The organism is Actinomadura sp. NPDC047616 (genome assembly GCF_040642915.1).
GTDB classification, from domain to species: domain Bacteria; phylum Actinomycetota; class Actinomycetes; order Streptosporangiales; family Streptosporangiaceae; genus Spirillospora; species Spirillospora miaoliensis.
In genome coordinates, this window is the sequence record NZ_JBEYTB010000006.1 from 340,291 (window position 1) to 396,016 (window position 55,726).

Genomic DNA, 55,726 nt, shown 5'->3' on the forward strand with positions numbered 1-55,726 from the left:
CCGCCAAGCGCCGCTTCGTGGCCTCCGACGGCGCCTGGGTGCGGCAGGTGAGCAGGCTGCTGCCCGCGCCCCTGGCCGGACCCGTCACCCGCATGGCCCTGCAGGCGCTGCCCACCCTGCGCGCCGTCCCGGCCCCGGCGCTGCGGCCCATCAACCTGATCATCTCCAACGTGCCCGGCCCGCAGTTCCCCCTGTACCTGTGCGGCGCCCGGGTGCTCGGCTACTACCCGATCTCCGTGGTCACCGACATCAGCGGCGGCCTCAACATCACCGTTTTCTCCTACGACGGCCAGGTCGACGTGGGCATCGTCGCCGCCCGCGACCTCGTCCCCGACCCCGCCGAGATCGTCGACCACCTGCGCGACGCCCTCAACGAGCTCAAGGACCTGGCCGACGCCGGCCGCGACGGCCTACCAGAGGAGGGAGGCGCGGTGGTGCCACGCCAGGCGAAGGGCGGCGGCGCCGGCGGGCTGCATGGGGGACGGGACGGTGCCGTCGAAGGCGGCCGGCCGCACGTCGCCCTCGGCGTTGACGGTGACCAGGCCGCCGAAGACCTCGGCGAACAACGCGTCGTCGAAGACGGCCACGGTGAGGACGTCGACGGCCAGGGTGAGCGGGTCCACGCCCAGTCCGAGGCAGTGCACGCGTAGGCGGCCCTCCGCGCGGGCGCGGGTGAGGGTCCGGTGGAACGGCCATGACTCCTGGTCGAAGCCGGGGCCGTAGTCCTCGGGCGTGCCGAGCAGTTCCTCGCTGAACTCGCGCGCCATGCAGCGCCATAGGTCCAGGTCGGCGCGCTCGTCGGTGAGGGGCTGGAACACGCCGACCGGCATGACCTGGTGCAGCCCCCCGGCGTGGGCGACCTTCTCGGGGTCGCGCCAGTGCAGCACGTACGAGCCGGACCGCGTCAGCGTCAGCGTGGTGATGGCGACCAGGGCCGGGCGGCGCGTCAGGTCGCAGGGGTCGCCGATGCGTGTTCGCAGGGGCAGGCCCCGGGACGAGGCGGCCAGTTCATGGGCGACGGCCTCGCCGACGTTCACGCCGTCGAAGTACTGCGCCGGCCCCAGCCGCAGTACGGGGTCGCCCTCCAGGGCGGCGTGCAGGAGCCGGTAGCTGGGGCGGTTCTCGAACACCTTGGGAGAAGCCAGGGCGGCCATCGCCTCCGCGTAGGTGCGGAAGCCCGGCGGCAGCCCGTCGGAAGGTTCCGCCACGGCGGGCGGGGCCGGGTGCGCGTCCCACACCAGCCGTAGGTCTTCCAGGGGGATCGGCGTGGCGGGCACCCATTCCGGGCGGCACAGCAACGAGGTGCCCGCGACGCGCGGTATGTCGTCGGGGTACCAGTCGTCGGCCAGACGGCCGAGTTCGTGACGGCTGCGGTTGAGGCGCGCGCGGACCTGTTCCCACACGCGCCTCAGCCTAGATCGTCCGGCGGGGCGTACGGCTCAGCCGCACGTGCCGCTCAGTTGGGCGTGCAGCGCAGCGACGCGGTGCCCGGGTTGCTCCCGGTGCCCTGGAAGCCGAAGCTCGTCGCGCCGTTGGCGGCGACCGCGCCGTTGTACGCCGCGTTGACGGCGCGCACCGACTGCCCGCTCTGCGTGACGGTGGCGTTCCAGGCGTTCTGCACGCGCTGGCCGCCGGGGAACGACCATTCGACGGTCCAGCCGTTCAGCGGCTGGGCGCCGGAGTTGGCGACCGTCACCGTCGCGGTGAACCCGCTGCCCCAGGAGTTGTCGACGCGCAGGTTCGCCGTGCACGCCCGGTCGCCCGTCGGCGGGTCCGTGGGCGGGTCGGTGGGCGGGGTCGTGCCGCCGACGCTGACGGAGAACGAGTTCGTGGCCAGGCCCGCGCCGCCCTGCCAGATCTCGAAGCCCGCCTCCACGTCGATCAGGTACCAGGAGTTCTGGATCTGGCCGCGGCCGACGGCGTCGCGGGTGAAGGCGCGCAGGTCCAGGTCGGAGACGGACGAGGTGCCGGACGTGCGGACGTAGGCGATGTACTTCCAGTCCATCTGGGCCGTCCACACGTCCCAGGTGGCGCCGGCGATCTGCACGCCGGTCGCGACGCGCGACCCGGCCGGCTGCACGCCGCCGTTGTGGTTGAGCCAGATCATCACCTCGGCGCCGTCGGGCGCGCCGGTGGTGGTCGGCGTGGTGTTGTACCAGAGGTCGTAGGAGACGTTGTACGCGCCGCTGCCGGTCTGCGTCGTGCTCCAGCTGCTGGTCACCGCGGGCATGGAGCCGACCTGCACCGGCAGCCCGCTGTTGGACGTGCACTGGCCCCAGTGGCACCCCTTGAACAGGGACGGGTACGCGGCGGGCGCGCCGCTGGTGCTGTTCTGGTGGCCGGAGGAGTCGACGCGGAACGACGTGCCGTCCACGGTGATGCACTGCGGGGTGGACGCGCCCCAGATGTTGTTCTGGGCGACGTACTGCCCGCCGCCGACGGAAAGGGTGTCGGTGGCGCCGCACAGTTGTGTCGCCGCGTGCGCGGGGAGCGCGACGCGCACCGCCAGGCCGGCGGTCAGCACCAGCAGGCCGAGCGCGACGGCGACGGCGGCGGCCGCTCTCCTGAGCGGCGTCCCGCCGAGGGACGCCGTGCCGGGTGGGGGCGGCGAGGTTCTCAGGGGTGAGGACATCGTGGGATCGCTCACTCTCCGGGCCGGACGGGGACCGGCCCTCCAGGGATGGGAGCGCTCCCAAATTCGGCGAACGGGTCTCCGGGTGTCAAGCGGACGCGCACGTCCCGCGCCCCGTCCGGCCCGCTGACCCGTGGCTCCGCCGCGCACGCCGGTGAAAGACCGGTGAAAGACGGCCGGAACACGCCGTTCACCGAGCAGGCGAAAGGCTGCCTTATCGTGAGTAAACGTGCAAAACGAAAAAACCCTTACGCGTGCCTCGTCCCCGACCCTGCCGCCGACCTCCCCGCTCACCTCCAGGGACACCCGCGTACCCGCCCTCGCGTGGACGCTCTGGGCGGTCGGCGTGGCCGCGTACGTGGTGGCCGTTTTGCACCGCACCTCCTTCGGCGTGGCCGGGCTGGACGCCGTCCACCGCTTCGACACCTCCGCCGGGATGCTGGCCTCGTTCACCGTCCTGCAACTGGTCGTGTACGCGGGGCTGCAGATTCCCGTCGGGCTGATGCTCGACCGCCTCGGCCCGCGCCGCATGGTCGCGGGCGGCGCGCTGGCGATGGCCGCCGGGCAGGCGCTGCTGGCGTTCACCACCGACATCGGCACCGCCGTCGTGGCGCGCGTGCTGGTGGGCGCGGGCGACGCCATGACGTTCATCAGCGTGCTCAGCCTGGTGACGGTGTGGTTCCCCGCGCGGCGCATCCCGGTCGTCACCCAGCTCACCGGCCTGCTCGGGCAGACCGGGCAGGTGCTCAGCGCCGTCCCGCTGGTGGCGTTGCTGCACGGCCCCGGCTGGAGCGCCGCGTTCGGCTCCGCCGCCGGGCTGGGCGTGCTGGTCGGCGTGCTGGCGCTGGCCGTGCTGCGCGACGCCCCGCCCGGAAAGGAACGCGCCAAGGCGCCCGGCCTGGCCGAGGTCGGCGGCAACCTCGTCGCCGCCTGGCGGCACCCCGGCACCCGCCTGGGCCTGTGGACGCACTTCGTCACCCAGTTCTCGGGCACCGTCTTCGCGCTGATGTGGGGCTACCCGTACCTGGTGTCCGGGCAGGGCATGGCGCCGTCGTCGGCCAGCACGCTGCTGACGGTGTTCGTGCTGGCCACCATGGTGTCCGGGCCGTACGTCGGGCGGCTGGTGGCCCGGCACCCGCTGCACCGCTCCTGGCTGGTGCTGGGCGTCGTCGCCCTCAACGCCGGCGCGTGGGCGGCGGTGCTGGCCTGGCCGCCGCCCGCGCCCGCCTGGCTGCTGGTGGTCCTGGTGCTGTGCGTGGCGCTCGGCGGCCCCGGCTCGATGATCGGGTTCGACTTCGCCCGCACGTTCAACCCGCCGACCCGGCAGGGCGCCGCCACCGGCATCGTCAACATGGGCGGGTTCTGCGCCGCGCTGGTGACGATCCTGCTGATCGGGTTCGTGCTGGACGCGCTGTCGCCGGGCCGCGAGTTCACGCCCGAGGCGTTCCGCGTCGCGTGGATGGTGCAGCTGCCGATCTGGATCATCGGCGTGACCTGCCTGCTGCGCAGCCGCACCCTGGCCCGCCGCCGCCTGGCCGAGGAGGGCGTCACGGTGCCGTACCTGCGCCACACCGTGCGCCGCACCGTGCGCGCCGCCGTCCGCCGCTCCCCGGGCCGCCGTTCCCCGGAGCGCCGTTCTCCGGGGCGCCGCTGAGCGCTACGGCGCCGCCTGCCCCGCCCGCAGTTCCAGCGTGCAGCACTTGGGGCCGCCGCCGGCCTTGCGCAGCTCCGACAGGTCGACCGGGACGGGCTCGTACCCGTGCCGCCGCAGCGTCGCGATCAGCCCCGTGGCCTCGGCGTTGATCACCACGTTGCGGCCGTCGCAGACCGCGTTGAGGCCCAGCACGGCCGCGTCCCGCTCGTCGGCGACGATCGCGTCCGGGAACAGCCGCTCCAGCACGGCGCGGCTGCCGGGGGAGAACGCGCCCGGGTAGTAGGCCACGTTGTCGTCGCCGAGCGGGAACAACGCCGTGTCCAGATGGTAGAAGCGGGGGTCGACGAGCCGCAGCGTCACCACGGGCACGCCGAGGAACTCCTGCGCCTCCTGGTGGGCCGCCACCTCGGTGCGGAACCCCGTCCCGGCCAGGATGAGGCGGTCCAGCGTCAGGAAGTCGCCCTCGCCCTCGTTGGTGTGGACGGGCTCGCGCACCTCCGGGAAGCCGTTGGCGCGCAGCCACGCGGCGTACGCGGGGCCCTCGGCCGCCCGCTGGGGATGGGCGAACCGCGCCCCGTACGCCCGGCCGTTCACCACCAGCGCCCCGTTGGCGGCGAACACCATGTCGGGCAGGCCCTCGACCGGGTCGATCAGGCTGACCCGGTGCCCCAGGCCCAGGTAGGCGGCGCGCAGCGCCTCCCACTGCGCCACGGCGCGGGCCGCGTCGGCGCCCGCCGCCGGGTCCATCCAGGGGTTGATGGAGTAGGTGACGGCGAAGTGCTCCGGGCGGCACATCAGGAAGTGCCGCGGCCGCGCGACGCGTGCGCCGCGCTCCGGTTGCTCGCCGCGCTCCACGCTTTCCGGCAGTGGCGAGGACGCCGGTTCCATCGCCGGGGACAGGGTCATGCGGGTCTCCCGAAAGGCTTCCCAGAGGGGGATCAGATGATCGAAAGCCTAGGAAGCGCAGGGGCCCCGAACCAAGCCGCCGACCTTGCGTTGACCTGCGCGTTCGTTGCGTCTTACGGCCCCGCGGCGGCGATTCGTTGCACCGTCGCCGCGCCGGAACCGGGGGGTGACACGGCGGCGCCCGGTGCGCCGGGACGGACGCACCGGGCGCACCGGGCGGACGGCGTGGTGATCAGAGGTTGATCATGTGCCCGGCGGCGCCGTGCACCGCCTCCTTGATCGCCTCGCTGAGGGTGGGGTGGGCGTGCACGTTCCGGGCGACCTCGTGCACGGTCAGGTCCCAGCGCTGGGCCAGGGTCAGCTCGGGCAGCAGCTCGGTGACGTCCGGGCCGATCATGTGGGCGCCCAGGATCTCGCCGTACCGGGCGTCGCTGACCACCTTGACGAACCCGTCGGAGTCCCCGAGGCCGAGGGCCTTGCCGTTGGCGCTGAAGGGGAACTTGGCCACCTTGACGTCGTAGCCCTCCTCACGCGCCTGCGCCTCGGTCAGCCCGAAGCTGGCGACCTGCGGCTGGCAGTACGTGGCCCGCGGGATCATCACGTACTCCAGCTCCATGGTCTCGGCGTCGGCGATCGTCTCGGCCGCGACGACGCCCATGGCCTCGGCGGTGTGCGCCAGCATCAGCTTGGCGGTCACGTCGCCGATGGCGAAGATGTGCGGCACCGAGGTGCGGCAGCGGCCGTCCACCGCGATGGCGCCCCGGTCGGTCAGCGCCACGCCGGTCTTCTCCAGGCCGTAGCCCTCCACGTTGGGCTGGAACCCGATGGCCTGCAGGACCTTGTCGGCCTCCAGCACCTGCTGCGTGCCGTCCTTGCCGGTGACGGTGACCTTGACGATGTCGCCGGAGTCGTCGATGGCGTCCACGCGGGTGGACGTCAGCACGTCGATGCCGAGCTTGCGGTAGCGGCGCTGCAGCTCCTTGGACACCTCGGCGTCCTCGTTGGGCACCATCCGGTCGAGGAACTCGACGATGGTCACCTTCACGCCGTAGTTGTGCAGCACGTAGGCGAACTCGACGCCGATCGCGCCCGCGCCCGCGATGACGATGCTGCGGGGCAGCTCGGAGGTGAGGATCTGCTCCTCGTAGGTCACCACCCGCTCCGACAGCGACGTGCCGGGGAGCAGCTTGGTGTGCGCGCCGGTGGCGATGATGCAGTGGCCGAAGGTGACCGTCTCCGAGGAGCCGTCGCTCAGGGCCACCTGCAGGGTGTTGGGGTCGGTGAACGTGCCGCGTCCCTCGAAGGAGGTGATCTTGTTCTTCTTCATGAGGAACTGCACGCCCTTGACCAGGCGGTCCGACACCTGGCGGCTGCGCCGGAACGCCTCGCCGTAGTCGAAGGTGACCTGGCCGTCGACCTTGATCCCGTACGTCTTCGCCTCGTGGGTGAAGATGTGCGCCAGCTCGGCGTTGCGCAGCAGGGCCTTGGAGGGGATGCAGCCGACGTTGAGGCAGACCCCGCCCCAGTACTTCTCCTCGATGATCGCCGTCTTCAGCCCGAGCTGTGCCGACCGGATCGCGGCGACATAACCACCCGGGCCGGCGCCCAGGACCACGACGTCAAAGTGATTGCTCATTCTTGTGACGATATTCGGCCGCGGCGGGTCCTCGCATCCCGACCCGGCACCTGTGTGACCTGCGTCCCGGCGGCCGTCGCGCGGTGCGGCCCGCTGGTGCGGGACGGGCCGTGCCGCGGCGGTCCGGCCGGGGCGCGCGGGGACGGGTCGGCGGGGCGCCGTGCGCGCGGGCGGGGGACGCCTGTTAGTGTTTCGAACGGCCCCACGTGGTCACGACTCTTCTGCGTAGCGCGGGGGCGCGTGAGCGACGCGACCTTCGCCCTGACCTGGAACCTCTCGCGTCGGCCGCATCGTTGTCGCCTCATCGGCCCGCCGGACGTGCGTGCCCGATCCTCGCCGTCCGGCCCGCCAGGGGCACGCCGCGGCCGCGCCCACGGCCCCGCCCCGGCGCCCGGACACCATCCGGCGTGGGCGCGGCCGGCCGGTCCCCGCCGGGACGACACCCGGCGCGCCGGCGCACCCGGGGCGCCGACGCCCGGGACGTCGCCCCGGCCCGGCGGTCGAGGGCGGCGAGGGACGCGGCGCGCGGGGTGCCGGGCGGATCACGGAGCGGCAGAACCGGAGGAGAGAGCCGAGTGAGGATTCCCAAGCGCGTCAACGCCGTCCTGGACCGGGCGGAACAGCACTTTGGCGCTCTTGCGGCCGTCGTGGCGCTGGCGGCCGCGGCCGCCGCGGCGATGTGGATCCCCCTGCTCGCCGGCTTCATCCTCGGCGTCGCCGTCGGCGGCTTCCTGGTGCATCTGCGCAAGGCCCGCCGGATGGCCCGGCTGCGCGCCGAGATCGACGACCTGCTGCGCCAGAACGGCGCGCTGCGGCACCGCAACAACGTGCTGGCCAGCGGTGTGATCACCAAGGAGTCCCAGGTCACCCAGGCGCTGCTGCAGATCCCCGAGGACGGGCTGCTGAAGATCGAGAGCGACCCGGGACGCACCCAGCGGCTGCCCGAGCTGCCCGACGACCTCGACGTCTCCGGCTCCCCGGAGGACACCCTGGAGGAGGGCGCGGGCGGCGACGCCAACGGCAGATCGTCCGGCTAGCCCGGACATGGCGGGGTAGGTCCGCCGCGTGCCGGGGATGTGTACCGGCCGGAGGTGATCGCGTCGATGTCCATGAGCACACCGCCGTCGCACGAACCCGCCGGACCCGCCGGGCCGGGCGACCCGACGGCACCGGACGGGGGACCGGGCGCCGACCCGGCCGCGGTGAAGAAGGCCGTGGTCGCGTCGGCCATGGGCAACTGCATCGAGTGGTTCGACTTCGGGGTGTTCACCGCCGGGGTGATGACCTCGATCATCGGCACGGTGTTCTTCCCGCACGACGCCGCGGGCAGCGCCACCCTGCGCTCGTTCGCGCTGATCGCGGCGGCGTTCGTGGCGCGCCCGTTCGGCGGGCTGTTCTTCGGCCCGCTCGGCGACCGGCTGGGCCGCAAACGGGTCCTGGCCGCCACGATCCTGCTGATGTCCGGCTCGACGTTCTGCATCGGCATCCTGCCCGGCTACGCCACGATCGGCGTCGCGGCGCCGATCCTGCTGCTGCTCGTCCGGCTGGTCCAGGGGTTCTCCACGGGCGGCGAGTACGGCGGCGCCGCCACCGTCATCGCCGAGTACGCGCCGACCCGCAGACGCGGCTTCTTCGGCAGCTTCCTGGAGCTCGGCACGCTGGCCGGCTACGCCTCCGGCGCCGGGCTGGTGCTCGCCGTCGACCTGCTGCTCAGCCGGCAGGCCATGCACTCCTGGGGCTGGCGCATCCCGTTCCTGATCGCGCTGCCGCTCGGCCTGGTCGGCCTGTACGTGCGCAGCCGCATCGAGGACACCCCCGCGTTCCGGCAGATGGAGCGGGCCGGGGCCAAGGCGCGCTCGCCGCTGCGCGAGACGCTGGCGCACAACTGGCGCATGATCCTCAACCTGATCGGCATCGTGTTCCTGCTGAACGTGGCCGTCTACACGCTGCTGACGTTCATGCCGTCCTACCTGACCGACGACCTGGCGACCGGCGAGGTCACCGCGCAGCTGATCACCATCGGCGTGGAGCTGGCGATGATCGCGGTGATCGTACCGCTGGGCGCGCTGTCGGACCGGATCGGGCGCAAGCCCCTGCTGCTGGCGCCGATCCTGCTGATCCCCGAGACGGCGGGCGTGCCCATCCAGCGCGTCGGACGGTCCCGGCCGCGCCGCGCCGCCGCGGCCCGGCCCCGCCGCCTCGACCTCGGCACCCGCTAGGCCGGGGACGGGGGCCGCCGGGGAAGGGGGGCGCGGAGGAAGGGGGCTCAGTCCCAGTCGGCGTCCGTCCAGAAGCGGGCGCGCCGCCACGCCTCCTCGAACTCGGCGGCGTCGATCACCTTGGGGAGCAGGGCCGGGTTGTACAGGTCGACCGGCGGGTTCAGGGGCCACACCGTCTCGTCGGAGGCCACGGCCTCGCCGTCCGGGCGGATCTCCACCTGCCGGATGCGGCGCCCGTCCGGGCCGTGCTCGGTGAGGAAGACGTAGTCGGCGAACCCGTCGTCGCCGGCGCCGTCGGGGTCCTCGGAGTCCAGATCCCAGTCGCCGGGGGCGCGCAGGTGGACGCGCTCGCGGCCGGCCAGGGCGCCGAAGCCCGGCAGGCGGCGCTGCCGTTCCCGCTTGGCGCGCAGGCTCTCCAGCGAGACGTCGTCCCTCGCCGGATCGTCGACGTCGGCCTCGTCCAGGTCCCAGTCCTCGGCCTTGGCGACCTGCTCGGGGTCGGTCACCACCTCCGTCTCGGCGAAGGTGGTGACGACCTCCTCGGGGGACGCCGCCCAGATCCACCACCACACCCCGCCCATGCCGTAGTCGTGGCAGACCAGATGGCGCGTCTTCCCGTCCCGGGTGCTCATGGTCACGACGCCCGATTATCCGACGGCCGCCAGGCGCTGCAGGGCGCCGTCCAGCAACTCCCAGCCGTCGATCTCGACCGGCCCGGCGTCGAACCCGTGGCCGCGGTGCGACGCCTCGTCCAGCAGCGCCCGCACCACCCCGGGACGATGCAGGTTCAGGTAGGCGTCGTCGTCGCGGCGTACGACGCCGCCGTCGTGCAGCAGGCCGTCGGCGACGAGACGGCCGGGACCCGCGCGGAAGACGATGTTCAACAGCCCGGACGAACCCTCCCGGCGGACGGTGAGCACCTCCCGGCAATCGATGGTCTGAGGGCGACCCGTGTCGTCCTGCCCGCGAACATGAGCGTGGCCCGCCCCCCAGTAGTAGACGTCCGCCCCCACCAGGAGGCGTCGGTATCGGCGACGCATGCCCCGCATGCAACCAGCCATCCCCAGGCATGCGCGACAGGTTTTCGGCCTGTGTACCCGGGAGCCTGGCTTCGACGGACCGCGCCCGGCGCGCCCGGGGGCCTGTGTGCGCGTGTGTAGGCCCCATGTCGGCGGCGGCCGGGCGGGGGCCGTCTTTCGTCAGACGAATGCGTCCGGAACGGTCAGCGGAGGGGGCGGAAGAACGCCCGGATGAGGGACGTCAGCAGTTCCGGGGCCTCCAGGGCGGCGAAGTGGCCGGCCTCGTCGTGCTCGGTCCAGTGGGTGATCTCGTTGTCGCGTTCGGCGAAGCGGCGGACGGTGGAGTCCCCGCGGAACACGGCTACGCCGGTGGGGACGGGGGAGCGCGGGACGGGCTTGCCCCCCGAAGTCGTTGCCCTGCGCGCCGTACCGCTCGTACCCCAGGCGCCGCATCAGCTCCGCCCAGGCCCGCGCCACGCGCTCCAGTCCCCAGCCGCGCTCGCGCGTCGGCCCGGAGAACGCGAAGCCGGGAATGGACGGCGCGACGACGTGGAAGGCGTTCCCGGGGTCGCCGCCGTGCGCGCGCGGGTCGGTCAGCGGACCGACCATCCGGCTGAAGTCGGCGAACGTGCTCGGCCGGCCGTGGGTGAGGATGAGCGGCAGCGCGTCCGGTTCCGGCGAACGGGCGTGCAGGAAATGCACCCGCTGGCCGTCGATCTCGGTGGTGAACTGCGGAAATTCGTTCAACCGAGCCTCGTGCCGCCGCCAGTCGTATTCGGTGCGCCAGTATTCGGCCAGCTCTTTCACCCGTTCCAGCGGGATCCCGTACGACCAGCCCACCCCGGGGAGCTGGTCGGGCCAGCGGGTGCGGGCCAGCCGGTCGCGGAGGTCGTCCAGATCGCCCTGCGGGACGGCGATGCGGAACGGTCGGATCTCGGTGTCTTCCATGGCCGAAACGCGAGGCGGGGTGGCGGTCACGGGACGTCCGCGATGGTCGGCGGGATGCCGTCCGCGGCGGATGCCGCCATCGCGGCGCAGGTAAAGCAGGGGTAAGGGAAGTGTCCCGTTGCGTTTGAATGATTACGATGGGTAGCGTCGCTGGCGGATGCGGGCCGCGCATTCCGAAAGCAGCGTCCGCGGCAATTTCCCACGCGTTTTCCGTGGGTGTGCCGTGCGCGTTCCGACGATTCGCGGTTCCCGTGACGGCGACAACGGATCGGTGGTGGACCGTGACCGAACAGCAGTTCAGCCTCGCCACAACGGCTGCGCGCAACCTGGCGACGACGACCAAGTCCGTCCCGCAGATGCAGAACATCACCTCGCGGTGGCTGCTGAAGCTGCTGCCGTGGGTGCAGGCGTCCGGCGGGGCGTACCGGGTGAACCGGCGCCTCACCTACACCGTGGGCGACGGCGTCGTGACCTTCGTCATCGAGGGTTCGAACGTGCGGGTCATCCCGCAGGAGCTGGGCGAGCTGCCGCCGCTGCGCGGCTACGAGGACGAGGAGGTGCTGCGGGCGCTGGCCGGCCGTTTCACCCAGCGCGAGTACGCCCCCGGCGAGACGATCGCCGAGGCGGGGCAGCCCGTCGACCAGGTGTTCCTGATCGCGCACGGCAAGGTCAACGAGATCGGCGCCGGCGAGTACGGCGGCGAGGCGGTGCTCGGCGTGCGCGGCGACGGCCGGTACTTCGGCCACACCGCGCTGCTGGACGAGCAGGGCCACTGGGAGCACACCTACCGCGCCCTGACCCCGTGCACGGTGCTGGCGCTCAGCACCGACGAGTTCCGGCAGGTGCGCGAGAACGCCGAGACGCTGCGCGACCATCTGGCGCAGACGAGCGACGGGTCCGAACCGGCGCGCAACGAGTACGGCGAGGCCGCCATCGAGCTGGCGTCCGGCCACGAGGGCGAGCCGGTGCTGCCGGGCACGTTCGTCGACTACGAGCTCAAGCCCCGCGAGTACGAGCTGAGCGTGGCGCAGACCGTGCTGCGCGTGCACACCCGCGTCGCCGACCTCTACAACAAGCCGATGGACCAGGTCGAGCAGCAGCTGCGGCTGACCATCGAGGCGCTGCGCGAGCGGCAGGAGCACGAGCTGATCAACAACCGGGACTTCGGCCTGCTCGCCAACGCCGACCTGCGCCAGCGCGTCCCCACCCGCAGCGGCCCGCCCACCCCCGACGACATGGACGAGCTGCTGTCGCTGGTGTGGAAGGAACCGGCGTTCTTCCTGGCCCACCCGCGTGCGATCGCCGCGTTCGGCCGCGAGTGCAGCAGGCGCGGGCTCTACCCCGACACCGTCGACATGGGCGGCCACAAGATCCCGGCCTGGCGCGGCGTGCCGATCTACCCCTGCAACAAGATCCCGGTCAGCGCCACCCGGACCAGTTCGATCCTGCTGATGCGCACCGGCGAGGCGGCGCAGGGCGTGGTCGGCCTGCACCAGACCGGAATCCCCGACGAGTACCAGCCGGGCCTGTCGGTGCGGTTCATGGGGATCGACGAACGGGCGATCATCTCCTACCTGGTCAGCGCCTACTACTCGGCGGCGATCCTGGTGCCCGACGCGCTGGGCGTGCTGGACAGCGTGGAGGTCGCGCACGGCGACGGCGCGGCCGCCTGAACCGTCCGTGCCCTTGCAGGAAGCGGCCCGCCGGGCCGGGGCGCGGGCGGGCGCACCGGGCCCGCCGTGCCGCGCCCGGCCCGCCGGGCCGGGATCGTCCATCCGTGATGGCGGGAGGAGCAGGTCGTGACGGTCGAGCAGTTGAGCCTGAGCACGGCGGCGGCGCGCAATCTGGCGACCACCACCAAGTCCAGGCCGCAGATGCAGGGCATCACGCCGCGGTGGCTGCTGCGCGTGCTGCCGTGGGTGCAGGCGCCCGGCGGCGCCTACCGGGTGAACCGCCGCCTGACCTACCGGGTGGGCGACGGCCGGGTGACGTTCGTGGTCAGCGCCGGGCAGGTGCGGGTGGTGCCGCCCGAGCTGGCCGAGCTTCCGGCGCTGCGCGGCCTGGACGACGGCGAGGTCCTGGAGGGCCTGGCCGGACGGTTCGCGCAGCGCGTGTACGAGCCCGGCGACACGATCGTCGAGGCCGGGCGGCCGGTCGACCGGGTCGTGCTGATCGCGCACGGCAAGGCCGTCAAGCTCGGCGCGGGGGAGTACGGGGGCCTCACCCGGCTCGGGGTGCTGGCCGACGGCGAGTTCTTCGGCGACCGCGCGCTGCTGGGCGGGGACGAGCGCTGGGAGTTCACCGTCCGGGCGCTCACCCCCTGCACGGTGCTGACGCTGCCGCGCGCCGACATCGACGAGCTGACCGGCCGGTTCGACGCGCTGCGCGCCCACCTGGAGGAGCATCGGTCGGCGGCCCTTCCCCCGCACAACCGGCACGGTGAGGCCGCCATCGAGCTGGCGTCCGGTCACGAGGGCGAGCCGGTGCTGCCGGGCACGTTCGTCGACTACGAGCTCGCGCCGCGCGAGTACGAGCTGGCCGTGGCCCAGACGCTGCTGCGTGTGCACACCCGTGTCGCCGACCTCTACAACAACCCGTACGACCAGGTGGGCGAGCAGCTGCGGGTGACCATCGAGGCGCTGCGCGAGCAGCAGGAGCGCGAGATGGTCAACAACCATGACTTCGGGCTGCTGCACAACGTGGATCTGCGTCAGCGCGTCCAGACCGACGGCGGGCCGCCCACCCCCGACGATCTGGACGAGCTGCTGAGCCGCCGCCGGGGCACCCGGGTGTTCCTGGCGCATCCGCGCGCGATCGCCGCGTTCGGCCGCGAGTGCAACCGGCGCGGCGTGTACCCGCGTCCGGTCGAGCTGGACGGGGCCCGCGTGCGCGCCTGGCGCGGGGTGCCGCTGCTGCCGTGCGACAAGATCCCGGTCAGCCGCCGGGGCACCAGCGCGATCCTGGCGATGCGGCTCGGCGAGGACAAGCAGGGGGTGGTCGGCCTGCGGCAGACCGGCATCCCCGACGAGGTGTCGCCCGGCCTGTCGGTGCGCTTCACCGGCACAGACGAGCGGGGAATCCTGTCGTACCTGGTCAGCACCTACTTCTCGGCCGCGGTGCTGGTGCCCGACGCGCTGGGCATGCTCGAGAACGTGGAGGTCGGCCGGTGAGCGCCGCCATGCCGGCCGCCGAGCCCCCGGCCGTCGAGCCCGCTGCCGCCGAACCCCCGGCCGCAGAGCACCAGGGGGGCGCGCCGCGCTCGGCGGCGGAGGTGCTGGCCTGGAGCCGCGCCCTGGTCGACCCGGGCCTGCGCGCGGTCGTCGACGGCATGCCCGACGAGGTGCGGGCCGTCACCGCCTACCACTTCGGCTGGCTGGACGAGCACGGGCGGCCCGTCGCCGGCGGCGGTGCGGGCAAGGCGCTGCGCCCCGCGCTGGCGCTGCTGTCGGCGGAGGCCGTCGGCGGCGCCGCCGCCGACGGACTGCCCGCCGCGCTCGCCGTCGAGCTGACGCACAACTTCTCGCTGCTGCACGACGACGTGATGGACCGCGACCGCACCCGCCGCCACCGGCCCACGGCGTGGAGCGTGTTCGGCGCCAACCCGGCGATCCTGGCCGGGGACGCCCTGCTGGCCTGCGCCTTCGAGAGCCTGGCGGGCGCCCCGTCCGCATGGCCGCCCGCCGGGCACGCGCCGGCCGAGCACGGGGTGGCGAAACGCGTGCCGGCCGAGGGCGTGCTGGCCGAGGGCGTGCGGACACTCAGCCGCGCCGTGCTGGACCTGGTGGAGGGCCAGTGCGCCGACGTGTCGTTCGAGACGCGCACCGACGTGGACGTGCCCGAATGCCTGCGCATGGCCGAGCACAAGACCGGTGCGCTGCTGGCCGCCTCGTGCGCGCTCGGCGCCGCGTACGGGGGCGGGACGCCGCCGCAGATCGGGGGGCTGCGGCGGTTCGGCGCACGCATCGGCCTGGCGTTCCAGCTCGTCGACGACCTGCTGGGCATCTGGGGCGATCCGGCCGTCACCGGCAAGCCCGTCCACGCCGATCTGCGCCGCCGCAAGAAGTCGCTGCCCGTGGTGGCCGCGCTGGCGTCGGGCACCGCGGCGGGCGGCGAGCTGGCCCGCCTCTACCTGCGCGACGGCCCGCTGCCCGAGGGCGACGCCGCCCGCGCCGCCCGGCTGGTCGAGGAGGCGGGCGGCCGGGCCTGGGCACGGCAGCGGGCCCGCCGCCTGAAGGCCGAAGCCCTCGCCGAACTCGACGCCGCAGCCCCGGTCGAGCGTCCCCGCGCCGGGCTGCGCGCCCTGGCGCACCTGGTACTCGACCGCGACCACTGAGCCGTTTATCCGCCGCCTCGGGCACCAGCGCCGCCTCAGTCCCCCACGGGCGGCGCTGGGGCGGCGGCGGGGATCACCATGCTGGGCGCTCAGTAACGCAGGCCGTGCCCGTACGGGTAGAGCCCGGCGATGGACACCGGCAGCCGCCCGCCCGGCTGCCTGCCGAACACCACCTCGGCCGCGGCCCGGTGCATCGTCATGTCGACCCGCTGCGTGCGCGCGGTGGTGGCGTAGCTCGCGACGTACGCCCGGACGTCGGGGTAGGACTCGATGTCGTACGGCAGCCCGGTCGCGAGCGCCGCGACCGGCTTGCCGGTGGCCTGCAACGCGCGCACCAGCTCGGCCTGGCCCTCCGGCAGGGTCTTGGACGAGTACGTGGCGACCAGCACCCGGTCGGCGTCGCGCGCCCGCCGCACCGCCTCGGCGATCTCGGCGTCGGTCGGGTCGGTCGTGGCGGCCTGCCAGGACGTCACGGGCCCGGCGGCGACGGTGTCCACGGCCCGCGCGAGCTGCTCGGTCTGCACCACCCCGGCGACGAGCGTGCGCTCGCGCGCCCGCCGGTCGAACGGAAGCACGCCCCCGTCGTTGCGCACCAGCGTCGTCGCGGCGACGCCCATCTCCAGGGCGCGCCGCTGGAACGCCGCGTTGCCCGCCACCTTCTCGGCGGCCCGCGGGCTGACGTACCTGCGCTCGAACGCGCCGTACTTGCACTTGAGCTCCAGCACCCGGCGCACCGACTCGTCCACCCGCGCACGCGGCAGCTCACCCGAGCGCACCGCGTCCAGCAGCGCGCCGACGGCGTCCACGTGGGTGGCGTACTCGCCGGTCGACATGATGACGTCCGCCCCGGCCTTGACGGCCATGACCGTGGCCTCGCGGGTGCCCCAGTTCTCGTCGATGGCGTCCATGTCCATGCCGTCGGTGACGATCAGCCCGCGGTAGCCCAGTTCGCCGCGCAGCAGCCCGGTCAGCACCTTCGGCGACAGCGTGGCGGGCAGCGTGGGGTCGACGGCCTTGACGACCACGTGCGCGGTCATGATCGCGTCGGCGCCGGCGTCGATCGCGGCGCGGAAGGGCGGCAGGTGCACGCGGTCCAGCGTCGCGCGGTCATAGGCGACGGAGGGCAGCCCGAGATGGCTGTCGTGCTCGGTGTCGCCGTGCCCGGGGAAGTGCTTGGGCGTCGCGACGACCCCGGCGGCCCGGTACGCGCGCACCTGAGCCCGCGTCAACCGGCTGACCAGGCCGGTGTCCTCGCCGAACGACCGGACGCCGATGATCGGGTTGCGCGGGTTGGTGTTGACGTCGGCGACCGGCGCGTAGTTCCAGTGGAACCCCATCGCGCGCGCCTCGGCCGCCGTGATGGCCGCGGCGGCGCGCGCGTGCTCGGGGTCGCGCGCGGCGCCGAGGCCCATCGCGTTCGGCAGCGGCGTGGTGCCCTCGCGCACGTTGTGCGTGGTGCCGAACTCGAAGTCGCCGGACACCAGCAGCGGCAGCCCGAGCCGCGTGCCGGCCGCCCACCGCTGCACCTGGTTGGAGTAGCGGGCGGCCAGCTCCGGGGTGCGCGGCTCGGAGGTGATGACGGACCCGATGTTCAGTTCCTGGATCGAACGCCGGGTCTGCTCGTCGGGCATGCCGTCGGGCCCGTCGTGCGTGATGGCCATGACCATCTGCCCGACCTTCTCGGCGTCGGTCATCCGGCCGAGGACGGCCGCCGGATCGCACGATCCCGCGGGGGCGCCCCTGCCCGCGTCCGCGTGCGCGTGCGCGGGCAGGGGGGAGGCCAGCGTGAGGCCGGCGGCGGTGGTCAGGACGGTGGCGAGCATGCGGTGTCGGCTGTTGGGGGGCATCCCGCTCCTTCCGGGGCGAAGATCGAACTGCCGGTCCTTACCGGTCTAGACCGCTATGGACCGGCCGTCAACACCCCGGCCGCCGACGCGCCCCGGCTTCAGGCGCCGGCGGCGGCGCGCCCGGCGGCGGAGGCCATCCCGAGCCAGGTGTGCGGGTTGCCCGCCCAGCACCAGCCGAGCTTGGGTGCGTTCTGACTGATCCAGATCGCGGGGACGCGGCGGTCGCCGCAGCGTGAGCCGCCCAGGGAGAAGCACTTGTTCTTGGCCAGGGCCGCCGGGTACTGCGTCACCAGCGCGATGCCCTCCTCGATCGTCAGCGGCGTGCGTCCGCGGTCGGCGATCGCGGCCATGGCGTCCTCGGGGACGGCCCCGCAGAACTCCTCGCCGCGCTCCACGTCGAACAGCACGTAGGCGCGCGCGTCGGGCAGCTCCACCTCCTTGGTCGGCGTGAAACGGATGAGATCGCCGTCGGCGAAGTGGCGATCGACGACACCGGGCTTGGTGCGGCCCGCCAGCGTGGTGAGCGCGACGGCCCGCTCGACCGGCACCACCTCCCTGGTCACCACCAGGACGAACGGAACGCGCCCCTCCTCCGGCGCCACCGCCGCCCCGCCCCGTTCCGTCACGGTCTCCCGCAGCGGGGCGAGCAGGGCGCCGAACTCGGCGGCGGTCAGGCCGGCGGCCTCGGGGTGGCCGCGGTCCAGCAACGTCCGGACCTGGCGATCGAACTCGGCGGCTGCGTCAAAGGCGGTCATGGGCTCTCCTCCCGATCGGCCAACAACTCCGTACAACATACAGAGAAAAGCCGCGTATTCCCCGGCATGCCCGCGTCCCGCACGGGAAGGGCGACGCCATGACCGAACAGCCGAGGGAACGTCCCGTCGAGGAACCGGGCGAGCCGCCCGTCGAGCGCCCCGCCGAGCCGGAGGACGCGACCGGCCCGCCCCGCAGCATCCAGGGCGAGGAGATGGACGCCGACGTCCCGGAGCAGACCGCCGAACCCGAGGAGGACGGCACGACCTCCGGACGCACCGAAGACCTGGACGACGACTACCTGGCCGAGGACGGCTACACCCCGGGAACGGCCGAACGCCCCCTGGACTGAGCACCGGGCGGGCTCATTTCGCGATCACCAGCGCGTCGGCCGTGCGGGAGACGACGGTAATGGCCTGCCGCGCCCCCGGCGGGAAGGTGAGGTCGGACGTCGCGTCCACGCTCCTCCCCCGACCGAGCCCGGCCGGTCACCCGCCGGTGCCGCGGGCGACGACGCCCAGCATGTCGCGGATCTCGCCGAGCAGCTCGGTGGTCAGCCGCTCGGTGTCGTGGAGCATCCGCTCCACCTCGCCGTCGGGCCTGGCGCCGGGCTTCACCATGCCGGCCGTCGCCGCCGCGGGCTGCACCGCCGCGGGCTGCGCTGCCGCCGCGGGCTGTGCGGCGGGGGCGGGGGCGGCGGGCGCGCGCCGCATCTGCGCGACCAGGAACGCGGCCCGGGCGCCTTCGAGACAGGCGTCCATGCGCTCCTTCTGGCCCACCGTGAACATGAACATGGCGCGGTCGTCGACGTAGTCCATGTAGTTCATGAACATGTCTCCGTTGGGCCCGTTGTCGCAGGTGATGTGCGGGAAGGCGGGCACCCCGCGGTTGGCGTCGGCCTGGTTGGGCGTGTCGGACACCCGGTCGTCGTTGCTGCACGCGCCGTCGTCGTCCCCCCAGATGTGGAACAGGTCCAGCCAGTGGCCGATCTCGTGGGTCGCGGTGCGGCCCCCATCGAAGGGGAACGCCGCGGTGCCGGTGTTCCCGAAGGCCGTGTTCAGGATCACCACGCCGTCGGTCTGCGGGGGGCCGCCGGGGAACTGGGCGTAGCCCAGCAGGCCGTCGCCGAGCTGGCAGACCCACATGTTGAGGTACTGGTCGGTCGGCCAGGGGTCGGCGCCGCCGGTGGCGCTCGCCTTCACCGGGTCGCGCACCGGAGGGGAGACCGAGTCGTCGACCGCCGGGAAGAACTCCCGGCCGGTCTCGACCCGGATGATCCCGTCGGTCGGATTGCCGAGCGGGTCCTGTGTGGCGAGCCGGAACTCGATCTGGGGGTCGGCGACCAGCGGCCGCCACACCTCCGGCACCTGCGACACGTCGGGATTGGCGGCCCGGTAGTCCAGGTTGAGGACGTCGATCTGGCTGTGGATCTGCCGGTCGTCGATGTTCTGTTCCGGGTTGGCGGGGTTGTGCACGACGTGGACGACCACGGGGATGGTCACCACGCCCCGGTGCACCGGGCTGCGCCGGCCGGTCCTGTACTGGAGCGCCCGGTTCTCGATCCGCGCGCGCTGCGCGCGATAGGTCGTGCTCTCGTTGAGCAGATGGCGATGGATGTGCATCGCGCCGCACAGGTCCCGGCTGGGCGGCGGGAAATGCGGGGTCTCGGTCATGGGAATTACCTCCAGGGCGAGCGGGAGGCGGCCCGCATCAGGTGGGGGACGCGATCCCGGCTCGATGAGGGGCTTCTACCCGACGCCTCCCGCGACCGAGCGAAAGAGAGCCTAAACATGCTCAATATAAGCATTTGCCCGTTATGACCAATATGGTCAAAATGTTAATATTCCCGAGGGGAATGATCGACGGGGGCGAAACGGCCGCGTTGCGGTCCGCGGAGCGGCTCGCGGGGTCGTCGACGCGGGCCGGTCCGCTCAGGGGGGCGGCGCCTGACCTGAAGAAACGCCTCGTTGGCGGCCGGGGGTCGGCTGAGCCGGTCCCGACGGAAAAGTGGTATTGACCACTTGGGTGGCCGACCGTACCGTGGGTGGCGATGGGAACGACGGCGAGAGGCGCGGACGGCCTGCGATCCGGTGACGGGGGGCAGCCGGCGCCGACGAAACGGCGGGCGGTGCGGCGGGAGTTGCTGGCGATGCTGGACGCGCTGGAGGTCGGTGACGCGCTGCCGTCCGAACGGCGCCTGGCCGAGGAGCTGGGCGTGTCGCGGCCGACGCTGCGCGCGGCGATCGACGGGCTGGTCGTCGAGGGGCGGCTGGAGCGGCGGCACGGGAGCGGCACGTACGTCGCCGAGCCCCGGATCGCGGTGCCGCTGACGATGACGTCCTTCACCGAGGACATGATCCGGCGCGGGATGCGGCCCGGCGGGCGGGTGCTGTCGTTCCGGGTCGAGGCGGCCGGCGCCAAGATCGGCCGCAGGCTGTCGCTGTCGCCGGTGGAGGAGGTCTTCACCATCCGGCGGCTGCGGCTGGCCGACGGTTCGCCGATGGCCATCGAGACGCTGCACATGGCACGGGCGCTGCTGCCCGGCCTGCGCCGCGAGGACCTCGAAGGCCAGTCGTTCTACGAGCTGCTGCGCGAGCACGGCGTCGTGCTCGGCGCGGGCGTCGAGACGATCGAGCCGACCGTCACCACGCCGGAGGAGGCGGAGGTCCTGGGCGTGCCGGTGCATGCCCCAGCGTTCCTGTTCGAGCGGCTGACCCGCGACGACCGGGGGAGTCCGGTGGAGTTCGTCCGCTCGGTGTACCGCGGGGACCGGTACCGGCTGGAGCTGGAGCTCAGGCCGCCGGGCGACTGATCCCAATTGGTCAATACCAGTCGATTCGTCCGCGCCGACCCGGGAGGCGCAGCGCCCGAGGAGAGGGAGGGCACCCCTTGAGGAGATGCTTGAAGGTCACCATGGCGGCCGCGGGGGCGACCGCCATGGCGGCCGCCTCCGCCGCGCGGCCCGTCGTCGCGGAGTCCGCGTCCGGGGCCGCCGCGAGGGGGGCCGGCGGCGCCGGACGCAAGGGCTGGACGCTGGTCGCCCGGGAGGGCTTCGACCGGCCGCTGACCGTCGACGGCGCGCCGTGGCGGCTGGACCCGCACGGGCCGCGCAGCCCCTGGCACGTCGACGCGTTCGACGACGACGGCGAGGCGTGGAGAAAGATCAGCGGGCCCGCGTTCGAGCGGCAGCTCGCCACGCTGAACGTGTTCCGCAAGCGCGTCGCGTTCGGCCGGGACGGCTGGCTCACCGCCGAGATCGCCGCCGTCGACAAGGACCGCGACGGCCGTCCCGACTCCCGGCTGGGCCTGGCGAACGCGACGCTGCCGGACGGGCAGCGGGTCGGGCGCATCTCCGAGCCGAGCTGGGACGCCGGGGTGCTGATCCGTCCCACCCGTCCCCTGCCCCGGCACTACCGCGTGGAGATGACGCTGCGCGGCATCGACTTCGGCGGCAAGCGCGGCGGCACGTTCGACTACGACGGCAAGCACAACGGCTACACCAGGGAGCCCTGCAAGACCCGCTTCCCGTGGACGTTCTGGGGCGCGCTGGACGGCAGGACCAGGTGCGAATACCCCGACGTCACGCGAGAGAACGGGTTCTACTACCTGACGATCCTCGACTACGCGACCCCGGCGCCGCACGGCAACCCCGGCATCCACTTCCGGCGCAAGGTCATCATGGACGGCTACTACAGCGACGACGACCGCTGGAAGAACGCCGGGACCTGCGACCCCAAGACGCGGCAGATCTACCGCACCTTCGACGGCACCTTCAACGGCGTCAACGCCCTGTTCGTCCGCGGCGACAGGTTCCGCGAGGCCGCCAACAACAACGTCAGCAACGAGTACTACATCAAGACCCCGTGCGGGAACGTCTCCATGGACCGGCCGTACGGGCCGGGCGGGCGTTTCCAGGGCCACCTCACCAGCGTCGAGCTGCGCCCGGAACTGCTGCCCCAGGCCGCCTACCGGTTCGCGGTGGAGCGTGACGACTCCGGCTACACGCTGGAGATGAGCGGCCCGTTCCGGCACACCGGGCAGACCACGCTGCGCGTCCGCCACGAGTTCGTGGAGGACGGCCGCCCGATCTGGCACTACAACCAGACGCCCGGCGAGTACGACGGGCGCTTCGACCGAAGGCTCGTCCACACCGGCCCCGCCGGCACCCACACCACCGAGCACACCTGGCCCAAGGGCTCGGCCTACCCCGACTCGTTCATCATCGGCGACCCCCACCTGAACTACTACGAGGGGTCGGCGCTGGTCGACGACATTCGCCTCTACGTCCCCGACAACGCGAGGTGACACCCCCATGGACATCGTGAAGGACGTCCTCACCTTCCTGGCGGACAACGTGTTCGGCCAGGTGCCCATCCTCATCGGGCTGATCACGCTGATCGGCCTGCTCCTGCAGCGCAAGCGCCTGGAGGACGTGCTGGCGGGCGCGCTGCGCGCCACGATCGGCGTCGTCATCCTGTTCATCGGCGTGGAGGTGTTCACCGGCGGCCTGACCAGCTTCCAGACGGTGCTGGCCAGCGCCATGGGCACCGAGCCGCCCAAGGCCGACCACACGCTGGCCGAGTTCCTGTCCCGCCAGGGCGGCACGGTCGCGCTGGTGATCACCGTGGCGTTCCTGGTGCACGTGGTGATCGTCCGGCTGTTCCCGGCGGCCCGGTACCTGTACCTGACCGGGCACCTGATGTTCTGGATCAGCACCGTCACGGTGGCGGCGCTGGTCACCATCGCGCCGGACGCCGACCAGCTCACCCTCGTGCTGTGCGGCGCCGGGTTCGTGGCCGCCTACTGGACGCTGCAGCCGCTGTGGATGCGGCCGCTGATGCGCCGCGTCATGCCGGACGACCGGTTCGGGTTCGCCCACACCAGCTCGCTGGCCGCGCTCGTCACCGGGTACGTGGCCCGGCCCTTCGGGGACCGCGAACGGCACGACACCGAGAAGCTGAAGCTGCCGCGCCAGCTGTCGTTCTTCAAGGACATCAACGTCAGCACCGCTCTGATCATCTCGGTGATCATGCTGGCGGCGGTGGCGTTCGCCGACGACGCGGTGGTGACCAAGCTGGCCGCCGAGATGGACGAGAAGCTGTCGCCGTGGGTGTGGGGCCTGCTGGTGGGCCTGCGCTTCGCGGGCGGCATCGCGATCCTGCTGTTCGGCGTGCGGATGTTCCTGGCCGAGATCGTGCCCGCGTTCAAGGGCTTCAGCGACCGGGTGATCCCCGGCACCCGGCCCGCGCTGGACGCCCCGACCGTCTTCCCCGTGGCGCCCACCGCCGTCATGATCGGGTTCGTGTCCGCGCTGGCGGTGTTCCTGGCCTGCCTGGCGGGGTTCGCCGCGGCCGGCTGGTTCACCCTGGCCCCGCCGATGATCATGCTGTTCTTCGTGGGCGGCGCGGCCGCGCTGTTCGGCAACGCGGTGGCGGGCTGGCGCGGCGCGGTCATCGGCGGCGTGATCAGCGGCCTGACGCTGGCCGTCGGGCAGGCCGTCACCTGGGACCTGTTCGACCGCACCGCGCCCGAACTGGCCACCCTCGCCGACCCCGACTGGTACGCGATCGCCTGGCTGCTCAAGGCCGCCGACCCGCTGGTGGGCGGCGCCGCCGTCTGGGCCGTCCCGGTGGTGGCGCTGGCCGCGACCGTGGTCACCCTGGTCGTCCTCGGCCGCCGGGAGAGCCGCCGCGAGGCGGTGGCGGGGGAGGCCGCCGGCAAGGACGCCGGTTCGGGTAAGGACGCCGGTTCGGGCAAGGACGCCGAGGCCGTCTCCGGCGCGTAGGCCACGGCACCGACGAGAAGGAGAGAGAGAACATGGCACTGGACCGCAGGCTCGAAGTGCTCGCCGTCTGCGGCGTCGGCATGGGGTCGAGCCTCATGCTCAAGATGACCGCCGAGGACGCGCTGCGCTCGCTCGACGTGGACGCCCGGGTGGAGAACACCGACATCTCCACCGCCCGGGGGATGACCCCCGACGTCGTCATCGGCCAGGGCATGCACACCGCCGAGATCGCCGACCTGGCGCCCGTCGTCATCACGGTCACCGACTTCCTCGACCGGGACGGCCTGGAGAAGCGGTTGCGCGAGGCGTTCACCGCGCAGGGCTGGCTCTGACCCCCCACCGATCACACCCCCCGAAGGAGGCTGCGCCCGATGCCTGAAGGGCATCCCGCCCTGGTCCGCGCCCTGCTCGACGACCTCGACGAACGATCCGCCAAGCCGATCGGCGACGCCGCCGCGCTGGTGCTGGAGGCCATCGCCGCCGACGGCCTGGTGCACGTCGGCGGGGCCGGGCACTCCCTGGCCCTGGTGTGCGAGACGTTCTACCGCGCCGGGGGCCTGGCGTGCGTGCGGCCGCTGTGGGACCCGTCCGTCCTGCCGCTGAACGACGCCCTGGCCAGCACCGACGCCGAACGCCGTCCCGGCCTCGGCCTGTCGGTGGTGCGGGCGGCCGACCCGTCGCCCCCGGACGTGGCGGTGGTGTTCTCCACCAGCGGGCGCAACCCCTACCCCGTGGAGATCGCCCGCGAGTGCGCCGCACGCGGCGTCCCGGTCATCGCCGTGACGTCGCCCGAGGCGTCCCGGCACGCCGCGGCGCGGGCGGAGAGCCGGCTCACCGACCACGCCACGGTCGTCGTCGACACCGCCGTGCCGCCCGGCGACGTCGTCCACCCGCCGGGCGCGGCCCGCACCGCCGCCGTCTCCACGATCCTGGCCGCCTACGCGTGGACGCGGCTGCTGGCCGAGCTGCACGACCTGGCCGCCGGACGCGGCCTGGACCTGCCGTGCTGGACCAGCGCCAACGTCCCCGGCGGGGACGAGCGCAACCGGCACCTGCTGGAGCGCTACCGCCACCGCGTCCCCGAGCTGGGCGGCCCGCCGGACTGACCGGCCGGTTATACGCTCGTCGGCATGGGACGACCGCCGCGCCATGACGCCGACCGGCTGCTCGACGCCGCCGCCGACCTGGTGGCGGAGTCCGGGCCGCGCAACGTCACGGTCGCCGCGGTCGCCCGTACCGCCGGAGCCCCCAGCGGCTCGGTGTACCACCGCTTCCCGGGGCTGCCCGCGCTGCTGGCGGCCCTGTGGGTGCGCACCGTCGAACGGTTCCAGGAGGGGCTGTACGACGCGCTGCGGCTCGACCCGCCGTGCCGGGCGGTCATCGCCGCGTCCCGGCACACGCTGGTGTGGAGCCGCGAGCACCCGCGCGACGCGCGCATCCTGCTCTACAGCCCCGCCGACTTCGACGAGCCGAACTGGCCGCCGGAGACCCGCGAGCGCCTGCGCGCCGCCAACCGCCGCGTCCTGGCCGAGGTGCGGGCCCTCGGCGGCCGGCTGGGCCTGGACACCCCCGAGGGCCTGGAACGCCTGTACCAGATCGTCGCGGACCTGCCGCTCGCGGTCGCCCGGCGGCACCTGTCGACGTCCCGCACCATCCCCGAGTACGCCGAGACGATGCTGGTGGCCAACCTGGAGGCGCTGCTGGCGGGTGATCCCACGGCATCGTGACCGCATGTGGTCACATCGTCACGCAACGGTCGTCCGCCGGGAACGATCGGGCCGTGACCGATGTGATCGTGGTCGGCGCGGGACCCGCGGGCTCGGCGGCGGCCTGCCACCTGGCCCGCGCGGGCCTGGACGTCCTGCTGCTGGAGAAGGCCGCGTTCCCGCGCGAGAAGGTCTGCGGTGACGGCCTGACACCCCGCGCGGTCCGCGAGCTGATCACCCTCGGCGTCGACCTGGACCGCCCCGGCTGGGCGCGCAACCGCGGCGTCCGCCTGGTCGCCGAGGGACGCGCGCTCGACCTGCCCTGGCCCGACGGCACCGCGTTCCCCGCCTTCGGCCTGCTGCGCACCCGCCGCGACTTCGACGAACTGCTGGCCCGCCGCGCCGTGGCCTGCGGCGCCGTGCTGCGCGAACGCACGCGGGTGACCGGCCCGCTGCTGGACGACCGCACCGGCCGCGTCGTCGGCGTCACCACCGACGCCGGCTCCCACGAGGCGCGTCTCGTCGTCGCCGCCGACGGCGCCTCCTCCCGCCTCGCCGTCGCGCTCGGCCTGCGCCCCCGCGCCGACCGTCCCGTCGGCGTGGCGGTGCGCCGCTACTTCCGCAGCCCGCGCCACGACGACGACATGCTCGAATGCCACCTCGACGTCGTGCCCGCCGGCTACGGCTGGGTGTTCGGCATGGGCGACGGCACCTGCAACGTCGGCGTCGCCCTGCTGCGCCGCACCCACCACGACCCGCGCCGCCTGATGGACTCCTGGCCGGCCGCGCTCCCGCCCGCATGGGGCCTGACTCCCGAGAACGCCACCGGCCCCGTCCGCGGCGCCGCGATCCCGACGGGCTTCGCCCGGCTGCCGCACTACCGCCCCGGCCTGCTGCTCGTCGGCGACTCGGGCGGCATGGCGAACCCGATGAACGGCGAGGGCATCACCTACGCCCTCGAATCCGCCCGCATCGCCGCCGACGTGATCGTCCAGGCCCTGGCCCGCCCGACGGCGTCCCAACGCGAACGCGTCCTCTACACCTACCCGCAGGCCCTGAGATCGTCCCTCGGCGGCCCTTTCACCCTGGGCCGCTGGTTCGTCAACGCGATCGAGAACCCCCGCATCATGCGCCTGGCCACCCGCCAGGGCCTGACGCACCCCTCTCTCATGCGCCTGGCCGTCCGCATCCTGGCCAACCTCACCGACCCGTCCCCCCGCACCCCCACCGACCGCCTGGCCCAAGCCCTAACCCACCTAACCCCCGCCCCCTGACGAGCCCGTTCGCTCTCGTCACCCCGCTGGAGCACGACGGCTGCCAGCAAAGGGGCCACCGAGGCGGGTCGCGGGGTCCGCCCTACCGCAGCTGCGGGCGCCACGAAGACGACGCCCAATCCGCCTGCGGCGAGACGTGGCGGACGTGGCGAGCTCCCCTTGCATCACCCGGATCAACGAGTGCCGCTCGGGCAGTGCACCCTTGCGCAGCGGGCGGCACGGCTCAGCCGGGACGTAGGGCCGGTCCACGAGGGCACGGCCGTGAAAGGCGAAGATCCATCTGAAGCCGCTTGGGTAATCTGTGGCACGCGTCCCTCCGCAGTCGCCCGGAGGTATCCGGGATGGGGCATGGTCCCCGGCCGGCATTCGAAAGGACCGACGACGTGGCCGTCGATCGCCCGGGTAAAGACACTGACACTCGCGTCGAGCCGGTCCAGAATCCGCAACTGGACAAACCGCCGCCGCCCCCGCCCGACCAACCGGATTCTCCCAGCCAGCCCTCCCGCGCCGAAAGCAGGGCCGCCGCCCAAGCTCCCCCCGGGGATCGTGCTGGCACGAGCACCAGCCAGAGGGCTTCCAAGGTGGAACACCTCAAGAAGCCGTCGGCTTCGGACAAGCCGTCCGCGCTTCCTCCTGACCGGCCAGGGGCACCAGGGCAGCCCTCCCGCGCCGAAAGCAGGGCCGCCGCCCAAGCACCTCCGGAGAATCCGGAAGACGCAGGGACGTTCAGGCGAGACACCACGGCGGCGCCCGCCGGAAAGCGGCCGGCTTCGGATAGGGGATCCGCGCTCCCGGCTGCGCGTCCCGGTGCGCCAGGGGACGGGCCACAGGCAACCGACGAATGGTCCGATCTAAATGACGAGGCAACGCTCCAGAATGAGGGCGATGCACCCGGCCAGGCACACGGAACCGGGGAAGCACGCGGACCTCGAGACGGTGCCTCCCGCACCGAAAACCGCGACGCCCGCCAAGCCGCCCCACAGGGGGATCGCCAAGGCGATCAGGCGCGACCGGAGGCCGGTACAGAAGCGGAAGGCGACCAGCCGCCCCGAAGGGAGATGTCCGGGGAAGGCATGCCTGATGATGACGCCCGGACAGCCGATGGGGACGAGCATGACGTGGAGGGCAGCCTATCCGACCGGTTCAATCGAGTTTTCGGCAGGAAGATTCTCGGGAGGTCGGAGCATGCCGACGACCCCCGAGAGTTGACTGACACGATCGACCGGCCAGCCTTTCAGGATCCCAGAGAGAAACCTGAGAAGGTGCCGGATCGGTACGGGACTCCACTGGAACGGCCTGACGGAACGCGAACTCCGCTGTTCGACGGTGAGCCTGTGCGCGAGCAGGCCAAACAGGGCAGGCTCAACGATTGCGGCATCATCGCCGCTCTCGGTGCGGTAGCCGGACATCGTCCCGAAGCGATCCGGGACTGCGTTCGGGAAACCGATGACGGCAACTACGAGGTGCGCCTCCACGAGACGCGGTTCTCTCCCTCGAAGAGGCGCTACGAACCCACCGGGCGGTCCATCGTGCTGACCGTCACTCCAGAACTCCCGGTCTTCGACGCCAAGCCGCACATGCCGGCCTTCGCGGATTCGGTCGAGACCAAGGCCGCGTGGGCGCCTGTGCTGGAGAAGGCCATCGCCGGAAGCGATCGGACGTGGCACGACGAGCGACGTGCCATGGAGAACCGTCTGTGGGAAGCCAAGGGGAAAACCGGAGAGCCGCCGACCGGGTATGTCCGGCTGAATCAGGGCAGCAAGCCCCGCGATCGCGCCGAGCTGCTCACCCAGCTCACCGGCCGGCCGGCCCGGAGCGTGGAGTTTCCCGAGTACGACAGCCAGGGGCGAACTCCCGACAAGCAGTTGCTTGAGGACTTCCGTCGGCGACTGGCCGACCGCAAGCCGGTACTGGTCGGTACGCGTGACAAACGGCCGGACGAGTCATTTCTCCCCAACAATCTGGCGGATGGTCATGCCTATGAGGTGACCAAGGTCGACGAGCGCGGCATGATTCATCTCCGCAACCCCTGGAACGCACACCATCCCCGTCCGATGGGGATCAGGGATTTCAAGGCCTACTTCAAACCTCGCTACATCACTCTGGAGTAATCGTGGCTCGTGAAGAGATATGGCTCGGCCCCCACCTGCAGGCCAACACCGAGGTCGCGGGAAAGCCCGCCAGCTTCGGGGTTATCGGCGTTGATGCGCGGGAGGGGCATCCCCTCACCGTTCGCCTTGGAGCCGCCACCGACGAGGAGCATGTTCTCGACCTGCGCCCCGGCGACACGTTCCCCGTCTATGACCAGACGTGGAAGATCGACCGTGTCGAGGACGCCGGCAGCCCCGACTGGTCCGTCGTGCTGGTCAGGGTGAAATAGCGTCGTGCAGGCTTGATCCGCGGACCCCGGTTCGCCGAGGCCGGGCGAGCGCTGATTGCACCCGCGTGGGCCGGCCGTGCGCAGCCTGCGGACCGCCTTGGCCAGGGCCGCCGCCGTCGACGGGCTTGCGCACCACGTCGTCAACGACGCCATCGGCGTACGGCCCAGCAGATCACTGCTGCGAGACCGACCGGGGTGTCGTCGGCCTGGATCGGCGTCGTGGTGTCGGCAGTACGGCCGCTTGGGGGGATGGTGGGCCTGGCCGCGGCGGATTGGTGGGGGGTTGGTGGGGGGTGGGTTGGGGTGGGGATGCTTAGGGGCGTGGGGGTGGGTAAGGGAAAGGGCATGGCAAAGCAGGCCCCGCAGGAGGTGCTCGAACAGAGCATGGAGATCACGCGGGACGTGGCCGAAGCGGCGCAGCGGGAGATGTGGGACAAGGCGCAGCGCCGGCTGCCGGCCGTGCAGATGGGCATGGTGGCGGGGACCCTCGGCGCGCTGGCGACCGCGGCCTCGTATCGGCTGAGCGTTCTGCTGCTGGAGAAGAAGCTGCGGCCCGAACTCGCCGCGGCCGTGGCGGCCGCCGCGTACGGCGGCGGGGCGGGGGCGGCGGCGATGGTGGCGGCGCGACGCTGGCGGGGGCACCCGGTGCCGCTGCCGACCGAGACCGCCCGCAAGGTCGCCGAGATCCTCGCGGACGCGGCGGGCGGCGACTAGGCCGGAAGCGGGTTCCGGAGGGTGCGGCCCGACGTGGTGGTCATGGTCGGGTTGCAGGGATGCGGCAAGACGACCTGGGTGGCGGCGCATCTGGCGCGGACGCATGCGGTCGTGAGCAAGGACCACTGGCCGAACGCCCGCGGACGCGAGGCGCGCCAGCGGCGGGTGCTGCACGAACTGCTCGGCGAGGGACGGAACGTCGTCGTCGACAACACCAACCCGTCGCCGAAGGAGAGGGCGCCGATCATCGAGATCGCCCGTCGGCACGGCGCGACGGTCCGGGCCGTGTTCCTCGACGTGCCGCTGAACGTGTGCCTGGAGCGCAACGCCGCCCGGACGGGGCGGGCCCGGGTGCCGGAGGTGGGGGTGCTCGACGCGAGGAAACGGCTCGTCCCCCCGGCGGTGGAGGAGGGGTTCGACCGCGTGGATGTGATCAGGCAGGGCGGGGGAGCCGGTTAGGGCGGATATTCCCGGGTAGCCGATACCCCGGTACGTCGTCCAGACCCGGGAGTGAGGGCCATGGAGTACGAGGCCAGCCGCACCATGCCGGCCGACGGCCGCGTGGTGTTCGACATCGCCGCGGACACGGGGACCATGCACCGGTGGCTGCCCGGCGAGATCGACGTGCACGAGATCGCCCCCGGTGTCGCCGAGGCCGAGGACCACGCCTACGGCGTCGACCGGGAAGGCGTCATGCGCACCTCGCCCGAGCAGTTCCGGCTGGAGTGGGGGAGCCGGGGCACGCCCGACTACACGGGCTGGCTCCAGGTCATGGACCACCCCGGAGGCACCAGCGAGGTGGTGGTGCACCTGTCGTTCCTCGGTGACCAGCCGGAGGCGACGGGGGCGTCGCGGGCCCGCGACCATGCCGAACGCGAGCTGCGGCACTCGCTGGACCGCCTGGCGGAGGAGGTCGCCCGCCGCGTCGGGCAACCCGGCGGGGGCTGACCGCCGGACGGACATGGAACCGGCCCGGGCAGCGGGGGCGTCTCCGCTGGCCGGGCCGGACGTTCGGTCGCGCCTACTTGCCGGCGACGAGGTGGTACTGCCGTTCGATCTCCCAGGCGGTCAGCGGGCGGTCGAGCAGCATGACGCTGTCGATGCGGCAGTTGCAGGGGTTCTGCTCCCGCGTGTTCTGCGGGAAGCTGCCGCCGATCTTGATGCCGCGCGGGTCGGTCGCGGTGGTCGTGTGCGGGCCGGGGGTGCTGCCGATGGCCCACGGGTCGTCGCTGCGGGTGTAGAAGCCGGGCAGCGGCTTGCCGTCCTTGTACAGGGCCATGGTGCCCTTGTCGAAGTCGAACGTCGCGGCCAGGAACACCCAGGTGTTCAGCGGCAGGATCTTCTGCCAGTCCTCGCCGGCGGCGAACGTCTGGGAGTTGCCGGTGTCGATGCGGCGGCCGAGGGCGACGACGCGCTGCTGGCCCTGCACGTCGATGATCTCCAGGAGGGCGCGCACGTCGTGGCCGTTGGAGTTGCCGCTGAGCACGCCCGCCAGCCCGGTCGCGTTGTACCTGTCGTCCGGGTTGGCGGTGTTGGAGTTCGGGCTCGGGTTGGTGCCGGTCATCTTGAACCAGCCCAGGACGGTGGCGCCGCGCGTGGCGTTGAACGCGCGCAGCGTCGGCACGCCGGACTCGGAGTAGATCCCGGCCTTCCAGTCGTCGTTGCCCGGGACGGCCGGGTTGACCTGCCCGAGCTGGATCGAGCCCTTGCTGCCGCGGTGCGCGCCGTCCGGCACGCGCATGGCGGCGCCGCCGTTGACCAGGTCGATGTCGGTGCCGGACGGGCCGAGGTCGCGTTCGCGCGCGGGCGCGCCCTGGACGGGGTGCTCGAAGTCGTAGTGCGCCACGAGGCCGTGCCGGAGGCTGGGGAACACGTCCGGGCGGCCCTTGCCCGACGCCGCGTCGGCCTGGGCCTGGGCCGGGACCGCGGCGAGCGCGCCGCCGAGCAGCGCCGCCACCGCGATACGGCGAACGATCATCGTCTTCTCCTTGGGGCGGGGAGTGTCCGTGGGACGAAGGGGGCGTCCCCGGGCGGGCGAGGGAGGTGTGGCGCCCGCCCGGGGCCGGCCGCACGACCGCCGGAGCGTCGGAAGGCGGCCGTGCGTTCGTGCCGGTACTCGGGGGTTACTCGGCGCGGGTTCCGGTGACGGTCAGGTCCCGGAGGCTGCCGACGTTGTCGAACGAGCCGAAGCCCACGCGGCCGGAGCGGAACGTCTTGTCGACGGCCGTCATCAGCGGGCGCTTCGAGCCGTCCATGTAGACGGCGATCTCGCCGGTGTCCGCGCAGTGCTTGACGCGCACGTCGTGCCACGCCGCGTCGGTGACGGCGGGCGCCGCGCCGTGCGGGACGAGCCGGTTGCCGTTCCACTGCTGGTCGATGCGCAGCCGGTCGGCGTCGTTCACCGCGAAGATCCCGTTGTGCGGGTAGATGGTGTTGTCGCTGGACAGGTGCGCGTAGTAGAAGCGGGTGTCGGACTGGTAGCCGAAGACGATGATCACGTCGCGGTTGCTGACCGACACCGGCGTGTCGAGCCGGACCTCGGCGGTGATCTCGCTGGATCCGAGCGCCGGGCCCTTGGACAGGACGGCGTACTCGTACGGGCGGCGCGGGCCGGGACGCTGCGAGCCCGCCTCGGCCAGCACGACCTCGCGGCCGTTGAACCGCCACTTGGACGGGGTGACCGGCGTCCAGTCCTTGGCGGACGTGGCGTGGTCGACGCGGACCGGGGTGGTGCGGCAGTCGGCGAACGTCCGGGTGCCGACGACCTTCCAGATCTTGCCGTTGGCCTTGGCCAGCAGGTACGGCTCGCCCTGGGCGTCCTGGCCGAACCGCGCGTCGACGCGGGCGTCACCGGCCAGCTGCTGCATCGTGACGGGGTTGCCCTCGGTGTCGTAGGCGGCCATCGAGTAGAGCTGCGCGCGCTTCTTCCCGGACGGGTCGCGCTGCATCTCCTTCTCCTCGGCGTAGAGGAGCTTGCCGTTCACGATGTCGGTGATCAGGAACTTGCCGCGCAGGTCCGCCAGCTTCCCGCCGCGGTAGACGAAGCCCGTGGAGATGGCGTTGCCGCTGTCGGAGGTGCAGGACACGTTCGGCGGACGGTCGTGGTCGTAGGCCGCCAGCGGGTAGGTGTAGCCGTACTTGGCGTCGTCGGCCGGCAGCGGGTGCAGGTAGCAGCGGTCGTTCTTGTCGAACCGGAACGCGCCCTCGCGCTCGCTCCAGCCGTAGTTGTCGCCGGGGCGCACGTCGTAGACGGCCTCGATGGCGTGCTCGCCGATGTGGCCGAGGAACATGCGCTTCTGCCCGCCGGTGTCCCAGCTGAACCGGTGCGGGTCGCGCATGCCGTTGGCGTAGATCTCCTTGACCACGCCGTCGCGGTTCGCGTACGGGTTGTCGGCGGGGATGCCGTACTTGCCGTTGGCGCTGTTGTCGCCGGCCGGGTCGATCCGCAGGATCTTGCCCTGCGGGACGGCGAGGTTCTGCGGGTCGCCGCCGTTGTCTCCGACGTTGCCGTTGCCGCCGTCGCCGACCGCCAGGTAGAGCTTGCCGTAGTCGGCGCTGCCGGGCCGGGCGTTGGGGTTGAAGTCGATCTGCTGGATGCCGTGGATGCGCCCGGCGAACCCGATGCGCAGCAGCTCGCGGTGGGTGCCGCTGAAGGTCTGCGCGGCCGGGTCCTCGGCCGTCCACTCGCTGACGATGCCGTGGTAGGCGGTCTTCGGCTGCGGCGTCAGGTCGGGCTTCTTGGTGGTCAGCGCGTTACCGGCCTCGACGTGCACGGTGTAGAACTTGCCGTTGTGCTTGAAGTCGGGGTGGAAGGCGACGAAGCCGAAACCCTGGCCGAGGCCCTGGGCGGAGAAGAAGTCGGGGAACTGCGCCTTGACGTCCAGGTAGACGTTCTGCCGGTAGGTCTTCTTGTCCAGGAAGTACAGGTTGCCGTTCAGGTCCGGCACGTACAGGCGGCCGGAGTGGTCGGGCACCTCGCCCACGTAGTTGATGCGGTTGTGCCGCTTCAGCCGCGGGTCGGTGACCATCTCGGCCGGGGTCGGGGTGGACTGGGGGAGTTGGGCGACCTCTTTGAGCACCAGCCCGATTCCGGACGGTACGGGGTCTTCGGGAATGGGGTCGACGATCGGGTCGTCCGCCCGCGCCTGCGGCGGGGCCGCAAGCAGCGCGGCGACCAGTGACGCGAACAGTGCCGTGACGAGCGCGACCAGTGTCGGAGGAGACCAGCGGATTTTTGTCATTCCGGCCGTCCTGGGGGTGGGAGTAGAGGTGAAAGCGCTTTCTGTAAGCGCTTTCTAGAACGTACGAGCGGAGATCCGGTCCGTCAAGAACGAATTTATGGTTGGGAGTGTGGCCGATTTCGGACACGGTGGTGCACCAAGGTCGCCACAGCCGAAACCAGGAGTCCGGCCGGGGCCGCCGCCGCGAATCCGGCGAGCGTGAGCGCCAGCGCGGTGCCCGCCGCGGGCGCCCACAGCCAGGTGGAGACGGGACGCGCCGCGTGCCCCCGCCGTCGCCGCGCCGCCTCGGCCGCCATCGGGGGGACGAGCGCCGGCAGCACCGCCGCCAGCAGGGTCAGCCAGTACAGCAGCATCTGGTCCACGCGCAGCGCGGCCAGCACGGCGCCCGGCACCGCGATCGCCAGCACCGCCGGCGCGTGCGGCAGCGGCGGGGCGAACCGCTGGACGGCGAACACCCCCGAGTGCACCGTCGCCAGCGTCGGCGCGATCACCGACGCGGCCACGAACAGGTTCGCCACCGGCAGCCCGTGCGGCCCGGCCAGCACCGCCACCACGTCGGTCGAGCCGCTGGAGGCCGCCAGCCCGGCCCCGACCACCGAGGCCGCCAGCGCCGGGACCACCAGCAGGCCCACGCACCAGGCCAGGTCGCGGCGGTCGCGCAGCCCCACCGTGAAGTCGGGGGCGCGCACCGCGAACACCGACACGTACCCGACGTAGCCCGCCAGATCGGCCGCCAGCGTGACCGGCGGTCCCGCCCGCGACCACACCACCGGCGGGTCCGGCGGCGCCAGCCGCACCGCCACGATCGCCACCAGCGCGATCGCGGTGAGCGTGGTCGCCACCGCCACCGCGTTCCACCGGCCGCTGCCGCCCAGCAGCACCGCCACCAGCGGCAGCGACAGCAGCGCCACACCGATCGGATCGGCCAGCCCGGTCAGCTCGCCCAGCGCCGCCCCGCCCAGGCCCACGTTGAAACCGAACCAGCCGACCATCGCCACCGCGAGCAACCCGGTCAGCACCCGCTCGGCCGGGCCGGGCAGGTACCGCGGCATCAGCGCGGCCACCGCCACGCCGTCACCGCGCGGCGGCAGCAGCCCCAGCCGCCCTCCCGACGCCAGCAGCAGCGCCATGATCACACCGCCCGCCACCAGCACCAGCACGGGCAGGACGCCGTCGTGCCGCCCGCCGATCTGCGCGCCGAGCACCAGCGCGCCCGGCGCCGTGCCGATGCCCAGCCACGCGCCCGCCGCGTTCCGCCACGTCCGCCCGGGGACGCCGGCGGAGCCCGCGGCGGGCCCGGACCGGTTCGACGCGCGTGTCATGCGAGGTCAGCGACCCAGCTCGGGCACCTCGAGGCGGCGCCCCTCCCGCCAGGCCCGCAGGCCCAGCTCGGCGAGCTGGACGCCGCGCGCCCCGGCGTAGAAGTCCCACGAGAACTCCGCGTCCTCGGCCACGTGCCGCAGGAACATCTCCCACTGCACCTTGAAGCCGTTGTCGAACTCCTCGTTGTCGGGGATCTCCTGCCACTGCTCGCGGAACTTCTCCGTGGCGGGCAGGTCGGGGTTCCACACCGGCTTGGGCGTCATGGAACGGTGCTGGACGCGGCAGCGGCGCAGCCCCGCGACGGCGCTGCCCTCGGTGCCGTCCACCTGGAACTCCACCAGCTCGTCGCGGAACACCCGGGTGGTCCACGACGAGTTGATCTGCGCGACGATCCCGCCGTCCAGCTCGAAGATGCCGTACGCGGCGTCGTCGGCGGTGCAGGCGTAGGGCTTGCCGTCCTCGTCCACCCGCTCGGGGATGTGCGTGGCGCCCAGGCACTGCACCGACCGCACCGGCGCGATGATGTCCTCCAGCACGTACCGCCAGTGGGCGAACATGTCGAGGATGATGCCGCCGCCGTCCTCGGCCCGGTAGTTCCAGCTCGGACGCTGCGCCTCCTGCCAGTCGCCCTCGAACACCCAGTAGCCGAACTCGCCGCGCACCGACAGGATGCGGCCGAAGAACCCGCCGTCCACCAGGCGCTTGAGCTTGCGCAGCCCCGGCAGGAACAGCTTGTCCTGCACGACGCCGTGCCTGACGCCCGCCTCGTCGGCCAGCCGCGCCAGCGCCATCGCCTCGCCGGTGTCCTCGGCCAGCGGCTTCTCGGTGTAGACGTGCTTGCCCGCCGCGACCGCGGCACGGATCGCCGCCGCCCGCGCGCTGGTCACCTGCGCGTCGAAGTAGATCTCGACGTCGGACCGTTCCAGCGCCGCGTTCAGGTCGGTCGTCCACTCGGTGAGCCCGTGCCGGTCGGCCAGGGCGCGCAGCTTGTCGGCGTTGCGCCCGACCAGCACCGGCTCCGGCCACAGCGTGGTTCCGTCGGCCAGCCGCAGCCCGCCCTGGTCGCGGATCGCCAGGATCGAGCGCAGCAGATGCTGGCGGTACCCCATCCGGCCGGTCACGCCGTTCATGACGATCCCGAGGGACCTGCGTGCCATCCCGTTCCTCCTGTGTTCATCGCTCTGGCGATCCGGGCCCTGGCCTGGCGGTTCGGACCCGGATCGCCAGAGCAGCGAGCGCGGCATCGCCTCGCCCACCTGAGCATGGGGCCTCACCTCAGGCTCGCCACCGGCTCAGGTCGCGCGCCGTGCTTGCCGCCTTCGCGTTTCGGGTTCTCGCCTGACGGCTGTGTTCATCGCTCCCGCGACCTCGGGCCCTGGCCTGGCGGCACGGACCCGGATCGCCAGAGCAGCGAGCGCGACATCGCTTCGCGGCCAGAGCTTGAAGCTGCGCCTTCGACTCACTTCAAGCTCAGGGGCGCGCTCGCGGCGCCGGTCAGGCGAGACATGTGTGGTTGGGAAACGCCGTTCAGTCGTGTTGACGAGGTGGGGTGCGGGCCCGCCCGCACCCCACCCGCGTCAGTCGGCGGCGGCGCCGGCGCCGAGCAGGTCGCGGATGCGGGCGGTGACCCGCGCGAACTCCGGAGTGGCCACCGTGGTCGAGTACTCGCGCTCCGCAGGCAGGTCCACGTCGATGATCTCCGCGATCCGGCCCGGCCGGGACGTCATCACCACGACCCGGTTGGCCAGGTACGCCGCCTCGGCGACCGAGTGCGTGACCAGCAGCACCGTGGTGCCCGTCTCCCGCCAGATGCGGTTCAGCTCAATGTTGAGCTGCTCGCGGGTGAGGGCGTCCAGGGCGCCGAACGGCTCGTCCATCAGCAGCACCGGCGGCTCGTGCAGCAGCGCCCGGCACAGCGCCACGCGCTGCTGCATGCCGCCCGACAGCTCGTGCGGGTAGGCGTCCTCGAAGCCGGTCAGCCCGGTCATCTCCATCAGCTCGGCGGTGCGCCGCCGGGCCTGCTCGGCGGGCATCTTGCGCATCTCCGCCTGCAGCAGGATGTTGCGCCTGGCCGTGCGCCACTCCAGCAGCGCCGCCCGCTGGAACACGTACCCGATGTCGTGCCGCGGCCCGGTCACCGTGTCGCCGCGCAGCCGCGCGCTGCCCGACGACGGCTTCAGCAGCCCCGACACCAGCTTCAGCAGCGTCGACTTGCCGCAGCCCGACGGCCCGACGATCGCCACGAACTCGCCCATCGGCACGTCCAGCGAGACCTCGGCCAGCGCCGTCACGTCGCGCTTTCGGGTGCGGAAGCGCACGGCCACGCCGTCGAGCTCCACGGCGTTCTCGGTCGCCCGGTCCCGCCCCTCGGCCGCTGTCTCCGCCTTGCTCATGATCCTCATCGCTGCTCGTCCCGTCGATCGTCAGTGCGGGCGCCGCCACGCGGCTCGCTCATTCCTGGGTCACCCCTGCGGTGCGGTGTCGGCCAGCCAGTACTCCGACGGCGGCTGGGCCTTGCTGATCACACCGGCCTGGTGGAAGACGTCGATCGTCTGCTTCCAGTCCGCCTCGGTGTTGACGCCGGGCGCCTTGCCCTGGGTGCTGGGCGTGTTCAGCAGCGTCAGCGTCGTCTTGAACTGCTCGGTCAGCACCGGCACCGGCGGCAGCTGCTCGGAGGCGCCCTGCATGGCCGCCACCGCGCCCGCCTGGTCGGACTGCGCCGCCGTCCACGCCTCGCTGGTCGCGGCGACCATCTTCTTCACCAGGTCGCGGTCGCTGTTCAGCTTGCGCTCGCCGACCAGCAGGCCGTTGGAGTAGAAGTTCAGCCCGAACTCCGAGAAGCGCACGTACGACACCGGCTTGCCCGCCTTGTTCTGCATCGTCGGGCCCTGGTCGCTGGCGTAGCCGAGCAGCCCGTCGGCCTGCCCGGAGATCACCGCCGACATCTTGCCGGCCGGGTCGGTGTTCTGGATGCGCACGTCGCTCTCGCTCAGCCCGTTCTTCTTCAGGAAGGCCGGGAAGGTGCGCGACAGCGCGTCGCCCGCGGTGCCCGCGATGCGCTTGCCCTTCAGGTCGGCGGGCTTCTTGATGCCGGTGGCGCTGAACGACTGCACCGACGCCGGGGTGGTCTGCAGGAACACGCCGATGCTCTTGACCGGCATGCCCTTGTCCACCGCCGCCAGCAGCGCCGGGGTGTCGGCCCAGCCGAAGTCGGTCTGGCCCGCGCCGGTCGCCTGCACGGTCTTCTGCGAGCCCTGGCCCGCGTTGATCGTCAGGTCGATGCCGTGCTTCTCGTAGATGCCCTTCTTCTTGCCGTAGTAGAACGGCGCGTGCTCGCCGTACGGGTACCAGTTGAGGGTCAGGGTGACCTTCTTCAGCTTCTTGCCCGAGGCGCTCGTGGTCTCTTCCGAGTCACCGCCGCCGCACGCGGACAGCGCCAGCGCGGGGATCAGGGCGGCGGCCGCCAGGGTGGCAAGTCTTCTCATTTCTCCGGCCTCCGAGGATGGGGTGGGTCACGCCGCTGGGGGTCGAAGCGGGGTGCGGCGGCATGGGGGTGGGGTGCGGACGCGGGGTCCGCTCAGAAGGTGGTGGTCACGGCGTCGCCCCGGCGGCTGGCGTGCCAGGGCAGCAGCAGCCGTTCGGCCAGCTCGATCAGGACGAACAGCACGACGCCGAGCGCCGACATCACCAGCAGCGCGGCGAACAGCATCGGGGTGTCCAGGTTGCCGTTGGCCTGCTGGATCACATAGCCCAGGCCCTCGTTGGCGCCGACGAACTCGCCCACCACGGCGCCGGTGACGGCCAGCGTCACCGCCACCTTCAGGCCGGAGAACAGGTGCGGCAGCGAGGCCGGGAAGCGGATCTTGACGAAGGTCTTCCAGGGGCCGGCGCCCATGGTGGCCGACAGCTGCAGCATCTCCGGATCGACCGACTTCAGGCCGGTCACCATGGCGATGACCACCGGGAAGAACGCGATCAGCACCGCGACGAAAATCTTGGGCGTCACCCCGAAGCCCAGCCACACCACGAACAGCGGGGCGATGGCGATCTTCGGGATGACCTGCGCGAACAGCAGGATCGGGTAGAGCGTGCGCTCCACCGAGGTGGAGTACACCATCACCACGGCCGCGGCCACGCCGATCAGCGTGGCCAGGATGAACCCGGCCACCGTCTCGTACGTGGTCACCCAGCTGTGGTGCCAGATGTAGCTCCACTTGTCGACCATCAGGTCGAGCGTGGCTCCCGGTGACGGCACCAGGTAGGACTCCACGAGTTCGGCCGCGGTGATCGCCCACCACGCGGCCACGCAGGCCAGCAGCATCGCCGCCGGCCGCCAGGACCGTTCCAGGGCCTCTCGGACCCGTTCGCCCAGGGGCGGGCGGCCGCGTTCGACCACCGCCGCGTTCGGCGTGTTCTCGGCCGCGGGCGTCGTGGACGCCGCCGTGGACGTCGACGTCGTGCCCTGGCTCACCATCGGGGCCACCTCCGTGGTCGGCTTGGAAAGCGATTTCAGAAAGCGCTTTCTGATGTACCGTAAGAACGACGCAGCGCGCGGTCAAGAGGCGGATCGGAAAGTGACCGCGCGATCGGGCGACCGAGAGGGCGGCGATGGGCGAGCAGACGGGACCTGGGCGTTCGCACGTGACCCTGCGGGACGTGGCGCGGCGGGCGGATGTGTCACTGGCGACCGCGTCCCGGGTGCTCAACGGCACCGCGCAGGTTCGCGCCGACCTGCGCGAGCGGGTGCTGGCCGTGGCCGCGGAGCTGGCGTACGCGCCGAACGCGCACGCCCAGGCCCTCGCCAGCTCGTCCAGCAAGGCCATCGGCGTGATCTGCCACGACGTCAGCGACCCCTACTTCGCCGCGATCTCGCGGGGGGTGATGCGCACCGCCGCCGAACACGACCTGCTGGTCATGCTGGCCAGCACCTTCCGCGACCCCGACCGCGAGATCGAGTACATCGCGATGTTGCGCGCCCAGCGCGCCCGCGCGATCCTGCTCATCGGCTCCGGCTTCGAGGACCGCGCGTGGGAACGCGCCATGGCCGCCGAGCTGGACCCCTACGTGCGCGCCGGCGGGCGGGTCGCGGTCGTCAGCCGCCACCGCAGCCTGCGCGTCGACACCGTCCAGCCGCAGAACCGCGAGGGCGCCGCCGCCCTGGCGCGCGCCCTGCTCGACCTCGGCCACCGCGACTTCGCCGTCCTGACGGGCCCGCGGTCCCTGACCACCGTCGCCGACCGGCTGGCCGGCTTCACCGGCGCGCTGGCCGACGCCGGGCTGCGCCCCCGCGTGCTGGAGGGCGGCTTCACCCGCGACGGCGGCTACGCGGCCGCCGCCGAACTGCTCCGCCTCAATCCCCGTCCCACGTGCGTGTTCGCGGTCACCGACGTGATGGCGATCGGCGCGCTGACCGCCTTCCGCGACCACGGCGTCGACGTGCCCGGCGAGGTTTCCCTGGCGGGCTTCGACGACATCCCCATCGTCGCCGACCTCACCCCGCCGCTCACCACGGTCGCCCTCCCGCTGGACGAGATGGGCGAACGCGCCATGCGCCTGGCCCTCAAGGAACCCCGCGCCAGCCGCAGCCGCATAGAGCGCATGGCCGGCCGGGTCATCCTCCGCGCCAGCACCGCCCCGCCCCCCGGCGTCCCGGCCCCCCGCGTCCCCGCCCCTCGTCGAGCCGCCGCCCCCGACGGCACGCCGCCGCCCGCCGGCTCCGCCACGGCCGCCCGGTAGGGGCCGACCGGCCCACCCGCATGACTTCACGGTGTCCGCCGCGACTACGGATTCGGCGGAGGTCACGTCGAGCTGGGCGAAGCGGCAGCGGCCCGGGGTCTGAGCCGGATCGCGACGTATCCCGCGACGCACACCGCCAGGAGAGCGGCGAGGACGGCCAGCAGCGGGTTGACGAATCCGGGCATCGTGTCGGCGCCACAGGTGGTGTCGCTCAGCGGCAGCAGGCTCTGCCCACCGCTGTGGCCGGGCTGTCCGCCTGAGGGGTCGAAGCGGCACACCCGGTCCTTGACGTCGACCATCGCGTCGTCGAAGTGTGAGAACCCGTAGCCGTAGGTCGCCACGAGGGCCAGCAGCCACGTCCACGACATCCGCCCCCAGGTCCGCCGTGCCGCCGGCCCCGCCGACAGCCCCGACCTGACCGCCGCGACCGCCATCACACCGGCGCTGGAGACGGCCAACGGCCAGGCGATCATCAGGTACAGCGCGGCGAGGAGCACCAGCAGCACCGCGAACTTCGGCGCGGCCGCGGCCAGGAGCAGCAGCCCGCCGCTCAGCACGGCGGCGGCACCCCACCCGACCCTGCGCAGGTCGCGGGGAGAGAGTGACGACCGCAACGGCAGCACGAACAGCGCGACCAGCAGCGCCGGCACGCCGACCAGGGACAGGATGGCGAAAGCGCCCTCGCCATTGGCCGTGAACGCCAGCGCCATCCCGCCGACCAGGGCGACGGCGGCGGCCACCACATGCTTCCTGGCAGAGGCCCGGTCGGTGCTCACAACGCGTTCCCAGCGCCCGGCACCGACGCGGGCGCGCCCCCGCGCGTTCGCGCCCCGTCCTGCGGGGATCGGGTGACCGGGAAGCGCATGCTCTGCCTCATGACCAGCGAGTTCAGCAACACCGGACGAAGCATGTCAAATCTCAATAACGCTACTGGATACATATCCGACGGCATATCGACGCAGCTCATCGCCATGGAGGCCCAGAGCCTGCCTGCCAGATCAGCGTTCTGGACTCGCCCTGTGGGTGAACGCGGCATCGCCGGCAAGGAACACACGATGCGGACGGAGGCCCGGCCGACCCGCCGGCGCCTCGTCCGGGTTCGCGGTCGTGATCGTCGCGGATATGGGAGTGAACGCGCCACCGGCCGGACGGCCTGAGCCGGTTCACGGACGTCGTGGCGCGAACGATGAGTTCTGTTCCGGGCTGAGGTCGGTGCCGATGAGCGTTCCGTGCGAGCGAGAGGACGGAGACCTGTTGTGGCGAAGTTCGTGACCATCGGGTACGGAGACCAGGAGGGCTACGACCGCACCGGCGCGGCGGTACGCCAGGAGGCACATGCGCATGACGCCCGCTTGCGGGAGGCGGGAGCCGTCATGGGCATTGCCGGCTCGCCCGTACAGGTGCGCAACCACGACGATGCCGGCATGACGGTGGAGAGCGGTTCCTTCATGTCCTCTGCTCTCCCGGTGGCCGGCTTCGCGATCATCGAAGCCGCGACCTTGGAGGAAGCCGTCCGACTGGTGTCGAAAACCCCGTGCGCGGTGGCGCACGGCGTGGTCGAGGTCTGGCCGCTGCAGGAGTCGCCGTAGAAGCGTGCCCCTCTGGGGGTCTGCTTCGGTGGTGGGCCTGGGCCCATGTGGCGGGAACCCTACGAGGAGGTCATCCGCGGTGGCCCACCTCGGTTGGACGGGCGGCGCGGGATCACATGCCCAGGGACGCTCGGGTGGCGTCGATCGCGTCGAGCAACTCCTCGTGGCAGTCGAAGCCCCGGGCGATGCAGGTCATGTCGACCCCGCATTCGCGCTGCCGGGCACGCAGCAGCGTTTCCTCTAGTGGGGCCACCGGGAAGGCGAAGGGATCGAGGCCGTGTTCCTGGAGCACCTCGAAGGTGTCGCGGCCGTCGCCGCCGACCAGAAGCCACCTGTCCCCGCTGATATCGGTGGGGCGCACCACACCGGCGGCCATCCCTTTCGTCCACTCGGTGAACAAGGCGGCCAGGCTGTCGGCGGCGCGAACCGCGTCCCAGGCGTCGGGGGAGATCTCGTAGCGCCAGATCTCGCCCTCGTGGTCGCCTGCGAGCACGAACGTGTAGAAGAGGACATCGAAGTGGAGCAGGGTCAGTTGATGGCGCCAGGGGAAGGGGGTACCGATCGACAACGACAGATTGTCGAGGGCCTCGCCCCCGTCGGTCGGCCACGGGACGAGGTATCCGCCTTCGGGGAACGCCGGTTCGGGCCACGCCTGGGACTGCAGCCAGGTCAACTGCTCGGCGACATGGTCCACGTCGAAGAGCCGGTAGACCAGGTCGGGAGGCTGCGCGCCGGGCGATTCACCGCGCTCGGGCCAGGTGATACCCGCGGCCGTCGCCGCAGCACGGTATTCCTCGACCGCATCGCGCAGAACGCGCATGTCATCGAGCATCAGAAGGCTCCCGGTGGTGTGGGCGCGATGCGCGGGCTCGCCGGTCGTGCTCGAAATCCAATGGCCGCCCTGTTCGCCGCGACCCACGCCGTCACCGGCAGCACCAGGCTCCTTCGTCCGCACGGCCCGCTGATCAACACGCGAGATCGTAGCGGCCCCGGCCGGTCGACGGCTCGCATGGAGTTCGCGAAGCGGACGCTCACCGACGTAGACATCCACGTCTGGTGTTCGGGCCTGGTGTTCGGGAGGCACCGTCCCGCCCCACGCCCTACGCTCGCCTGATGGTTGACTTGACCCCCTACGAGCAGACCTGGATCGACGTCCTGGACGAACTGAAGAACTGCCCCGAGATCGAGGTCCTCAACGAGTACAGGGAGATCGACCCCGAGATCGAGGATGCCGAGACCAGCATCGAGACCGTCTCCGTCGTCACGGGCATGCCGCTGGGCCCGTCCTTCCGGGACTGCCACTTCCGGTTCGAGTATCTCGGCAGCGCCTGGCAGAGCGCCGAGGGCAAGGAACACTTCATCGCCGGGGAGTTCTGCATGGCGGCCTTGGAGACCGCCGTGCTGGATCGGCGACCGCTCGAACTCTGGGCGAACATGACGCCCGAGGAAGAACGGCTTCAGTCCGAACTCCGGGGCATCGACGGAACCCCCGAGTGGGGCACCGGCCATCTCGCCGCACTCAGGGTGCAGCCGGGCGTCGAGGAGCCCGAGATCTGGTTCGACAAGACCGGCGATGACTACTACAAGCTGGATCTCGACTACCAGGGATACCTCGACGCCCTGCGCGTCACGAAGGGCACCTTCGGCTGGCAGTACCTGTTCACCAAGAACCCGCTCAGGGGCGGCGACAGCACGGTCACCAGGCTCCGCACGATGCTCGAACTGTTCCCGAAGTGGTTTCCCGACCACGACTACAAGCCGTTCCGGCGGCGGCTGGACATGGCTCTCAAACGTCGTTGACGTAGTGGAAGGCCGGGCGCCGACCGAACGTCCCAGATCGCGCACCTGGGCGCACATGCACGCCTACGACGCCTCGTTCGAGCGCCTGGCCGATCGGCGGCCTCGACCAGGGCGCCGCGATCCAGGCTTCCCGGGCCAGAGCCTTCGACGAACCGGGAGATCACATGAGCTGGGCCATGGGCGAAAGCGTCGCGGAGTTCCGCGAGGCCGCGGGGGAGTCCTGCAGTCCCGGCCGGTGGAGCACAACCTGCTCTTGACGATCACGGAGAACGTCTCCGTGCGCGCCCCTGGCTATGGCGGGACGCCGTTGTTCGGCTGGTGGCGGGAACAGGACGGCCAGGTCGGGGGCGCTTTCGTGCAGACTCCGCCGCGCCCCGTCGTGGCCGCCCTGTCCGCAGGGGAGGCGACCGAGTCGCTGGCGCGGGCACTGGCGGGCACCCGGATATCCGGGTTCAACGCCGAGCCCGGGACCGCCGAGGCGTTCGCCGCCGCGTGGGGACGCCGCACCGGCGTCGGCGCTCAGGTCGTGAAGCGCACCCGGTTGTACCGGCTCGGGCGGCTCGTCCCTCCCAGTCCGGCGCCGCCCGGGGGTGCGCGGCCGGCCCGACCCGATGATCGGGACCTGTTGCTGGCCTGGCACGAAGCGTTCTACCGGGACGTCGGCGAGCCGTCGGGTGACCCGGCGCCCGCCGTGGACGACCGGATCGGCCATGGCAGGCTCAGCCTGTGGGAGGCCGACGGCGTACCCGTCTCGATGGCCGGGTCCACCCGGCCGGTTGCGGGCGTCGTCCGGATCGCGCCCGTCTACACCCCCGACGAACTGCGCGGGCGCGGCTATGGCGGAGCCGTGACGGCGGCGATCAGCCGGCAGGCGCTGGAGCGGGGTCACGAGGTGGTGTTGTTCACCGATCTGGCCAATCCCACGAGCAACGCCCTCTACCAGCGCCTGGGATACCGGCCGGTGCACGATCGTGTCGTGGTCGCGTTCGGGTGAGGCGTCCGGAGTGTCGGCTGAGCGGCCGGATCAGGTGGTGCCGGTTCGGGCCGCGGTGACGGCCACCGTGGCGTACCGCATGGTGAAACTGCCGCCCAGGGCGTCGACGGCGGCTCCCACGCCCTCCAGCACCTCCGCCTGCTTGTCCTGAGGGAGGGGGGTGAGGGCGCCGGTGGTGGGCAGCTGGTCCAGCCATTCGTCGCGGGTGTAGAACTGCTCCCAATCGAAGCGCCACTGTTCCGGCTCGCCGAAGCCGCCCGCCGCCCGGATCCCGTCGGCGGCCTTGGTGCACATCAGCTGGTAGGCGTCCAGGGACTGCCTTCCCGCCTGGAAGTTGAACGGCGAGTCGGGCACCACCCGCTGGTAGACGGTGGCGTAGGCGTCGGCCACGGACGCCGGAAGCTGGAAGGCGTTCCAGAACACGGCGAGCAGTCCACCGGGACGCAGCGCCTCGGCAGCCTTCGCCGCGCCCGTGACCGGGTCCACCCAGTGCCAGGCCGTCGCGGCGACGACCGCGTCGAACACCCGGCCCGCGGAGTCCCAGGACTCGAACGTCGCCACCTCGACCTCGATCCCACTGCGCCGCGCGAAGTCGGCCATGCGCGCGTCGGGCTCGACCCCGAGCACCCGGCCGCCGGCCGCCTGGATCTGCCGGGCCTCGATGCCGGTGCCGCAGCCGACGTCGAGGACGTCGGGCCCGGGACTGGCGGCCATCAGCCTGCTGATCAGCGCGTCGGGGTATCGGGGCCGGGTCCGGTCGTAGCGTTCGGCGTCCACGCCGAACGACTCGGCCATCTGCCGGTGACGATGGGGCTCGTTTTCGGGCGTTGTTAGAGTGGGCATGTGCCCACACTAGTGGGCACATGCCCACTCGTCTACCGTGTTGGCCCGACACGAGGAGGGGATGCGGCGATGCCGACAGGGGTGGCCATCCGTGACGTGCGCGAACAGCTGTTCGTCGCCGCCGAGCGCGTCCTGCTCCGGGACGGGCCGGACGCGCTGACCAGCCGGGCGGTCACCACGGAGGCGGGCTGCGCCAAGGGCGTCCTGCACCGCCACTTCGCCGACTTCGACGCCTTCCTCGCCGAGCTCGTGCTCGACCGCGTCGCCCGGATCGACGACCAGGCCGCCGCCCTGCGCGACCGCGCCGGGACCGGCACCGTCGCCGACAACCTCACCCGCGTCCTGACGGACCTGTTCGAGTCGGTCGCCGTGGCGATCGTCGCCCTCATCACGTCCCGGGACAACCTGCGCGCCCGGCTGCGCCAGGCCAGGCCGACCGGCGTCCCGCTCCTGGCAGAGGCCACGACCATGATCGCGTCCTACCTCACCGCCGAACGCGACCTGGGCCGCCTCGATCCGGACGCCGACGTGGACACGCTCGCCCCGACCCTGATCGGAGCCGGGCACCTGCTGTTCGCCGATCGGACGGGCCCGGCGCCGGCCCCCGAAGCCGTCCGCAACGTCGTCACCACGGTCATCGGCGCCGTCGTCCGACAGCCGTGACAAGCCCCCGGCGCAGCGCCCGACCAGACGGGCTGTGCAATACGAGGAGACACCCGGCACCGTCGCCCGGTTGACTCAGGCGGTCTCGAGCCTCGGAGAACGGCGAGGCGGATCGCGCGCAAGGCGCCGGGCGGACAAGCAGCCGATGGCGACTGTTGTCATCGCGCGGCGTTGTCCCGCCGCTGATCAATCGGAACGATCATGCGTATGAGACGTTTCGCGGATCTTGCCGAGTTCGCCGCCGCCAAGGGGGAGCACCTGGGCTACAGCCCCTGGCGAGAGGTGACCCAGCGGCAGATCGACCTGTTCGCCGAAGCGACCGACGACCACCAGTGGATCCACGTCGACCCCGAACAGGCCGCCGCCGGCCCGTACGGCGCCACCATCGCGCACGGTTATCTCACCCTGTCGCTGGTCAGCGCGTTCATGCCGGAGATCTTCCGGATCGACGGGCTGAAGATGGGCGTCAACGTGGGTCTCAACAAGGTTCGCTTCCCGGCCCCGGTCAAGGTCGGCTCCCGCGTACGAGGCGGCGCCGAACTGGTCGACCTGAAGAACTCCCCGGCGGGCAAGCTGTCGACGGTGCGGGTCACGGTCGAAGTCGAAGGCGAAAAACGCCCCGCCTGCGTCGCCGAGACCCTCTCCCTCTACATCGCCTGACGCCCCGCCCGCGATGCCGGGCATCGTCGACTGCCGCCCATGGCGATCACAGGAGACGCGGCCGCGACTTCCACGGACGCCGCTAGGTGCGGCTACCCGCCAGGTGAGGCGGGACGGTTCCGGCACGGACATGCCGTGCCCTTGGCGTCAGGGAACGGAGCGACGGCGGCCCCGCTCTCTGTTTCGTCACCCGGGGTGAGTCAGCCGGACGTATCCGTACGGGTTGAAGAACAGGTCGTCCTCGTCGTAGCGGTCGCATGTGCCGGTACGCAGCACCCATCTGGGAGCGTCCTCGGTCATCCGGAAGCCGGCGCCGTCCTCGATCTCCTCGGCGCGTGGATCGGTCAGCAGGTAGATCGCCAGCGTGTCCAGATGCGCGACCAGGTCGGGCAGATCGTCCTCGGTCAGCTGCTCCTCACCGACCTCGATCTCCACCTCGGGGGCGCCGAGCAGGTGCATGCCGCAGCTGTAGAGAACCCGGCCGTCGTAGATCGGCCGCTTCACCCAGGCGGTGACGAGCGCATCGGCCAGGTCCTCGTCCTTGGCGTCGGCCGCTCGGTCGGCCAGCGCGAGCCAGCGGTCCCGGCCGTGGGTGAGTCCACTGCTCTCGTTCTTCACCGCAGTGGCGCCGGACCGCAGCAGAGCGGCCGTCGCCGCCAGCAGCCGCCGCGAAGTGTCGGCCGCCAGCTCCCGCATCATCGGCGCGGACAGCAGGTAGCCGACCGTGTCGTGGGACTCCACGGCGGCCCAGTCCTCCTCGTCGAACGAAGCCGCCGCCATACTGGCCTCGAACGCCTCCGGCATCCGCGGATCGGGTTCGGCCTCGGAGTACTCGCGGTCGAGCACGAAACCGCCGAAGCCGGCGGCGACCCGTTCGATCTCCGCAAGGCCCAGCCCGGAGCCGAGTACGCACAACACATGCCGAGGAGCCATTTCACTCATCCCGGCACGCTATCGATCACCACCGACGTTCAGCACCGATTCTCCCGGGCGCGGACGACGGCGCCCCGGCGCGTCGGCGCGTTGTTCCGTGTGGTGCTTGGAGTCGGAGGGTGTCACTTGGGTGTGGTGAGGTTGAAGCGGGTGGCGAAGGTGGTCATTTCTTCGCGTTGTTCGTCCGGGTCGGTGGTGGTGGGGCCTACGACGATGCGGGTCACGCCCTGGGCGGCGAACGCTTCTACTCGTTCGGTGGACATGTCCATCGAGCCGAAGCGGGTGTACTCCAGTGCTTCCGGGTCGCGGCCGGCCTCGACGGCGGTCGAGCGGGCGAGGTCCATCTGGGCGGCGCGTTCGGCCGGGGCCAGCGCACCGCCGGGGAAGTAGCCGTCGCCGAGGCGTCCGGCGCGGCGGGCGGCCGCCCGGCTGGAGCCGCCGACGTGGATCGGCAGGTCAGTCGCGTTGAAGGGCTTGGGGAAGCTGCTGAGGTCGTCGAAGGAGAAGAACTCCCCGTGGAAGCTGACGCCCTCTTCGCCTCCCGCCCACAGCAGCCGCATCACCTGGATGGCCTCGTCGGCGCGGCGGCCGCGGGTGCGGTAGTCGACTCCCACCGCCTGGGCCTCGCCCGGGAGCGCTCCGACGCCGATGGTCAGCAGTCGCATCCGGCCTTTGGAGAGCACGTCGATGGTGGCCAGGCGCTTGGCGAGCGTCACCGGGTGGTGGTAGGGCAGCAGCAGGACGCCCGTCCCGAGCAGGATCCGCTCCGTGGCCGCGGCGACGAAGGTCAGGCAGGTGAGCGGGTCGGGGTAGGGCAGTGACGGGGGCAGTTCCATTCCCCTGATCTGCGCGCCGGGGTACAGGGCGATGTGCTCCGGCAGGTACAGGGCCTCGAAGCCGCAGGCTTCGGCGTGCCGGGCATAGGCGATCAGCTTGTCGGGGTCGGCGCCGTAGAAGGGCGTGCTGTAGCTGGTGGCGAATTTCACTGCGTCCTCGTTCGGGAGTCGGTGCGGGACGGCGGGCCGCCTCGCAGGCGGCCGGTGCCGGGCTGGCGGCGGGGAGGCAGCGGCCGGGGGAGTTCCGCGGCCGGGAACAGTTCGCAGCCGGGGCAGTCCCGGGTCAGTTGGCCGGCGATCTCGGCGCGGCGCCTGAGCAGGGTGCGGATCTCCGCGTCGATCTCGGCGAGCTTGCGCCGGGAGACGGCGGCCGACTCCGCGCACGCGCTGCCCACGTCGTTGCCCGCGCGCAGGCAGTCGACGAACGGCCGGGCGTCCTCCAGGGTGAATCCCGCCGCCAGCAGGGTGCGGATCTCCGCGACCAGCCGCAGGTCGGACTCGTCGTACTCCCGGTAGCCGTTGGCCGCGCGCCGGGCCGGCAACAGCCCCTGCTTCTCGTAGTAGCGCAGCGCACGCGTGCTCACGCCCGCACGCTCGGCGAACTCCCCGATCCGCATCGGCCCTCCCGTTCCACGGATCATGAACGCTATCCCTTGACACCGGTGACAAGGTCAAGCCCGCCCTAGAACAGGCGGGCGCGTTCGTCGACGTTGCGGGTGGGCGGGGTCAGGAAGACGTCGGGTGGGAAGGCGGTGCCGTAGGCCAGGTTGAGGGTGTCGAGCCTGTACGACCACCCGTGGTAGCAGCTGAAGCGGTAGTTGATCTGCCAGCGAAGGGTCTCGCCGGGGACCCGCCGGGGGCGCCTCCGGAGTGGAGGCGCCCCCGGGTGGACAGAGTGGTTGGGGATGGGAAGCCCGTGCGGGACGGGCCCAGTGAGCAACCTGGATGTCGGCCGATCAACGATCGGCGCGCTCTGCCTCGGGTGCGGGCGACGTGGACTCGGTGGGCTTGGCGCCCTGGTCGGTCCGTACGTCGACCGTGCGCTGCTTCGGCCAGGCGTCGAGCCTGGTGCGGCGAGGGTTGGCGAGACGGCTGCTCATGTTCGCGGTGTTCCTCCCATGGGGCCGCTGACGCGGCCGATGATCTTGTGCGGACTGATCGTCCTTGCGGTACAACACCAGCAAGTGGACAGATCTTCTCCGATAACCCGGCCCCTACCGCAAAATGGTCTAGACCGTTACGGGCGGGCCTACCCGGGGGAACGACCGTTATGCCTGCTCAGTCCTGTTTATTGGGCTTTGCCCAGTCGAACGTCCGTTCCACCGCCCGGCGCCAGTTGTCGTACTCGCTCTCGCGCCGCCGCGGGTCCATCGACGGGACCCAGCGGGCGGCGCGGTGCCAGTTGCGGCGCAGGCCCCGCAGGTCCGGCCAGTAGCCGACGGCGAGGCCGGCCGCGTAGGCGGCGCCCAGGGAGACCGTCTCGACGACCATGGGCCGCTCGACGGGCACGTTCAGCACGTCGGCGACGAACTGCATGAGCAGGTTGTCGGCGGTCATGCCGCCGTCGGCCTTCAGCTCGCGCAGGCTGAGGCCCGAGTCGCGGTTCATCGCGTCCACCACCTCGCGGGTCTGCCAGCCGGTGGCCTCCAGCACCGCGCGGGCCAGGTGGCCCTTGGTGATGTAGGAGGTCAGGCCGACGATGATGCCGCGGGCCTCGCTGCGCCAGTGCGGGGCGAACAGCCCGGAGAACGCCGGGACGATGTAGCAGCCGCCGTTGTCCTCGACGGTGCGGGCCAGCGTCTCGATCTCCGGGGCGGTGGAGATCAGCCCGAGCCGGTCGCGGAACCACTGCACCAGCGCGCCGGTCACCGCGATCGAGCCCTCCAGCGCGTACACCGCGGGCTCGTCGCCGATCTTGTAGCCGACGGTGGTGAGCAGCCCGTTGGCCGACCGGACGGGGGTGGTGCCGGTGTTCATCAGCAGGAACGCGCCGGTGCCGTAGGTGCACTTGGTCTCGCCGGGGGAGAAGCACGTCTGCCCGAACAGCGCGGCCTGCTGGTCGCCGAGCGCGGCGCCGATGCGCACCCCGGGGAAGACCCGGCGGGCGGTGGCGTAGCTCTCGGTGGACGAGCGGATCTCCGGCAGCATGGCCCGGGGGACGCCGAAGAACGCCAGCAGGTCCTCGTCCCAGCTCAGCGTCTTGAGGTCCATGAGCAGGGTGCGGCTGGCGTTGGTGACGTCGGTCACGTGCACGCCGCCGTCCACCCCGCCGCTGAGGTTCCAGATCAGCCAGCTCTCCATGGTGCCGAACAGCACCTCGCCGCGTTCGGCGCGTTCGCGCAGGCCGGGGACGTGGTCGAGGGTCCAGCGGATGCGCGGGGCGGAGAAGTAGGTGGCCAGCGGCAGGCCGCTGCGCTCGGTGACGAGCGCGGCGTTCGGGGCGCGCGACAGCTCCTCGACCAGGGCGTCGGTGCGGGTGTCCTGCCAGACGACGGCGCGTCCGACGGGCGCGCCGGTCAGCCGGTCCCACAGGACGGTGGTCTCGCGCTGGTTGGCGATGCCGACGGCGGCCACCTGGGCGGGGGTGGCGCCGGCCTGGGCGAGGGCCTCCGGCGCGATGCGTTCGAGGTTGCGCCAGATCTCCACGGGGTCGTGCTCGACCCAGCCGGGCCGGGGGAAGTGCTGCCGGTGCTCGCGCTGCGCGACGGCGACGAGGCGGCCGCTGTGGTCGAACAGGATGCAGCGGGTCGACGTGGTGCCCTGGTCGATGGACATCACGTAGCGTTCGACCACGGCCCCTCACCCCCTGTCGTCACCAGCGAGATCCCCCCAGGTCACGGGAGACCGCGCGGGCCGCGTCCCGCACGAACCCCACGAGTTTGGCGGCCGGGACGCGCTGGGCGTCGCAGATGCGCTCGATCGCCCCGGACACCCCGATCGCCCCCACGACCAGGCCGCCGTGGCCGCGGATCGGCGCGGCGATGGCGGCCTCGCCGATCGACAGCTCCTCGATCTCCGACGCCCAGCCGCGTTCGCGCACCTGGGTGAGGGCGCGGGCCAGCTGCCGGGCGTCGGTGACGGTGCGGCGGGTGAACGCCTCCAGTGCGACGCCGCGGACGCAGGCGGCGGCGTTGGCGTCGTGGGCGAGCAGCGCCTTGCCGAGCGCGGTGGCGTGCAGCGGCAGCAGCGACCCGACGTCCATCGCCTGGAGCGTGTCGTCGGGACGGAACACGTGGTGCACGACGAGGACCTGACCGTCCAGCAGGGTGCCGATGCGCACCGCCTCGCCGCTGCGGGCGGCCAGCGCGTCGGCCCAGTTGATGGCGCGCGAGCGCAGCTCGTTGACGTCCAGGTAGCTGGTGCCGAGGTGGAGCAGGGCGGCGCCGAGCTGATATTTTCCGCTGGCCTTGTCCTGCTCGACGAACCCCACGCGTTCCAGCGTGCGCAGGATGCCGTGCGCGGTGCCGCGCGCCAGGCCGAGCGACTGGGCGATCTCGCCGACGCCCAGCCGTCCCGAGCTGCCGGCCAGCAGCCGCAGGATGGCCGCGGCCCGCTCGATCGACTGCACCGGTCCCGGCATGGACGCGAGCGTAGTTCATCTTCACCCCAGGTGCCGACATTGTCGGCATGGGTCGCCATCACCGTCATTTCTGCCGCGAACTGCCCGAATGGTGTGATCCGCCGCACAGCAGGGAGCGTAACGGGCGCGGGGTGAGGGTGAAAGTGTTCGACATTGTCGGCACCCGTCCGTTGCCGGTCGCCGAGCGCCGTTCTAGCGTCCTCGGCAGCCGAGGAGCGTCACGCCCACCCCCGGCCGCGACCCGGCCGACGACGCGGCGCCCCTCGCCCCCAGCGTGCGGCCGCCCGCACCACCCGTGGCCGCGCGCCCCTGCCCGCCCGTCCGAGGAGGTCAGCATGGCGGTACGCAGCAGGGTGCCGGGACTCGCCGGGGAGATCGCCGCCGAGTTCGCCGGAACCATGATCCTCATCCTGTTCGGAGTCGGAGTGGTCGCGCAGGTCGCCGCGGCCGGGATCGGTGACCACGACAGCATCGCCTGGGCCTGGGGAATCGGTGTCACCCTGGGCGTGTACGTGGCGGCGCGCATCAGCGGCGCCCACCTCAACCCCGCCGTGACCGTCGCGCTGGCGGTCTTCCGCGATCATCCGTGGCGCAAGGTGGCGCCGTACGTGCTGGCGCAGACCGCCGGCGCGTTCGTGGCGGCGCTGCTCGTCCGCTGGAACTACAGCGAGGTCCTCGCCAAGGCCGATCCCGGCCACACCATCAAGACGCAGGGCGTGTTCTCGACGCTGCCGGGCAACGGGGAACTGCCGGTGACGATGTGGGGCGGGCTGCGCGACCAGGTCATCGGCACCGCGATCCTGCTGTTCGTGATCCTGGCCCTCACCGACGTCCGCAACCGGCCGCCGCTGGCCAACCTGACCCCGGTGGTGATCGGCCTGCTGGTGGTCGCGATCGGCATGGCCTGGGGCACGGACGCCGGCTACGCGATCAACCCGGCCCGCGACTTCGGCCCGCGCCTGGCCTCGTTCCTCACCGGATACGGGACCGCCTGGCGCGACCAGTACGGCGACCTGTACTTCTGGGTCCCGATCGTGGGACCGCTGGTCGGCGGGGTGCTCGGCGCGGGGCTCTACAAGGTCCTGATCCACCGGTTCCTGCCGGGCGACGAGGAGAGCGCCGCGGCCACCGTCCCGGAGAAGACCGAGCACCAGCCCGCCTGACCCGGCCCCCCTGACACGCCCGCCTGACCACCTGGAGAGGACCACATGGCTGACTTCGTCGGAGCGATCGACCAGGGCACCACCAGCACCCGGTTCATGATCTTCGACCACGGTGGCAACGAGATCGCCCGCCACCAGCTGGAGCACGAGCAGATCCTGCCGCGGGCGGGCTGGGTCGAGCACAACCCCACCGAGATCTGGGAGCGCACCCGCGCCGTCATCGAGACCGCCCTGACCAAGGCGAACCTGCAGCACAGCGACCTGGCCGGGCTCGGCATCACCAACCAGCGCGAGACCACGGTGGTGTGGAACCGCCGCACCGGCCGGCCGTACCACAACGCGATCGTCTGGCAGGACACCCGCACCGACGCCATCGCCGCCGCGCTGGACCGCGACGGACGCGGCGACGTGATCCGCCGCAAGGCGGGCCTGCCCCCGGCCACCTACTTCGCGGGCGGCAAGATCCAGTGGATCCTGGAGAACGTCCCCGGGGTGCGCGAGGCCGCCGAGGCCGGCGACGCGATCTTCGGCACGACCGACTCGTGGCTGCTGTGGAACCTGACCGGCGGACGCGACGGCGGCGTGCACGTCACCGACGTCACCAACGCCAGCCGCACCATGCTCATGGATCTGGAGACCCTCGACTGGGACGACGAGCTGCTGTCGTTCTTCGACATCCCCCGGGCGATGCTGCCGGAGATCCGCCCGTCGTCCGACCCGCGCGGCTACGGCACGACCCGCGCGAGCGGCCCCGTCGGCGGCGAGGTCATGCTGACCGCCGCGCTCGGCGACCAGCAGGCCGCCACCGTCGGGCAGGTGTGCTTCGAACCCGGCCAGGCCAAGAACACCTACGGCACCGGCAACTTCCTGCTGCTCAACACCGGCGAGGAGCTCGTGCGGTCCGAGCACGGCCTGCTGACGACGGTCTGCTACAAGTTCGGCGACGCCAAGCCCGTCTACGCCCTGGAGGGCTCGATCGCCGTCACCGGGTCGGCGGTGCAGTGGCTGCGCGACCAGCTCGGCATCATCTCCGGCGCCGCGCAGAGCGAGGCGCTGGCCCGCCAGGTCGACGACAACGGCGGCGTCTACTTCGTGCCCGCCTTCTCCGGGCTGTTCGCCCCCTACTGGCGCAGCGACGCCCGCGGCGCCATCGTCGGCCTGTCCCGCTACAACACCAACGCCCACCTGGCCCGCGCCACCCTGGAATCCATCTGCTACCAGTCGCGCGACGTGGTGGAGGCGATGCGGCAGGACTCCGGCGTCGCCCTTGAGGTGCTGCGCGTGGACGGCGGCGTGACCGCCAACGAGCTGTGCATGCAGCTGCAGGCCGACATCCTCGGGGTGCCCGTCTCCCGGCCGGTCGTCGCCGAGACCACCGCGCTCGGCGCCGCCTACGCCGCGGGCCTGGCCACCGGGTTCTGGAAGTCGACCGCGGAGCTGGAGAGCAACTGGCAGGAGGACGCCCGCTGGCTGCCGGAGTGGGACGACGAGCGCCGCGAGAAGGGCTACGCCGGCTGGAAGAAGGCCGTGGCCCGCACGCTCGACTGGGTCGAGATCTG

At 72.1% G+C, this 55,726-nt stretch carries 55 protein-coding genes (2 of these 55 running past the window's edge); 29 read left to right on the forward strand and 26 right to left on the reverse strand.

Annotated features, from left to right (window positions below):
• On the forward strand, positions 1-650 hold the end of the coding sequence (locus tag ABZ801_RS17380; RefSeq protein WP_360698706.1) for a wax ester/triacylglycerol synthase family O-acyltransferase. It extends 1,057 nt beyond the left edge of the window; 650 of the gene's 1,707 nt are visible here — the last part of the coding sequence; the start codon falls outside the window, past its left edge; its stop codon occupies positions 648-650.
• Between the two features lie 806 nt (positions 651-1,456).
• Here ABZ801_RS17380 and ABZ801_RS17385 read toward each other — a convergent pair.
• Positions 1,457-2,632, reverse strand: coding sequence for a cellulose binding domain-containing protein (locus ABZ801_RS17385; RefSeq protein ID WP_360698708.1), 1,176 nt, complete (start codon positions 2,630-2,632; stop codon positions 1,457-1,459).
• Between the two features lie 229 nt (positions 2,633-2,861).
• Between ABZ801_RS17385 and ABZ801_RS17390 the strand changes: the two genes are divergently transcribed.
• Positions 2,862-4,286, forward strand: a complete 1,425-nt coding sequence (locus ABZ801_RS17390) for an MFS transporter (RefSeq protein WP_360698710.1) — start codon at positions 2,862-2,864, stop codon at positions 4,284-4,286.
• Positions 4,287-4,289: 3 nt separating this feature from the next.
• Here ABZ801_RS17390 and ddaH read toward each other — a convergent pair whose 3' ends face one another.
• A complete protein-coding gene (gene ddaH, locus ABZ801_RS17395; protein ID WP_360698712.1) occupies positions 4,290-5,192 on the reverse strand; it encodes a dimethylargininase in 903 nt (300 codons plus the stop codon).
• A 232-nt stretch (positions 5,193-5,424) separates the two neighbouring features.
• Positions 5,425-6,828, reverse strand: coding sequence for a dihydrolipoyl dehydrogenase (gene lpdA / locus ABZ801_RS17400; protein WP_344950380.1), 1,404 nt, complete (start codon positions 6,826-6,828; stop codon positions 5,425-5,427).
• A gap of 575 nt (positions 6,829-7,403) precedes the next feature.
• On the opposite strand from lpdA, the gene ABZ801_RS17405 reads away from it, so the two are divergent.
• On the forward strand, positions 7,404-7,865 hold the full coding sequence (locus ABZ801_RS17405) for a hypothetical protein (RefSeq protein ID WP_344950377.1): 462 nt from the start codon (positions 7,404-7,406) through the stop codon (positions 7,863-7,865).
• Between the two features lie 66 nt (positions 7,866-7,931).
• The gene (locus tag ABZ801_RS17410) at positions 7,932-9,047 is read left to right on the forward strand and encodes an MFS transporter (protein ID WP_360698715.1); all 1,116 of its coding nucleotides are present in this window, start codon (positions 7,932-7,934) and stop codon (positions 9,045-9,047) included.
• A 47-nt stretch (positions 9,048-9,094) separates the two neighbouring features.
• Here the strand turns inward: ABZ801_RS17410 and ABZ801_RS17415 are convergent, their stop codons facing one another.
• From ABZ801_RS17415 to ABZ801_RS17425, 3 genes are all read right to left on the reverse strand, one after another.
• Entirely contained in the window at positions 9,095-9,685 is a 591-nt protein-coding gene (locus ABZ801_RS17415; RefSeq protein WP_360698717.1) for a hypothetical protein, read from the reverse strand.
• Positions 9,686-9,694: 9 nt separating this feature from the next.
• Positions 9,695-10,087: a hypothetical protein gene (locus ABZ801_RS17420; RefSeq protein ID WP_360698719.1), complete on the reverse strand. Its 393-nt coding sequence runs from the start codon at positions 10,085-10,087 to the stop codon at positions 9,695-9,697.
• 159 nt (positions 10,088-10,246) lie between these two features.
• A complete protein-coding gene (locus ABZ801_RS17425; protein WP_360698721.1) occupies positions 10,247-11,014 on the reverse strand; it encodes an epoxide hydrolase in 768 nt (255 codons plus the stop codon).
• 281 nt (positions 11,015-11,295) lie between these two features.
• On the opposite strand from ABZ801_RS17425, the gene ABZ801_RS17430 reads away from it, so the two are divergent.
• The 3 genes from ABZ801_RS17430 (at position 11,296) to ABZ801_RS17440 (ending at position 15,347) form a co-directional block, all read left to right on the forward strand.
• Entirely contained in the window at positions 11,296-12,687 is a 1,392-nt protein-coding gene (locus ABZ801_RS17430; protein WP_360698723.1) for a family 2B encapsulin nanocompartment shell protein, read from the forward strand.
• Positions 12,688-12,813: 126 nt separating this feature from the next.
• Positions 12,814-14,184 (forward strand): family 2B encapsulin nanocompartment shell protein, encoded by a 1,371-nt coding sequence (locus ABZ801_RS17435; protein ID WP_360698725.1) that lies wholly within the window; start codon positions 12,814-12,816, stop codon positions 14,182-14,184.
• Complete coding sequence (locus ABZ801_RS17440) at positions 14,181-15,347, forward strand: polyprenyl synthetase family protein (protein ID WP_360698727.1); 1,167 nt, start codon at positions 14,181-14,183, stop codon at positions 15,345-15,347. Before ABZ801_RS17435 ends, ABZ801_RS17440 begins: the two co-directional genes overlap by 4 nt.
• An 89-nt stretch (positions 15,348-15,436) precedes the next feature.
• On the opposite strand, the gene ABZ801_RS17445 is transcribed toward ABZ801_RS17440, so the two are convergent.
• Both ABZ801_RS17445 and ABZ801_RS17450 read right to left on the reverse strand, forming a co-directional pair.
• Positions 15,437-17,194, reverse strand: coding sequence for a glycoside hydrolase family 3 protein (locus ABZ801_RS17445; protein WP_360698729.1), 1,758 nt, complete (start codon positions 17,192-17,194; stop codon positions 15,437-15,439).
• Positions 17,195-17,292: 98 nt separating this feature from the next.
• Positions 17,293-17,949 carry a DUF5701 family protein gene (locus tag ABZ801_RS17450; protein ID WP_360698731.1) on the reverse strand — a complete coding sequence of 219 codons (657 nt, stop codon included), beginning with the start codon at positions 17,947-17,949 and terminating at the stop codon, positions 17,293-17,295.
• Between the two features lie 98 nt (positions 17,950-18,047).
• On the opposite strand from ABZ801_RS17450, the gene ABZ801_RS17455 reads away from it, so the two are divergent.
• Positions 18,048-18,299, forward strand: a complete 252-nt coding sequence (locus tag ABZ801_RS17455; RefSeq protein WP_360698733.1) for a hypothetical protein — start codon at positions 18,048-18,050, stop codon at positions 18,297-18,299.
• A 136-nt stretch (positions 18,300-18,435) separates the two neighbouring features.
• Here the strand turns inward: ABZ801_RS17455 and ABZ801_RS17460 are convergent, their stop codons facing one another.
• Complete coding sequence (locus ABZ801_RS17460) at positions 18,436-19,620, reverse strand: zinc metalloprotease (protein ID WP_360698735.1); 1,185 nt, start codon at positions 19,618-19,620, stop codon at positions 18,436-18,438.
• A gap of 377 nt (positions 19,621-19,997) precedes the next feature.
• Here ABZ801_RS17460 and ABZ801_RS17465 point away from each other — a divergent pair, with 377 nt between their 5' ends.
• The 12 genes from ABZ801_RS17465 to ABZ801_RS17520 all read left to right on the forward strand — a co-directional run bounded on the left by ABZ801_RS17465 (position 19,998) and on the right by ABZ801_RS17520 (position 30,754).
• Positions 19,998-20,759 carry a GntR family transcriptional regulator gene (locus ABZ801_RS17465; protein WP_360698737.1) on the forward strand — a complete coding sequence of 254 codons (762 nt, stop codon included), beginning with the start codon at positions 19,998-20,000 and terminating at the stop codon, positions 20,757-20,759.
• A gap of 89 nt (positions 20,760-20,848) precedes the next feature.
• Entirely contained in the window at positions 20,849-22,252 is a 1,404-nt protein-coding gene (locus ABZ801_RS17470; RefSeq protein WP_360698739.1) for a hypothetical protein, read from the forward strand.
• 7 nt (positions 22,253-22,259) lie between these two features.
• The gene (locus ABZ801_RS17475; RefSeq protein ID WP_360698741.1) at positions 22,260-23,732 is read left to right on the forward strand and encodes a PTS transporter subunit IIC; all 1,473 of its coding nucleotides are present in this window, start codon (positions 22,260-22,262) and stop codon (positions 23,730-23,732) included.
• A 32-nt stretch (positions 23,733-23,764) separates the two neighbouring features.
• Positions 23,765-24,064 (forward strand): PTS sugar transporter subunit IIB, encoded by a 300-nt coding sequence (locus ABZ801_RS17480; protein WP_344950321.1) that lies wholly within the window; start codon positions 23,765-23,767, stop codon positions 24,062-24,064.
• A gap of 39 nt (positions 24,065-24,103) precedes the next feature.
• Positions 24,104-24,838 (forward strand): SIS domain-containing protein, encoded by a 735-nt coding sequence (locus ABZ801_RS17485; protein ID WP_360698744.1) that lies wholly within the window; start codon positions 24,104-24,106, stop codon positions 24,836-24,838.
• Between the two features lie 24 nt (positions 24,839-24,862).
• A complete protein-coding gene (locus tag ABZ801_RS17490) occupies positions 24,863-25,459 on the forward strand; it encodes a TetR/AcrR family transcriptional regulator (RefSeq protein ID WP_360698746.1) in 597 nt (198 codons plus the stop codon).
• A gap of 53 nt (positions 25,460-25,512) precedes the next feature.
• Complete coding sequence (locus tag ABZ801_RS17495) at positions 25,513-26,712, forward strand: geranylgeranyl reductase family protein (protein WP_360698748.1); 1,200 nt, start codon at positions 25,513-25,515, stop codon at positions 26,710-26,712.
• Between the two features lie 1,073 nt (positions 26,713-27,785).
• Positions 27,786-28,823, forward strand: a complete 1,038-nt coding sequence (locus ABZ801_RS17500) for a C2 family cysteine protease (RefSeq protein WP_344950309.1) — start codon at positions 27,786-27,788, stop codon at positions 28,821-28,823.
• Positions 28,824-28,825: 2 nt separating this feature from the next.
• Positions 28,826-29,092: a DUF6406 domain-containing protein gene (locus ABZ801_RS17505; RefSeq protein ID WP_344950306.1), complete on the forward strand. Its 267-nt coding sequence runs from the start codon at positions 28,826-28,828 to the stop codon at positions 29,090-29,092.
• Positions 29,093-29,437: 345 nt separating this feature from the next.
• Positions 29,438-29,806 carry a phage holin family protein gene (locus ABZ801_RS17510; RefSeq protein ID WP_360698750.1) on the forward strand — a complete coding sequence of 123 codons (369 nt, stop codon included), beginning with the start codon at positions 29,438-29,440 and terminating at the stop codon, positions 29,804-29,806.
• Between the two features lie 42 nt (positions 29,807-29,848).
• Complete coding sequence (locus ABZ801_RS17515; RefSeq protein ID WP_360698899.1) at positions 29,849-30,265, forward strand: ATP-binding protein; 417 nt, start codon at positions 29,849-29,851, stop codon at positions 30,263-30,265.
• Between the two features lie 60 nt (positions 30,266-30,325).
• Positions 30,326-30,754: an SRPBCC family protein gene (locus ABZ801_RS17520; protein WP_360698752.1), complete on the forward strand. Its 429-nt coding sequence runs from the start codon at positions 30,326-30,328 to the stop codon at positions 30,752-30,754.
• 73 nt (positions 30,755-30,827) lie between these two features.
• On the opposite strand, the gene ABZ801_RS17525 is transcribed toward ABZ801_RS17520, so the two are convergent.
• The 7 genes from ABZ801_RS17525 to ABZ801_RS17555 form a co-directional block, all read right to left on the reverse strand.
• Positions 30,828-31,784 (reverse strand): LamG-like jellyroll fold domain-containing protein, encoded by a 957-nt coding sequence (locus ABZ801_RS17525; protein ID WP_360698754.1) that lies wholly within the window; start codon positions 31,782-31,784, stop codon positions 30,828-30,830.
• Between the two features lie 145 nt (positions 31,785-31,929).
• The gene (locus tag ABZ801_RS17530) at positions 31,930-34,047 is read right to left on the reverse strand and encodes a PQQ-dependent sugar dehydrogenase (protein ID WP_360698756.1); all 2,118 of its coding nucleotides are present in this window, start codon (positions 34,045-34,047) and stop codon (positions 31,930-31,932) included.
• A 95-nt stretch (positions 34,048-34,142) separates the two neighbouring features.
• Positions 34,143-35,369 (reverse strand): hypothetical protein, encoded by a 1,227-nt coding sequence (locus ABZ801_RS17535; RefSeq protein WP_360698758.1) that lies wholly within the window; start codon positions 35,367-35,369, stop codon positions 34,143-34,145.
• Positions 35,370-35,375: 6 nt separating this feature from the next.
• Complete coding sequence (locus tag ABZ801_RS17540) at positions 35,376-36,527, reverse strand: Gfo/Idh/MocA family oxidoreductase (RefSeq protein WP_360698760.1); 1,152 nt, start codon at positions 36,525-36,527, stop codon at positions 35,376-35,378.
• A 420-nt stretch (positions 36,528-36,947) separates the two neighbouring features.
• Positions 36,948-37,763: an ABC transporter ATP-binding protein gene (locus ABZ801_RS17545; RefSeq protein ID WP_344950853.1), complete on the reverse strand. Its 816-nt coding sequence runs from the start codon at positions 37,761-37,763 to the stop codon at positions 36,948-36,950.
• A 69-nt stretch (positions 37,764-37,832) separates the two neighbouring features.
• Positions 37,833-38,855: an ABC transporter substrate-binding protein gene (locus ABZ801_RS17550; protein WP_344950855.1), complete on the reverse strand. Its 1,023-nt coding sequence runs from the start codon at positions 38,853-38,855 to the stop codon at positions 37,833-37,835.
• Between the two features lie 92 nt (positions 38,856-38,947).
• Complete coding sequence (locus ABZ801_RS17555; protein WP_344950857.1) at positions 38,948-39,844, reverse strand: ABC transporter permease; 897 nt, start codon at positions 39,842-39,844, stop codon at positions 38,948-38,950.
• A 134-nt stretch (positions 39,845-39,978) separates the two neighbouring features.
• Between ABZ801_RS17555 and ABZ801_RS17560 the strand changes: the two genes are divergently transcribed.
• Positions 39,979-41,106 carry a LacI family DNA-binding transcriptional regulator gene (locus tag ABZ801_RS17560; RefSeq protein WP_360698763.1) on the forward strand — a complete coding sequence of 376 codons (1,128 nt, stop codon included), beginning with the start codon at positions 39,979-39,981 and terminating at the stop codon, positions 41,104-41,106.
• A 62-nt stretch (positions 41,107-41,168) separates the two neighbouring features.
• Here ABZ801_RS17560 and ABZ801_RS17565 read toward each other — a convergent pair whose 3' ends face one another.
• Positions 41,169-41,882 carry a hypothetical protein gene (locus ABZ801_RS17565; RefSeq protein WP_360698765.1) on the reverse strand — a complete coding sequence of 238 codons (714 nt, stop codon included), beginning with the start codon at positions 41,880-41,882 and terminating at the stop codon, positions 41,169-41,171.
• Between the two features lie 99 nt (positions 41,883-41,981).
• Between ABZ801_RS17565 and ABZ801_RS17570 the strand changes: the two genes are divergently transcribed.
• Positions 41,982-42,263: a hypothetical protein gene (locus ABZ801_RS17570; protein ID WP_360698767.1), complete on the forward strand. Its 282-nt coding sequence runs from the start codon at positions 41,982-41,984 to the stop codon at positions 42,261-42,263.
• Positions 42,264-42,362: 99 nt separating this feature from the next.
• Complete coding sequence (locus ABZ801_RS17575) at positions 42,363-42,695, forward strand: YciI family protein (protein ID WP_344950871.1); 333 nt, start codon at positions 42,363-42,365, stop codon at positions 42,693-42,695.
• Positions 42,696-42,807: 112 nt separating this feature from the next.
• On the opposite strand, the gene ABZ801_RS17580 is transcribed toward ABZ801_RS17575, so the two are convergent.
• The gene (locus ABZ801_RS17580) at positions 42,808-43,650 is read right to left on the reverse strand and encodes a hypothetical protein (protein WP_360698770.1); all 843 of its coding nucleotides are present in this window, start codon (positions 43,648-43,650) and stop codon (positions 42,808-42,810) included.
• Between the two features lie 158 nt (positions 43,651-43,808).
• Between ABZ801_RS17580 and ABZ801_RS17585 the strand changes: the two genes are divergently transcribed.
• Together ABZ801_RS17585 and ABZ801_RS17590 are read left to right on the forward strand one after the other, a co-directional pair.
• Entirely contained in the window at positions 43,809-44,495 is a 687-nt protein-coding gene (locus tag ABZ801_RS17585) for a hypothetical protein (protein WP_360698772.1), read from the forward strand.
• Positions 44,496-44,748: 253 nt separating this feature from the next.
• Positions 44,749-45,489 carry a GNAT family N-acetyltransferase gene (locus ABZ801_RS17590; protein WP_360698774.1) on the forward strand — a complete coding sequence of 247 codons (741 nt, stop codon included), beginning with the start codon at positions 44,749-44,751 and terminating at the stop codon, positions 45,487-45,489.
• A 30-nt stretch (positions 45,490-45,519) separates the two neighbouring features.
• Here the strand turns inward: ABZ801_RS17590 and ABZ801_RS17595 are convergent, their stop codons facing one another.
• Positions 45,520-46,332: a class I SAM-dependent methyltransferase gene (locus ABZ801_RS17595; RefSeq protein WP_360698776.1), complete on the reverse strand. Its 813-nt coding sequence runs from the start codon at positions 46,330-46,332 to the stop codon at positions 45,520-45,522.
• A gap of 69 nt (positions 46,333-46,401) precedes the next feature.
• On the opposite strand from ABZ801_RS17595, the gene ABZ801_RS17600 reads away from it, so the two are divergent.
• On the forward strand, positions 46,402-46,995 hold the full coding sequence (locus ABZ801_RS17600; RefSeq protein WP_360698778.1) for a TetR/AcrR family transcriptional regulator: 594 nt from the start codon (positions 46,402-46,404) through the stop codon (positions 46,993-46,995).
• A 207-nt stretch (positions 46,996-47,202) separates the two neighbouring features.
• On the forward strand, positions 47,203-47,655 hold the full coding sequence (locus ABZ801_RS17605; protein WP_360698780.1) for a MaoC family dehydratase: 453 nt from the start codon (positions 47,203-47,205) through the stop codon (positions 47,653-47,655).
• Between the two features lie 186 nt (positions 47,656-47,841).
• On the opposite strand, the gene ABZ801_RS17610 is transcribed toward ABZ801_RS17605, so the two are convergent.
• From ABZ801_RS17610 to ABZ801_RS17640, 7 genes are all read right to left on the reverse strand, one after another.
• Positions 47,842-48,588, reverse strand: a complete 747-nt coding sequence (locus ABZ801_RS17610; RefSeq protein WP_360698782.1) for a hypothetical protein — start codon at positions 48,586-48,588, stop codon at positions 47,842-47,844.
• A gap of 122 nt (positions 48,589-48,710) precedes the next feature.
• Positions 48,711-49,574, reverse strand: a complete 864-nt coding sequence (locus ABZ801_RS17615; RefSeq protein WP_360698784.1) for a TIGR03619 family F420-dependent LLM class oxidoreductase — start codon at positions 49,572-49,574, stop codon at positions 48,711-48,713.
• Positions 49,571-50,065 (reverse strand): MerR family transcriptional regulator, encoded by a 495-nt coding sequence (locus ABZ801_RS17620; RefSeq protein ID WP_344950906.1) that lies wholly within the window; start codon positions 50,063-50,065, stop codon positions 49,571-49,573. Before ABZ801_RS17620 ends, ABZ801_RS17615 begins: the two co-directional genes overlap by 4 nt.
• 41 nt (positions 50,066-50,106) lie before the next feature.
• The gene (locus ABZ801_RS17625) at positions 50,107-50,364 is read right to left on the reverse strand and encodes a hypothetical protein (protein WP_360698787.1); all 258 of its coding nucleotides are present in this window, start codon (positions 50,362-50,364) and stop codon (positions 50,107-50,109) included.
• 16 nt (positions 50,365-50,380) lie between these two features.
• Complete coding sequence (locus ABZ801_RS17630) at positions 50,381-50,524, reverse strand: hypothetical protein (protein ID WP_344950911.1); 144 nt, start codon at positions 50,522-50,524, stop codon at positions 50,381-50,383.
• A gap of 178 nt (positions 50,525-50,702) precedes the next feature.
• Positions 50,703-52,217, reverse strand: a complete 1,515-nt coding sequence (glpK, locus tag ABZ801_RS17635; protein ID WP_344950914.1) for a glycerol kinase GlpK — start codon at positions 52,215-52,217, stop codon at positions 50,703-50,705.
• A 19-nt stretch (positions 52,218-52,236) separates the two neighbouring features.
• Positions 52,237-53,004 (reverse strand): IclR family transcriptional regulator, encoded by a 768-nt coding sequence (locus tag ABZ801_RS17640; protein WP_344950917.1) that lies wholly within the window; start codon positions 53,002-53,004, stop codon positions 52,237-52,239.
• Between the two features lie 335 nt (positions 53,005-53,339).
• On the opposite strand from ABZ801_RS17640, the gene ABZ801_RS17645 reads away from it, so the two are divergent.
• Positions 53,340-54,167, forward strand: a complete 828-nt coding sequence (locus tag ABZ801_RS17645; RefSeq protein ID WP_344950920.1) for an MIP/aquaporin family protein — start codon at positions 53,340-53,342, stop codon at positions 54,165-54,167.
• Between the two features lie 45 nt (positions 54,168-54,212).
• A protein-coding gene (glpK, locus tag ABZ801_RS17650) for a glycerol kinase GlpK (protein WP_344950923.1) crosses the window boundary here: on the forward strand, positions 54,213-55,726 show its 5' portion. The gene runs 1 nt beyond the window's last position; 1,514 of the gene's 1,515 nt are visible here — the first part of the coding sequence; it begins with the start codon at positions 54,213-54,215; its stop codon straddles the right edge of the window (only 2 of its three bases are visible, at positions 55,725-55,726).

Bases quoted from the DNA above. Each gene is read 5' to 3' on its own strand.
- ABZ801_RS17385 (WP_360698708.1), bottom strand. From the start codon at position 2,632: ATGTCCTCACCCCTGAGAACCTCGCCGCCCCCACCCGGCACGGCGTCC.
- ddaH (WP_360698712.1), bottom strand. From the start codon at position 5,192: ATGACCCTGTCCCCGGCGATGGAACCGGCGTCCTCGCCACTGCCGGAA.
- lpdA (WP_344950380.1), bottom strand. From the start codon at position 6,828: ATGAGCAATCACTTTGACGTCGTGGTCCTGGGCGCCGGCCCGGGTGGT.
- ABZ801_RS17410 (WP_360698715.1), top strand. From the start codon at position 7,932: ATGTCCATGAGCACACCGCCGTCGCACGAACCCGCCGGACCCGCCGGG.
- ABZ801_RS17420 (WP_360698719.1), bottom strand. From the start codon at position 10,087: ATGCGTCGCCGATACCGACGCCTCCTGGTGGGGGCGGACGTCTACTAC.
- ABZ801_RS17425 (WP_360698721.1), bottom strand. From the start codon at position 11,014: ATGGAAGACACCGAGATCCGACCGTTCCGCATCGCCGTCCCGCAGGGC.
- ABZ801_RS17445 (WP_360698729.1), bottom strand. From the start codon at position 17,194: ATGCCCCCCAACAGCCGACACCGCATGCTCGCCACCGTCCTGACCACC.
- ABZ801_RS17450 (WP_360698731.1), bottom strand. From the start codon at position 17,949: ATGACCGCCTTTGACGCAGCCGCCGAGTTCGATCGCCAGGTCCGGACG.
- ABZ801_RS17455 (WP_360698733.1), top strand. From the start codon at position 18,048: ATGACCGAACAGCCGAGGGAACGTCCCGTCGAGGAACCGGGCGAGCCG.
- ABZ801_RS17460 (WP_360698735.1), bottom strand. From the start codon at position 19,620: ATGACCGAGACCCCGCATTTCCCGCCGCCCAGCCGGGACCTGTGCGGC.
- ABZ801_RS17465 (WP_360698737.1), top strand. From the start codon at position 19,998: ATGGGAACGACGGCGAGAGGCGCGGACGGCCTGCGATCCGGTGACGGG.
- ABZ801_RS17475 (WP_360698741.1), top strand. From the start codon at position 22,260: ATGGACATCGTGAAGGACGTCCTCACCTTCCTGGCGGACAACGTGTTC.
- ABZ801_RS17480 (WP_344950321.1), top strand. From the start codon at position 23,765: ATGGCACTGGACCGCAGGCTCGAAGTGCTCGCCGTCTGCGGCGTCGGC.
- ABZ801_RS17485 (WP_360698744.1), top strand. From the start codon at position 24,104: ATGCCTGAAGGGCATCCCGCCCTGGTCCGCGCCCTGCTCGACGACCTC.
- ABZ801_RS17490 (WP_360698746.1), top strand. From the start codon at position 24,863: ATGGGACGACCGCCGCGCCATGACGCCGACCGGCTGCTCGACGCCGCC.
- ABZ801_RS17500 (WP_344950309.1), top strand. From the start codon at position 27,786: ATGCCTGATGATGACGCCCGGACAGCCGATGGGGACGAGCATGACGTG.
- ABZ801_RS17510 (WP_360698750.1), top strand. From the start codon at position 29,438: ATGGCAAAGCAGGCCCCGCAGGAGGTGCTCGAACAGAGCATGGAGATC.
- ABZ801_RS17515 (WP_360698899.1), top strand. From the start codon at position 29,849: ATGGTCGGGTTGCAGGGATGCGGCAAGACGACCTGGGTGGCGGCGCAT.
- ABZ801_RS17520 (WP_360698752.1), top strand. From the start codon at position 30,326: ATGGAGTACGAGGCCAGCCGCACCATGCCGGCCGACGGCCGCGTGGTG.
- ABZ801_RS17525 (WP_360698754.1), bottom strand. From the start codon at position 31,784: ATGATCGTTCGCCGTATCGCGGTGGCGGCGCTGCTCGGCGGCGCGCTC.
- ABZ801_RS17530 (WP_360698756.1), bottom strand. From the start codon at position 34,047: ATGACAAAAATCCGCTGGTCTCCTCCGACACTGGTCGCGCTCGTCACG.
- ABZ801_RS17535 (WP_360698758.1), bottom strand. From the start codon at position 35,369: ATGACACGCGCGTCGAACCGGTCCGGGCCCGCCGCGGGCTCCGCCGGC.
- ABZ801_RS17540 (WP_360698760.1), bottom strand. From the start codon at position 36,527: ATGGCACGCAGGTCCCTCGGGATCGTCATGAACGGCGTGACCGGCCGG.
- ABZ801_RS17545 (WP_344950853.1), bottom strand. From the start codon at position 37,763: ATGAGCAAGGCGGAGACAGCGGCCGAGGGGCGGGACCGGGCGACCGAG.
- ABZ801_RS17550 (WP_344950855.1), bottom strand. From the start codon at position 38,855: ATGAGAAGACTTGCCACCCTGGCGGCCGCCGCCCTGATCCCCGCGCTG.
- ABZ801_RS17555 (WP_344950857.1), bottom strand. From the start codon at position 39,844: ATGGTGAGCCAGGGCACGACGTCGACGTCCACGGCGGCGTCCACGACG.
- ABZ801_RS17560 (WP_360698763.1), top strand. From the start codon at position 39,979: ATGGGCGAGCAGACGGGACCTGGGCGTTCGCACGTGACCCTGCGGGAC.
- ABZ801_RS17570 (WP_360698767.1), top strand. From the start codon at position 41,982: ATGACCAGCGAGTTCAGCAACACCGGACGAAGCATGTCAAATCTCAAT.
- ABZ801_RS17585 (WP_360698772.1), top strand. From the start codon at position 43,809: ATGGTTGACTTGACCCCCTACGAGCAGACCTGGATCGACGTCCTGGAC.
- ABZ801_RS17595 (WP_360698776.1), bottom strand. From the start codon at position 46,332: ATGCCCACTCTAACAACGCCCGAAAACGAGCCCCATCGTCACCGGCAG.
- ABZ801_RS17600 (WP_360698778.1), top strand. From the start codon at position 46,402: ATGCCGACAGGGGTGGCCATCCGTGACGTGCGCGAACAGCTGTTCGTC.
- ABZ801_RS17605 (WP_360698780.1), top strand. From the start codon at position 47,203: ATGAGACGTTTCGCGGATCTTGCCGAGTTCGCCGCCGCCAAGGGGGAG.
- ABZ801_RS17610 (WP_360698782.1), bottom strand. From the start codon at position 48,588: ATGGCTCCTCGGCATGTGTTGTGCGTACTCGGCTCCGGGCTGGGCCTT.
- ABZ801_RS17620 (WP_344950906.1), bottom strand. From the start codon at position 50,065: ATGATCCGTGGAACGGGAGGGCCGATGCGGATCGGGGAGTTCGCCGAG.
- ABZ801_RS17630 (WP_344950911.1), bottom strand. From the start codon at position 50,524: ATGAGCAGCCGTCTCGCCAACCCTCGCCGCACCAGGCTCGACGCCTGG.
- ABZ801_RS17640 (WP_344950917.1), bottom strand. From the start codon at position 53,004: ATGCCGGGACCGGTGCAGTCGATCGAGCGGGCCGCGGCCATCCTGCGG.
- ABZ801_RS17645 (WP_344950920.1), top strand. From the start codon at position 53,340: ATGGCGGTACGCAGCAGGGTGCCGGGACTCGCCGGGGAGATCGCCGCC.